The 57671-nt window shown below is 40.8% G+C and carries 52 protein-coding genes (1 of these 52 running past the window's edge); 33 read left to right on the top strand and 19 right to left on the bottom strand.

Annotated features, from left to right (window positions below):
- From idsA to QZU77_RS02620, 3 genes are all read left to right on the top strand, one after another.
- On the top strand, positions 1 to 119 hold the final stretch of the coding sequence (idsA, locus tag QZU77_RS02630; protein WP_295599606.1) for a short chain isoprenyl diphosphate synthase IdsA. The gene continues 862 nt to the left of window position 1, outside the view; only the last 119 of its 981 coding nucleotides appear in the window; the start codon falls outside the window, past its left edge; the stop codon is at positions 117 to 119.
- A gap of 344 nt (positions 120 to 463) precedes the next feature.
- Positions 464 to 1261 (top strand): ADP-ribosylglycohydrolase family protein, encoded by a 798-nt coding sequence (locus tag QZU77_RS02625; protein WP_295599603.1) that lies wholly within the window; start codon positions 464 to 466, stop codon positions 1259 to 1261.
- A gap of 37 nt (positions 1262 to 1298) precedes the next feature.
- Positions 1299 to 2816, top strand: a complete 1518-nt coding sequence (locus QZU77_RS02620; protein WP_295599600.1) for a putative glycoside hydrolase — start codon at positions 1299 to 1301, stop codon at positions 2814 to 2816.
- Here the strand turns inward: QZU77_RS02620 and QZU77_RS02615 are convergent.
- Positions 2811 to 3593, bottom strand: coding sequence for a TrmB family transcriptional regulator (locus tag QZU77_RS02615; protein ID WP_295599597.1), 783 nt, complete (start codon positions 3591 to 3593; stop codon positions 2811 to 2813). The two genes, QZU77_RS02620 and QZU77_RS02615, sit on opposite strands and share 6 nt — an antisense overlap.
- A 119-nt stretch (positions 3594 to 3712) precedes the next feature.
- Here QZU77_RS02615 and hcp point away from each other — a divergent pair, with 119 nt between their 5' ends.
- The 3 genes from hcp to QZU77_RS02600 all read left to right on the top strand — a co-directional run bounded on the left by hcp (position 3713) and on the right by QZU77_RS02600 (position 5546).
- On the top strand, positions 3713 to 5020 hold the full coding sequence (gene hcp / locus QZU77_RS02610) for a hydroxylamine reductase (RefSeq protein WP_295599594.1): 1308 nt from the start codon (positions 3713 to 3715) through the stop codon (positions 5018 to 5020).
- Between the two features lie 4 nt (positions 5021 to 5024).
- Positions 5025 to 5354 carry a cupin domain-containing protein gene (locus QZU77_RS02605; protein WP_295599591.1) on the top strand — a complete coding sequence of 110 codons (330 nt, stop codon included), beginning with the start codon at positions 5025 to 5027 and terminating at the stop codon, positions 5352 to 5354.
- Positions 5355 to 5429: 75 nt separating this feature from the next.
- Complete coding sequence (locus tag QZU77_RS02600; RefSeq protein ID WP_295599588.1) at positions 5430 to 5546, top strand: rubredoxin-like domain-containing protein; 117 nt, start codon at positions 5430 to 5432, stop codon at positions 5544 to 5546.
- Positions 5547 to 5738: 192 nt separating this feature from the next.
- On the opposite strand, the gene QZU77_RS02595 is transcribed toward QZU77_RS02600, so the two are convergent.
- From QZU77_RS02595 to QZU77_RS02575, 5 genes are read right to left on the bottom strand one after another with little or no spacing between them, the layout of a single operon-like run.
- A complete protein-coding gene (locus tag QZU77_RS02595) occupies positions 5739 to 6512 on the bottom strand; it encodes a PhzF family phenazine biosynthesis protein (protein WP_295599585.1) in 774 nt (257 codons plus the stop codon).
- Entirely contained in the window at positions 6509 to 7315 is an 807-nt protein-coding gene (locus tag QZU77_RS02590; RefSeq protein ID WP_295599581.1) for a class I SAM-dependent methyltransferase, read from the bottom strand. The genes QZU77_RS02595 and QZU77_RS02590 overlap by 4 nt, the downstream gene beginning before the upstream one ends.
- Positions 7316 to 7323: 8 nt before the next feature.
- Positions 7324 to 7770, bottom strand: coding sequence for a GNAT family N-acetyltransferase (locus QZU77_RS02585; protein WP_295599578.1), 447 nt, complete (start codon positions 7768 to 7770; stop codon positions 7324 to 7326).
- Complete coding sequence (locus QZU77_RS02580; protein WP_295599574.1) at positions 7767 to 8786, bottom strand: aldo/keto reductase; 1020 nt, start codon at positions 8784 to 8786, stop codon at positions 7767 to 7769. The genes QZU77_RS02585 and QZU77_RS02580 overlap by 4 nt, the downstream gene beginning before the upstream one ends.
- A complete protein-coding gene (locus QZU77_RS02575) occupies positions 8779 to 9789 on the bottom strand; it encodes a tetratricopeptide repeat protein (protein WP_295599570.1) in 1011 nt (336 codons plus the stop codon). Before QZU77_RS02575 ends, QZU77_RS02580 begins: the two co-directional genes overlap by 8 nt.
- A gap of 120 nt (positions 9790 to 9909) precedes the next feature.
- On the opposite strand from QZU77_RS02575, the gene QZU77_RS02570 reads away from it, so the two are divergent.
- Positions 9910 to 11580 carry a glutamate--tRNA ligase gene (locus QZU77_RS02570; protein ID WP_295599567.1) on the top strand — a complete coding sequence of 557 codons (1671 nt, stop codon included), beginning with the start codon at positions 9910 to 9912 and terminating at the stop codon, positions 11578 to 11580.
- Positions 11581 to 11589: 9 nt separating this feature from the next.
- Positions 11590 to 12054: a hypothetical protein gene (locus QZU77_RS02565; RefSeq protein ID WP_295599564.1), complete on the top strand. Its 465-nt coding sequence runs from the start codon at positions 11590 to 11592 to the stop codon at positions 12052 to 12054.
- 33 nt (positions 12055 to 12087) lie between these two features.
- Here the strand turns inward: QZU77_RS02565 and QZU77_RS02560 are convergent, their stop codons facing one another.
- The gene (locus QZU77_RS02560; RefSeq protein ID WP_295599561.1) at positions 12088 to 13569 is read right to left on the bottom strand and encodes an ATPase; all 1482 of its coding nucleotides are present in this window, start codon (positions 13567 to 13569) and stop codon (positions 12088 to 12090) included.
- A gap of 315 nt (positions 13570 to 13884) precedes the next feature.
- On the opposite strand from QZU77_RS02560, the gene QZU77_RS02555 reads away from it, so the two are divergent.
- From QZU77_RS02555 to QZU77_RS02510, 10 genes are all read left to right on the top strand, one after another.
- Positions 13885 to 15120 carry an LL-diaminopimelate aminotransferase gene (locus tag QZU77_RS02555; protein ID WP_295599558.1) on the top strand — a complete coding sequence of 412 codons (1236 nt, stop codon included), beginning with the start codon at positions 13885 to 13887 and terminating at the stop codon, positions 15118 to 15120.
- A gap of 9 nt (positions 15121 to 15129) precedes the next feature.
- Positions 15130 to 15822 carry a DUF6882 domain-containing protein gene (locus QZU77_RS02550; RefSeq protein ID WP_295599555.1) on the top strand — a complete coding sequence of 231 codons (693 nt, stop codon included), beginning with the start codon at positions 15130 to 15132 and terminating at the stop codon, positions 15820 to 15822.
- Positions 15823 to 15826: 4 nt separating this feature from the next.
- Positions 15827 to 16420, top strand: coding sequence for a DUF6891 domain-containing protein (locus QZU77_RS02545; protein WP_295599552.1), 594 nt, complete (start codon positions 15827 to 15829; stop codon positions 16418 to 16420).
- Positions 16420 to 17016 (top strand): hypothetical protein, encoded by a 597-nt coding sequence (locus tag QZU77_RS02540; RefSeq protein ID WP_295599549.1) that lies wholly within the window; start codon positions 16420 to 16422, stop codon positions 17014 to 17016. The genes QZU77_RS02545 and QZU77_RS02540 overlap by 1 nt, the downstream gene beginning before the upstream one ends.
- A gap of 239 nt (positions 17017 to 17255) precedes the next feature.
- Positions 17256 to 18275: an adenylosuccinate synthetase gene (locus tag QZU77_RS02535; protein ID WP_295599546.1), complete on the top strand. Its 1020-nt coding sequence runs from the start codon at positions 17256 to 17258 to the stop codon at positions 18273 to 18275.
- 242 nt (positions 18276 to 18517) lie between these two features.
- A complete protein-coding gene (locus QZU77_RS02530; RefSeq protein ID WP_295599543.1) occupies positions 18518 to 18691 on the top strand; it encodes a hypothetical protein in 174 nt (57 codons plus the stop codon).
- Between the two features lie 193 nt (positions 18692 to 18884).
- Positions 18885 to 19931 (top strand): cyclophilin-like fold protein, encoded by a 1047-nt coding sequence (locus QZU77_RS02525; protein WP_295599540.1) that lies wholly within the window; start codon positions 18885 to 18887, stop codon positions 19929 to 19931.
- Between the two features lie 200 nt (positions 19932 to 20131).
- A complete protein-coding gene (locus tag QZU77_RS02520; RefSeq protein WP_295599537.1) occupies positions 20132 to 22597 on the top strand; it encodes an ATP-binding cassette domain-containing protein in 2466 nt (821 codons plus the stop codon).
- Positions 22598 to 22602: 5 nt separating this feature from the next.
- Positions 22603 to 23712 (top strand): aldo/keto reductase, encoded by a 1110-nt coding sequence (locus QZU77_RS02515; protein ID WP_295599534.1) that lies wholly within the window; start codon positions 22603 to 22605, stop codon positions 23710 to 23712.
- A 55-nt stretch (positions 23713 to 23767) separates the two neighbouring features.
- Positions 23768 to 24754, top strand: coding sequence for an NADH-dependent flavin oxidoreductase (locus QZU77_RS02510; RefSeq protein ID WP_295599531.1), 987 nt, complete (start codon positions 23768 to 23770; stop codon positions 24752 to 24754).
- 7 nt (positions 24755 to 24761) lie between these two features.
- Here QZU77_RS02510 and QZU77_RS02505 read toward each other — a convergent pair whose 3' ends face one another.
- Positions 24762 to 25565, bottom strand: coding sequence for a hypothetical protein (locus QZU77_RS02505; RefSeq protein WP_295599527.1), 804 nt, complete (start codon positions 25563 to 25565; stop codon positions 24762 to 24764).
- Positions 25566 to 25659: 94 nt separating this feature from the next.
- On the opposite strand from QZU77_RS02505, the gene fdhD reads away from it, so the two are divergent.
- Positions 25660 to 26490 carry a formate dehydrogenase accessory sulfurtransferase FdhD gene (gene fdhD, locus QZU77_RS02500; protein ID WP_295599524.1) on the top strand — a complete coding sequence of 277 codons (831 nt, stop codon included), beginning with the start codon at positions 25660 to 25662 and terminating at the stop codon, positions 26488 to 26490.
- A gap of 8 nt (positions 26491 to 26498) precedes the next feature.
- On the opposite strand, the gene QZU77_RS02495 is transcribed toward fdhD, so the two are convergent.
- The 6 genes from QZU77_RS02495 to QZU77_RS02470 all read right to left on the bottom strand — a co-directional run bounded on the left by QZU77_RS02495 (position 26499) and on the right by QZU77_RS02470 (position 32012).
- The gene (locus QZU77_RS02495; protein WP_295599521.1) at positions 26499 to 27254 is read right to left on the bottom strand and encodes a HesA/MoeB/ThiF family protein; all 756 of its coding nucleotides are present in this window, start codon (positions 27252 to 27254) and stop codon (positions 26499 to 26501) included.
- A gap of 10 nt (positions 27255 to 27264) precedes the next feature.
- Entirely contained in the window at positions 27265 to 28269 is a 1005-nt protein-coding gene (locus QZU77_RS02490; RefSeq protein ID WP_295599518.1) for a 7-cyano-7-deazaguanine synthase, read from the bottom strand.
- A gap of 500 nt (positions 28270 to 28769) precedes the next feature.
- A complete protein-coding gene (locus tag QZU77_RS02485) occupies positions 28770 to 29144 on the bottom strand; it encodes a hypothetical protein (protein ID WP_295599515.1) in 375 nt (124 codons plus the stop codon).
- 150 nt (positions 29145 to 29294) lie between these two features.
- Positions 29295 to 29750 (bottom strand): DUF308 domain-containing protein, encoded by a 456-nt coding sequence (locus tag QZU77_RS02480; protein WP_295599512.1) that lies wholly within the window; start codon positions 29748 to 29750, stop codon positions 29295 to 29297.
- Positions 29751 to 29953: 203 nt separating this feature from the next.
- Complete coding sequence (locus QZU77_RS02475; protein WP_295599509.1) at positions 29954 to 31477, bottom strand: MFS transporter; 1524 nt, start codon at positions 31475 to 31477, stop codon at positions 29954 to 29956.
- A gap of 331 nt (positions 31478 to 31808) precedes the next feature.
- Positions 31809 to 32012, bottom strand: coding sequence for a hypothetical protein (locus QZU77_RS02470; protein WP_295599506.1), 204 nt, complete (start codon positions 32010 to 32012; stop codon positions 31809 to 31811).
- A gap of 427 nt (positions 32013 to 32439) precedes the next feature.
- On the opposite strand from QZU77_RS02470, the gene QZU77_RS02465 reads away from it, so the two are divergent.
- On the top strand, positions 32440 to 33234 hold the full coding sequence (locus tag QZU77_RS02465; protein WP_295599503.1) for a hypothetical protein: 795 nt from the start codon (positions 32440 to 32442) through the stop codon (positions 33232 to 33234).
- Between the two features lie 41 nt (positions 33235 to 33275).
- On the opposite strand, the gene QZU77_RS02460 is transcribed toward QZU77_RS02465, so the two are convergent.
- Positions 33276 to 35240 (bottom strand): phage holin family protein, encoded by a 1965-nt coding sequence (locus QZU77_RS02460; RefSeq protein ID WP_295599500.1) that lies wholly within the window; start codon positions 35238 to 35240, stop codon positions 33276 to 33278.
- Positions 35241 to 35270: 30 nt separating this feature from the next.
- On the bottom strand, positions 35271 to 35969 hold the full coding sequence (locus QZU77_RS02455; protein ID WP_295599497.1) for a hypothetical protein: 699 nt from the start codon (positions 35967 to 35969) through the stop codon (positions 35271 to 35273).
- A 252-nt stretch (positions 35970 to 36221) separates the two neighbouring features.
- Here QZU77_RS02455 and QZU77_RS02450 point away from each other — a divergent pair, with 252 nt between their 5' ends.
- Positions 36222 to 37052, top strand: a complete 831-nt coding sequence (locus tag QZU77_RS02450) for a DUF4013 domain-containing protein (RefSeq protein ID WP_295599493.1) — start codon at positions 36222 to 36224, stop codon at positions 37050 to 37052.
- A gap of 155 nt (positions 37053 to 37207) precedes the next feature.
- On the opposite strand, the gene QZU77_RS02445 is transcribed toward QZU77_RS02450, so the two are convergent.
- Positions 37208 to 37663 carry a DUF308 domain-containing protein gene (locus QZU77_RS02445; protein ID WP_295599490.1) on the bottom strand — a complete coding sequence of 152 codons (456 nt, stop codon included), beginning with the start codon at positions 37661 to 37663 and terminating at the stop codon, positions 37208 to 37210.
- 438 nt (positions 37664 to 38101) lie between these two features.
- On the opposite strand from QZU77_RS02445, the gene QZU77_RS02440 reads away from it, so the two are divergent.
- Positions 38102 to 39106, top strand: coding sequence for a hypothetical protein (locus QZU77_RS02440; RefSeq protein WP_295599487.1), 1005 nt, complete (start codon positions 38102 to 38104; stop codon positions 39104 to 39106).
- Positions 39107 to 39239: 133 nt separating this feature from the next.
- Here the strand turns inward: QZU77_RS02440 and QZU77_RS02435 are convergent, their stop codons facing one another.
- Positions 39240 to 39446 (bottom strand): hypothetical protein, encoded by a 207-nt coding sequence (locus QZU77_RS02435; protein WP_295599484.1) that lies wholly within the window; start codon positions 39444 to 39446, stop codon positions 39240 to 39242.
- Between the two features lie 304 nt (positions 39447 to 39750).
- Here QZU77_RS02435 and glnA point away from each other — a divergent pair, with 304 nt between their 5' ends.
- The 6 genes from glnA to QZU77_RS02405 all read left to right on the top strand — a co-directional run bounded on the left by glnA (position 39751) and on the right by QZU77_RS02405 (position 48224).
- A complete protein-coding gene (gene glnA / locus QZU77_RS02430) occupies positions 39751 to 41085 on the top strand; it encodes a type I glutamate--ammonia ligase (RefSeq protein ID WP_295599481.1) in 1335 nt (444 codons plus the stop codon).
- Positions 41086 to 41394: 309 nt separating this feature from the next.
- The gene (locus tag QZU77_RS02425; RefSeq protein WP_295599478.1) at positions 41395 to 42312 is read left to right on the top strand and encodes a glutamine amidotransferase; all 918 of its coding nucleotides are present in this window, start codon (positions 41395 to 41397) and stop codon (positions 42310 to 42312) included.
- A 14-nt stretch (positions 42313 to 42326) separates the two neighbouring features.
- Entirely contained in the window at positions 42327 to 42977 is a 651-nt protein-coding gene (locus QZU77_RS02420) for a tributyrin esterase (protein WP_295599475.1), read from the top strand.
- A gap of 21 nt (positions 42978 to 42998) precedes the next feature.
- Positions 42999 to 44060 carry a Coenzyme F420 hydrogenase/dehydrogenase, beta subunit C-terminal domain gene (locus QZU77_RS02415; protein ID WP_295599472.1) on the top strand — a complete coding sequence of 354 codons (1062 nt, stop codon included), beginning with the start codon at positions 42999 to 43001 and terminating at the stop codon, positions 44058 to 44060.
- Between the two features lie 2 nt (positions 44061 to 44062).
- Positions 44063 to 45550 carry a glutamate synthase-related protein gene (locus tag QZU77_RS02410; protein WP_295599469.1) on the top strand — a complete coding sequence of 496 codons (1488 nt, stop codon included), beginning with the start codon at positions 44063 to 44065 and terminating at the stop codon, positions 45548 to 45550.
- A 31-nt stretch (positions 45551 to 45581) separates the two neighbouring features.
- On the top strand, positions 45582 to 48224 hold the full coding sequence (locus QZU77_RS02405; protein WP_295599466.1) for a PEP/pyruvate-binding domain-containing protein: 2643 nt from the start codon (positions 45582 to 45584) through the stop codon (positions 48222 to 48224).
- 456 nt (positions 48225 to 48680) lie between these two features.
- Here the strand turns inward: QZU77_RS02405 and QZU77_RS02400 are convergent, their stop codons facing one another.
- Entirely contained in the window at positions 48681 to 49346 is a 666-nt protein-coding gene (locus QZU77_RS02400; protein WP_295599462.1) for a SpaA isopeptide-forming pilin-related protein, read from the bottom strand.
- Positions 49347 to 49438: 92 nt separating this feature from the next.
- On the opposite strand from QZU77_RS02400, the gene QZU77_RS02395 reads away from it, so the two are divergent.
- The 5 genes from QZU77_RS02395 to QZU77_RS02375 all read left to right on the top strand — a co-directional run.
- A complete protein-coding gene (locus QZU77_RS02395) occupies positions 49439 to 51226 on the top strand; it encodes a subtype A tannase (RefSeq protein WP_295599459.1) in 1788 nt (595 codons plus the stop codon).
- Between the two features lie 122 nt (positions 51227 to 51348).
- Complete coding sequence (locus QZU77_RS02390) at positions 51349 to 53271, top strand: right-handed parallel beta-helix repeat-containing protein (protein WP_295599456.1); 1923 nt, start codon at positions 51349 to 51351, stop codon at positions 53269 to 53271.
- Positions 53272 to 53528: 257 nt separating this feature from the next.
- Entirely contained in the window at positions 53529 to 56255 is a 2727-nt protein-coding gene (locus QZU77_RS02385) for a type I restriction endonuclease subunit R (protein WP_295599453.1), read from the top strand.
- A 213-nt stretch (positions 56256 to 56468) separates the two neighbouring features.
- Positions 56469 to 57026, top strand: coding sequence for a restriction endonuclease subunit S (locus QZU77_RS02380; protein ID WP_295599450.1), 558 nt, complete (start codon positions 56469 to 56471; stop codon positions 57024 to 57026).
- A partial coding sequence (locus tag QZU77_RS02375) for a type I restriction-modification system subunit M N-terminal domain-containing protein (protein WP_295599447.1) occupies positions 57027 to 57671 on the top strand: 645 nt, incomplete at its 3' end.

The raw sequence follows: 57671 nt of genomic DNA, 5'->3' as shown, positions 1-57671 counted from the left end.
GCAATTTGGCTTTGGAATCAGTTGACAAGGCTAAAGAAGTGCTTGAAATATTGCCTGACAATGAGTCTAAACAAGTGCTTGCAGACATTGCTGATTTCGTACTTGGGAGAAGTTCCTAAACTCTCTCATTTATTCTCTTTTTTTTAAAAAATTAGTGATTCCATGCAGAACATGGAATCAAAAACTCGGGTATTAATACACTTTTTATGTCAGTCGAGATTTGAAATTTCTATTTTTAAAGTAACATGTTTTTTTTCAAAGAAGTGAGTATTTGGATGAATTTTTGAAAACGCCAAATAGAAATTTCCGTGTTTGGGATAATGCCTAAGCACTATCAAATATTGTTATGTTACTCTTTTTATTTATGATTTTTCTTTGATTTGAGGTCAATTTTTCATTCTCAAAACAATATTTCACTCCCAAACAATAAATTATTTAAATGTTTTATACACAATTTATATTCATGAAAGGAATAATTGGAGCAATATGTGGGGATATTATAGGGTCTCCCTATGAATTCCACTCAATCAAAACAAAAGAATTTGATTTATTCAATAACCGGTCACAATTCACTGATGACACTGTTATGACACTTGCAATAGCCAAATGGCTATGCGAGGATAAGACCTCAAAAGACGTTCTGATAGATAATCTTAAGTTTTTCGGCAATCAATATCCCAATGCAGGCTACGGCGGAAGATTCATCAAATGGATTTTCGACGAGTCATCAAAGCCATACGGCAGCTGGGGAAACGGTTCGGCGATGAGGGTTTCACCATGCGTATGGGCTGCCGACTCATTTGAGGAAGCACATGAGCTTGCAAGGCTATCCGCCATTGTCACCCACGATCATCCCGAAGGAATCAAGGGGGCATTGGCAACAGCAGATGCAATCTACCTTGCAAGGGCAGGCGGAACCAAGGATGAGATTAAAAATCATGTCGAAAGGGAATACGGCTATAACTTATCCGTTCCTCTAGATGAGATTAGGCCAATCTACAATTTCGATGTTTCATGCCAGGGCAGTGTCCCTGAGTCCATAATATGTTTTTTAGAGGCTGATGACTATGAAGACACTATCAGAAACACTGTTTCTCTTGGCGGTGATGCAGACACTCAAGCGGCCATTGCGGGAAGCATTGCCTCTGCATATTGGGATGTTCCTCAAAATATTGTGGAGGAATCCGTGATGCGTCTGGATGATTTCCTTTTGGACGTGTTCATGGAATTTGAAGAGAAATTCATGTTACAAAACATTTAAGTATATTGAACATCTATGTTTAACATGGAGTGAATATATGAGAAATAGAATAATATTCAGTTTTATTATTCTTTTAACATTATTTTTATCTATTTGTGCAATATCTGCAAGTGAAAATGCAACTTGCGATAATTTGACTTCCGCTGATGAGGACAGTGATATGGAATTGCTGTCAGTCGGTGATGTTGAAGACAATGCTGATGCGAACAAGTCATCAACCGAGATTTCAGCGGAGGATAAAGTGTCATATGTTGATTATGAGGACACCTTCACAGTCAAGTTGACTTCCAACGGAACCGATTTGGCAAACAAGTCAGTCATAATCACTTTGAATGATGAAAAGTATAATAAAACAACTGATTTAAATGGGCAGGTAAGCATTAAATTCAAGCTTAAGGCCGGAGTTTACAATGTCACATATTTCTTTGACGGTGATGAGAACTACACATCTTCAAACGGGACCTCCACACTTACCGTGAAATCCGATTTGAAGACTTCACTGAACCTCATCGATAAGAATACCAATTACTGTGAAGGCATATTGGCTGTTTTCCAATTGAAGCTGGTTGACATTTACGGCAATCCCGTCGCTTCCAAAAGCGTCAGGATCAAGGTAGCCGGAAAAACCTATACTGCAAAGACCAATTCAAAGGGCGTTGCAACATTCTACGTTTCACTTAAGAAGGGGACAAACACTCTGCAGTATTATTTTTACGCTAATGGACAATACCTGGAGTCATCCGACAGCAAGACCATTGTCGTCAAGTCCAAACTATCCAAGGGAAACGGATACTGGGTCAACAAATGGTCCATGAAGAAGGTTAACCTTAAAAAGCTTTCCAAAAGGGGAACCAAGCACATATTCCTGCTTCACACAGTATTTGACAAGTACGGCAAGAACACCGTCTTGAAATGGATCAAGAAAGCCCACAAGTATGGCATGCAGGTTCACATTTGGATGTCCGTTTTCTACAAGAACGGAAAGTTCGTTCATGCATCCAGCAAGAAGGGAGCCATTAACTATAAGCATATTAACAAGATAATCAAGAAGGCCAAGTATTACGCCGGATTCAAGGAAGTTGATGGGATACATTTCGATTACACCCGATTCGGTGGCAATGCTCATAAGTACAAGAATGCCGTTAAGGCAGTGAATTACTTCATTGAGAAGGCCAGCCATTCAGTAAGGGATGTTCATCCTGGAATCATTGTTTCCTCGGCGGTCATGCCGGAGCCTAGTTCCATGAAGAAGTACTATGCGCAGGACATCTCAACAATGTCCAAGCATCTTGATGTTCTTGTCCCGATGATTTATAAGGGCAATTATCATGCCAGCTCCAAGTGGATCAAGAAGATTACCAAGCAGTTCGCCAAGAAATCCAAGGGCGCTAAAATCTGGGCTGGGCTTCAGACCTACAAGTCAGATTCAAACATTAAGAAACTGTCCTACAAGGCATTGATGAAGGATGCCAAGAACGCTAAAAAGGGCGGAGCCGCTGGCGTTGTATTGTTCCGTTGGGGCTTGTCCGCATTGCTGAACTTTAAGAAATTATAATTTCTTCTCTTTTTTCTTTTTTAACTTTTTCAACTGGTTCATGAACCTTTCATCATAGTTTCTGGATATGTCCTCGTACTTGTTCCAGATTCCGATTGCGGTTTCAGGTATGACGTTTCGCTTGTCCTCGGAGAACTTGGTGTAGGTGTGCATCATCTCTTTTGAGTCGGATATTATCAGCTTCACGAATGGGATGTCTGCCTTTTGGATGTTTATGTCATTTTCCGCAAACAGTCCGATGATGTCGTATTCCTCATTGTTGATGTAGCATGTCGGCGATGCGAGGATGTTTATTTTCAGGTCTGTCCTGTTTTTCAAGGCTTTCACAAGGGATTCTCCCTCGTTTTCGAATAGGAATCCTATTCTCATGTTTATTGACTTTTTCGCCCTTTTAATGATTTCAAGTTCCTGGGCTATGATTTTTTCAACGCCGTATATTCTCCATATAGGTGCCTGCACCTGGCTCATGCCGTTTTCATAAATATAGGTCAGCCTTGTTATCGTGTCGTCAATCTCACTGTTCACTCGTTCCCTTTCACGCCCCAATACTTCCACGGGTGACTTGACATTGTATGTCAGGGGTCTTCCGTCCTCCACGTCAATGTAGTTTTTCTTTGCCAATTCCTTTAAAACGTCATATATTTTGCTTCTTGGGATTCCGGATTCTTCGGCTATTTCGCTTGCTGTTGATGAGATTAGTGAAGTCAGGGTGACGTATGCCTGGGCTTCATACATTGTGAGCCCGATTCCTTTTAGTACTGATATGTTTTCATCCATGCTATTTGTTCTGTAATTCCCAATATATATTTGTTACTTTTCACCCTTGCAAAGTGACAAAATATTTATATATGCTTCAAATCAACCTATAATTATAACTATTTAAAGAGGTTATTATTATGGCAGACGGATTAGATATGTTTTGTTATCAATGTTCCCAAACCGCTAAAGGTACCGGATGTACCGTAAGTGGAGTTTGTGGTAAGAAACCAACCGTAGCAAGATTACAGGATAACTTAATCTTCACTATGAAAGGAATAAGTGCATACAACTACAATGCAAACGCTTTAGGAAAATTCAACCCTGAAATCGATGCATTTTTAACCAAAGGATTATACACTACACTGACCAACGTCAACTTTGACGTTAACGACCTCGTGGCACTCGCACTCGAAGCAGGTAAAGTGAGCGTTGACGTGATGAGATTGCTCAAGGACGCACACATAGAAGCATACGGCGAACCACAACCTGTGGAAGTTAAAGTCGGAGCACAGGAAGGACCAGCAATCATCGTAACCGGTCACGACCTAAAGGCATTGGAAGAATTATTAAAACAGGTTGAAGGAACAGACATCAAAGTCTACACCCACTCAGAAATGTTGCCAGCACACGGATACCCTGGACTCAACAAGTACGAAAACCTTGCAGGACAATTAGGAGGAGCATGGCACGACCAAAGAACCGTATTCAAAAAATACAATGCAGCAATCGTTGGAACCAGTAACTGCGTACTCCCAGCACTGGACGCATACAAGGAAAGAATGTTCACAATGGATGTAGCAAAACTCGAAGGCGTAAAAACCGTGGAAGACTACGACTTCTCCGAAGTAATCGAATGCGCAAAATCCCTCGGATCCCTCGAACCTGAAGAACTGACCACTATCACAACAGGTTGGAGTGCAGGAGCAATCGTCGAACACGCCGACAAAATCAAGGAACTTGTCCTCGACGGCAAAATCTCCAGATTCTTCGTAGTCGGAGGATGTGACAAGGCAGCAAAACACAACGACTACTACAGGGAATTCGTGCAAAACCTGCCTAAAGACACAGTCATCCTGACACTCGCATGCGGAAAATACAAATTCAACGACCTTGACCTTGGAGACATTGAAGGAATCCCAAGACTACTGGACGTAGGTCAATGTAACGACACTATTGTAGCTGTGGATGTTGCACTGGCATTATGCGACTTATTTGACATGGAATTGAACGAATTGCCATTGACAATCGTCCTCTCCTGGATGGAACAGAAAGCAGCAGCAGTGCTCTGGGCATTATTATACCTCGGAAAAACCGACATGTGGCTCGGACCGGTGCTCCCTGCATGGTGTAACGATGACATCATAAGTGTTTTAGTCGAAAACTACAACCTCACTCCAACCACTGGAGATGCAATAGCTGACATTAAAACAATTATGGGAGAATAGGCGTATGAGTGAAGATATTAAAGCAAAAGCTTTAGAAATCCAAACTTTAGTTGAATATCAGGACGACACTGTAGTCAGCCGTGAAGTAATCAAAAAGGAACTCGGTACAGTAACATTCTTTGCCTTCGATCAAGGACAGGGATTGTCCGAACACTCAGCTCCTTTTGATGCGATGGTTCAAATAATCGATGGTGAAGCTGAAATAACAATTTCAGGTGTTAAGCACACTGTCAAGGCAGGTGAAATAATCATCATGCCTGCAAACGAACCGCACGCGCTTCAGGCAGTGAACAGTCCATATAAAATGATTTTAACCATGATCAAATCTGATTAAATTCATTTAAAAGGAGTATTGTCGGGTGAAAACACACTCGATAATAACTTTCTACTTTTTAAAGGTGATTTTTTTATGGCGTGGCGTTGTATTGTATGCGATTACATTTTTGAAGGCGATGAATTGCCTGAGGACTATGTTTGCCCGTTATGTGGCGTTGGCCCTGAACAGTTTGAAGAGGTTAAAGATTAACTTCACCATTTTTTCCAGAACATTATCGGTTCATCTATATTTCACAAATAAAATATTCTTTTTTCAATCATTTCTTTTATTTAATAATAAAAATGATTGATATTTTAACTGTTTTTTACAATAATCATAAAAATAATTAATCATTATTTTAAGTAAATGATGGTTTCAAATCGTCCGATATTTTCAAAATTTTCATAGTTCCAATTCGCAGGTGCTGAACAGGACAGCTTTCCCTGCAAGAAAAACCTTGTCGTCAACTACTCTGCAATACAGGATTCCACTACGCTTGGAAGCCTGATAAGCAATGATTTCATTCTTATTTAACCGTCCGGACCAGTAAGGTGCAATATGACAATGCCCCGAACCGCAAACCGGATCCTCGGCAATGTTCAATCTTGGAGCGAAAGACCTTGAAACACAATCATGACTCTCGCCTTTGGCAGTAATGTGCACCAGCAATCCGTCCAACTTCTCCAACTTGTCCAAATCCGGCTTGAAACCGACAACATCATCAGCACTCTCAAGAACGCACAGCAAGTCACGTGACCTGTAAACCTCCCGGGGCATGACTCCCAATGCATCAATGATTTTGCCTGTGATTTCAACCTCCTCAAGTTCATAAGCGGGAAACTCCATTTCATACAGTTCGCCATTTCTTGTTATGATTAAATCAACATCATCTTTTGTCTTGAAATGAACCTTTGGAGTGTCCTCGTAGAAATTGAGTATCACATAAGCAGTTGCAAGGCTTGCATGGCCGCAAAGGTCAACCTCGCCTCCAGGAGTGAACCATCGGATATGATAATAATCATCAGCTTTAACTGCAAAGGCGGTTTCAGATAAGTTGTTTTCAACAGCAATGTTCTGCATCAGCTCATCGCTAATCCACTCGTCAAGTATGCAGACCGCTGCTGGATTGCCCTTAAACAGTTCTCCTGTGAATGCATCAACAATGTATTGTCTCATTTCTTCCACCAAATCATGATCCAATCGGCCTTGTCCTTGACATTAAAGTACTTGCCGTTTTCAAAAGTGAGTATCCTTTCCAGATAATCTCTTAATAATTCTTTTTCTTCATCACTGTACAGGTCAAGGCGGAACTTGCCGTTGTCCATGGCCTCATCAATGCTTTCATATTCCCGATAATTGTTCAAATCAAACCTCTCGACATTCGCATAGATTCCTATGTTGAAGAGTATGTTGAAGAAATAATTGTAATCCGGAAAATCCTCGGTCTTGATTCCAAGCTCCCTATCGAAATCCTTCTCGATTTTCTTGTTTTCCGGCCCGAAAATGGTTATGAAAACATACTTGTTGGCTATCTTGTCCAATTCACATAGCACTTCCTCAATGGGGATGATTCCATTCAGGGACCTTGAACACACCACAACGTCAACATCGCCTATTTCATCATAACTGATTTCCTCAATGGGCTTCAGGATGGTTTCAATGTTGTCAATATCATTTTCGCCTGCTCTTTTTTCAAGATACTCCAGCATTTTAGGGGAGGAATCAATCCCAATGACTCTTTTGACCCTTTTGGCAATAGGTATGGTCACTGACCCTTCGCCGCAGCCCACATCAAGGACAGTGTCGTTTTCATCAAGGATGAGCTTGTCGAACAATGCTATCTGATAGTCCTCCTTGCGTGTGCGCTTAAAGAATCCAGGCGCCGCCTTATCCCAATCCTTGTCCTTTTTGCCTTCAAGCTTTTCAGCCCAAAATGCAGTCCAGTCAACATCATTCGGGTTTTCAATACATTGTCTCATGGTATCACTTAAAAATCTTTTCTCATTGAAATGACAGTGTTGTCATCTTCAAATCCTTCAATGTTTGCAATCTTATGGTAATTCAGCTTCTCATATAATCCGATTGCTGGAAGGTTATTTTTACCGGTTATGATGAATGAATGCTTGTATCCTTCTTGTTTTGCATTCTTCTCCAGTTCCTTGAGGAGTTCGGATGCGATGCCTCTTCTGCGGTATTGCGGTTTAACGTAAACCCTCTTGAACTCAACGCTGTCATCACTCATGACCCTGTAGCTTGCGCAAGCCACATTGGTGTTGGAGTCAATGAGCAGAATCACCACATGGGGCTTTTCAAGGCTGTTGTACTCATCATACCTGGACAGTTCATCTCCGATGCGGCGATAGTATCCCTTGTCCAGTTCCCTTACAAGCTCAAGAAACCTCTCATCCTTTTCATCAGTAACGACAGTCTTCATTTTATAATTGTTTTCCCGGTCAATACGTTCTGGTAATCCTCATAGTTTTCCTTCAAAAGCCTTGGAATGTCCAGTTCATAAGGGCACTTGTCCACGCATGCGTAGCACTCGATGCAGTCCTTAGTGCCTTCCATAATCTTCTGTGTCCTCTCGTCCATGTTCGGCTCTGTTGGAAAGCGCCTGATCCATAGTGACATTCTGGCGCAGAGGCTGATGTTGATGTCTTCAGGGCATGGCATGCAGTATCCGCAGCCACGGCAGAAATTGTCTCCAAGCTCTTCCTTGTCATGCTCTATGTCTTGCCTCAGTGAATCGTCGATAATCATGTCCTGAGGGTATGAGAGGAACTCTTCAAGCTCGCTCATATGCTGTATTCCCCAGATTGGTAGGACATTGCTGAACTGGTTCATGAATGCGAAGCTTGCCTTTGCATTCTTAAGCAATCCTCCACCCATCGCCTTCATTGCAATGAAACCGACATCCAGTTTCCTGCATTTCTCAACAAGTTCCAGCTCCTCCTTTCCGCTTAGATAGGAGAATGGGTACTGCAGGGTTTCATACAATCCGCTGTCAAGTGCCTCATGGGCCAATGTGACCTTATGGGTGGTGATTCCAATGTGCCTGATTCGGCCCTCTTCCTTTGCCTCAGCCATTGCTTTTGCAAGCTCATCGCCTTCCTTTGGGCAGAATGAAATGTTGTGGTGCTGATACAGGTCAAGATAATCTGTTCTCAACTCCTTGAGGGTGGTTTCCAGGTCATTCCAGAAATCCTCAGGTGTTTCCGCTGCTGTTTTTGACGCTAGATAAATGTTGCTTCTCACGTCTTCGAATGCCCTTCCCAGCTTCTCTTCGCTGTCGGTGTAGAAACGCGCAGTGTCGTAAAAGTCGACTCCTGACTCGTATGCCCTGTTCAGTATTGCAATGGAGTCATCCATGTTTCTTCTCTGAATCGGCAGTGCGCCGAATCCTATCTTGTTCACTTCCAAATTTGTTTTTCCAAGTCTCACTTTATCCATAACCGTTCATTTTTAAAATAACATATAGAATTAGTATGATAATCAGTATTATGATTGATGTTCTGGCGGAGAAGAATCTTGTCCTCTTGAATTCCTTGTCCTTGACCTCTCCGGTTTTCATGATTCTTTCCTTTTCAAAGGAGCATTTCTGATAAATCTTTTCAATGTCGTTAGGCAACCTGCCGTGCTCGTTAAGCATGCTTATGGTCTTGTTGAGGTACTTGACTGCCTCCTGGTCATCGCCAAGGTTTACGCAGCAGAACGCCGCCTTGTAGTTGAAGTTGGTTTTAAGCTCCAGCTCATCATCATTGAGCTTGCCCTCATATTGGATGCAGTTCTTGAAGCATTTCAATGCTTCCTTATACTCCCTCAACTCATACAGCGCATCCCCTTTGGCGTTGAATGCGATGAGTGTGTCCTCCTGCAGCAGGGACTTTTCAAGGTATTCGAGGGCTTCACGGTTCTTGCCGGTCTTTTGAAGCATCTGGCCCTTGTACAGGTCGCTCTTTTGGTCCGAACCGAACTGGTTCTCATAGGAATTCACTCCCCTCAGGGCATCATCATACCTTTTTGCCTGTATTAAAAGCTCCACCCTTGCCATTATAAGCTCTTTTTTGGATATTCGGGGTTTTTCAATCTTGCTGTATGATGAATACCTGTCCTGTGCCTTGTCCATATAGGTCAGGGCCTCATCTATATGGCCCTTGTTGAACCTTGACATTGCCTTGTCGCATAATGCGTTGATTGAGCGTGGCTGCCTTTCAAGGTACTCGTCAAAGTACTTCTCGCCGTAATCCCCATTGTCATGGGTGGCGTCGTAGTACTGGTAGTAGATTCCCTTCTCCTCAAGAGCAGGCAAGTAATCGTTTTCAATCAGCAGGTCCAGAATGCCAATGTATGATGCAACATCATCTTTCCCGTGTCTTTTCCTAGCTAGTTTAAGAGCTTCCTTTTCATTACCTTCACTAATATATTGCTTTGCTGTTTCAACATATTCGCTCATTGTACCATCCTATTTTTTTTAACTAAACTCTTAATTAAAATACTCTCACTATATTTATATATTTTTAGTTAAATAAATAATAATACTTATTTTATTAATGATTTAAATTGTGATGATTAAATGAATGATTTAGAAGAAATTATCTATAGGCATGCTTTACTCAATGCAGCCAAACATAAGGGATCCGCAAATCCCGGTGCTGTAATGGGTTCAATCATGTCAAACGAACCTGAACTCAGAAGCAGGGCAAAGGAAATAGGTCCAATGTCCGGTAAAATCGTGGCACAAGTCAATGCATTAAGCCCTGAAGAGCAGCAGGCTGAAATGGAAAAGCTGGGTGTGGAAGTTCAAGAGAAAAAACCGAAAGCCAAGGAAAAAGGCCTTCAGGAGCTTCCGGGAACACATGAAAACATCGTGTTGAGATTCGCACCAAACCCAAGCGGACCGCTGCACATCGGACACTCCCGTGCAGCAGTGCCTAATGCCGAATACGTTAAAAGGCACAATGGAAAACTGATTTTAAGGATAGAGGACACTGACCCTAAAAGGGTCTTTGAACCAGCGTATGAGATGATTCCTGAAGACCTGGAATGGCTTGGAATCAATCCGGATGAGATAATCTATCAGTCCTACAGGTTCGACATCTATTATGATTACGCACGCCAGCTCATCGAGAAGGGTGCAGCCTACATGTGCACATGTGACGGCGGGGACTTCAAGGAATTGAAGGACAACTGCAAGGCATGTCCATGCCGTGACAATACCGTTGAGGAAAACCTTGAACTGTGGGAGAAATTCGACACCATGCAGGCGGGCGAAGCCGTTCTTCGCGTAAAGACTGACATTGAGCATAAGAACCCTGCAATCCGTGACTGGGTTGCAATGAGGCTCGTTGACGAGACCCATCCAAGGCTGGGCAACAAGTACAGGATATACCCTATGATGAACTTCTCAGTGGCTGTGGATGACCATCTTATGGGATTGACACATGTGCTTAGGGGAAAGGACCATCTTGCAAACACCGAAAAGCAGAAATACCTATATGACCATATGGGCTGGGACGTTCCAGAATACATCCATTACGGCCGATTGAAAATGGAGGACATTGCACTCAGTACTTCAAAGGCGATGGCTGGAATAGAGGATGGAACCTACAGCGGATGGGATGATCCAAGGCTCGGTACCCTGAGGGCTATTGCAAGGCGTGGAATCGACCCAAGAACCATCTACAATCTAATCACTGAAATAGGCGTCAAGATGGCTGACTCAGCAATCAGCTGGAAGAAAATCTACGGATTGAACCGCAATTTCCTCGAACCGGTTGCAAACAGGTACTTCTTCTGCGAAGACCCTGTTGAAATAACTGTTGAAGGATACTCTGATGGTAAAATGGACATTGAAAGGCCATTGCACGCAGACCACCTTGACCGTGGAAACAGGCACTTGCAGTTTGACGGAACCGCATACCTTGCCAAATCAGACCTTAAGGATGGCATGTTCAGATTGATGGATGCCGTCAACGTTGATATTAATGGGGATGCTGTCGCATACCATTCAACTTCATTTGAGGATGCACGTGAAGCCAAGGCAAGAATCATCCAATGGGTGCCTGTTGATGAGAATGTAAACGTAAAAATAGTCATGGATGACGCATCCGTCAAGACAGGTCTGGGAGAATCAGCATTGAAGGACTTGAAGGTCGGCGACGTGGTGCAGTTTGAAAGAGTAGGATTTGCACGTCTCGACGAGATTGCCGGCGATGAACTCGTATTCTACTATGCCCATAAGTAGGTGATTAGAATGACCATGTTTACAAACGGGTTTTCAACACTTCAGATGCCTAAGGACTTCGAGCCGGTCAACGCCAAGGACGAATTCACCGAGCTCTACCTGGTGAACACTAAAATCCCAATGTCAATCAAGTTTTCAACAACCCCTACACTGGTGGGGCTTCCAGACATTCGCGCAGACATCGAGAGGAATGTCGTGAACAATGAGAAAATCACTGTGATCAATTCGGATTTCATCGTCATCAACGACAATATCTACTATATGATAATATCATCATTCAACGATGGTGAAAACCAGATGAGACGCAATGAATTCCTGTATGTGGAGGACAACAACCTCTACATTTTCGAATTCACCTACCCTTATGCTGATAGGGAATTGGATGATTTCTATTTAAACATTATTCGCTCTTTGAAAATCAGTGTACCGAAGTATATTGTTGAGAATGGCGAATACAGAATAAATCATGAATAATTTTAAAAAAAAGAAAGTTTTGTTAAAAGATATTTAGTATATCTTTTTAACATCACTTGGTTTAATTGTAATATCTTTACGCCTGTACCTAACAGAGATGTCATCACCGTTAATTGCATAGACTTGGCTGGAATAGGTTTCGCCTAAGTGATTGTATATAATTTCATCGCCCTTCTTGAGCACGACTTCATTATTGTTCAGTGTGATTTTTATATTGTCCCTTGCAGGCTTGCTTCTGATTGAGCCGATATCTGCCTGTGCAGGTTCAACTTCAGGTGAGTTTTTAGCCATGTTGAACACTCTTCTGGTGTTCTCTTCCCTTAGCTTTTGGGTGTAGTCGAGGTCATGTAATTCATCATAGCTTGCTTCAACGTCCAAGTGGGTTTCGTTGATTATAGGCTCGTATTCATCGTATTCGTTGACGTTTCTAATGTAGGATTCCTGCGGCTCGTCCATCTCTGGGATTTCTTCGGTTTCAGGGGATAATTTGTCCTTGACTTCCTGGAAGATTTTTGATCCCTTGATTTTGCGTGTGAACTTGTCAATGTCTTTCCTGTAATCCAGGTCCATGGTGTCTGCTTCTTCTTCTTTCTCTTCGCCGAACAGGTCAGCATCATCGATTGATGCTCCTAGCTTGTAATCCTTGTTTTTATCGACTTTGCTTGGGGTTTTAAGTGTCGGTTCGGAGATTTCCTCCTTGTTTTCCTGGTCAAGCAGGACGTTGGTGATGTCCTTTTCTTCAGCGATGCTTTCCACTTTTTCCTCGCTTTCCTTTGAAGCGGTGCTGATTGCATCGTCAATGTCCTTTTGTGATGCGAGTGAAGGGGTTTCCTCTTCCTTGATGGTTTCACTGATCTTTTCTTCTTTTTCATCATTGATTACTTCTTCAATCAATGGTTCTTCAGTCTTGTTCTTGATGCTTTCCTTAATCTGTCTTAATTCAGCGTCCTCTTCATCCTTGTTAATTTTTTGAGATTCTTTTTCTCTTTCACTGTCTTTTCTTTTTGATTCCTTAATCAATTCGTCGATTGTGAACAGGTCTTTTAATTCGGTTGTGTCTTTGTTATTTTGAGTCATAATATCCATCTGGCTTTGTTTAATTGGTTCTTGAAATTTTTCAACATTATTATCATAATTTATAAGTATTTGATTTTGAGATTCGTATTCGAAACTTTTTAAGTTGTTGTTTTCAACTTCTACTTCAGGCACAATGTAAACATCGTTTTTAGGGGATGTTTCAGTGGTTCTTGCGAAAATGGCGCCTGTGCTTTGTTGGGATGTGCTTGGGGATAAACTACGTCGCTCTCGTGAAGGATTTTCATTTTTATTGCTGCTGATTGCACCGATGGTGTTTTTGCCAGTGTTCAATGCCTTGCTTATACTTTCCGTACTTGGAAGTATTGATCCTTCATCCTTCTCTAACTCATCGCCTTTATAGTGCAGTTTAACTATTATTATCGCTATGATTGCGATGAGAGCTATAGTTATCCAAAGTATTATGGTAATGTCATTCATTATTTCCCAACCCTTTATATTGTATATATTATTTATGTTATTTTCATTAATTTAAATATTTTTATAGGATTTAAATTTTTCACCACAATCCCTCAAATTCCACAATGCTGATTAATATTCATTATTTGATGATATTTTTTAATTATTTAAAGCCTTTGATCCATTCACGAATTGATTTTTCATATCCTGTCGGTTGGTGAGTGTTGATATTTTTCTATAATCAAATAAGAATTTTCAACGATTATATTTAAAACACTTATTTTATATATTGCGAAAATAAAATATAAATTAGATTAATATTTATGAGGATTAATCATGGTTGTTAAAATTAATGAGAACTATCTTAAACTAAAAAGCAGCTACCTCTTTGTGGAAGTGGCTAGAAGAGAAGCAGAATTTTCAAAAGCAAATCCTGACGCAGACATTATCAAAATGGGTATTGGGGACGTTACCAAGCCTTTAGTGCCTGCAGTGGTTGATGCATTCAGAAAAGCGGTAGATGAAATGGCAGATGGTGAAACATTCATGGGTTACGGTCCTGAACAAGGTTATGGGTTCCTAGCAGAGGCTATCATTAAAAATGATTACAACAAATACGGCATCGACCTTGACACTTCAGAAGTGTTCATCAGCGACGGTGCGAAATGTGACACCGGTAACATTCAGGAAATCTTCGGAATAGACAACAAGATTGCAGTCACCGATCCAGTATACACAGTATACGTAGACACCAACGTCATGGCCGGAAGAACCGGTGAAATGGGTGATGATGGAATGTATGAAGGCCTGACCTACCTCAAATGCAATGCTGAAAACGGATTCGTGCCGGCCCTTCCCGAAGAGCCTGTGGACATAATCTACTTATGCTACCCTAACAACCCAACAGGCACAACCTTGACAAAAGACCAATTAAAAGTATTTGTCGACTATGCAAGGGAAAACAATGCCGTGATACTGTTCGATGCGGCTTATGAAGTGTTCATCAACGAGGACAATGTTCCTCACAGCATCTACGAGATTGAAGGTGCAAAGGAAGTTGCAATTGAATTCAAGAGCTTCTCAAAAACCGCAGGATTCACAGGTACCCGTTGCGCATACACTGTTGTTCCTAAGGAATTGAAAGGATTCGACAGTGAAGGAAACGAAGTTGAAATCAACCCGTTATGGAACAGGAGACAAACCACCAAGTTCAACGGAGCATCCTATCCTGTGCAAAGGGCAGCTGAAGCAACATACTCTCCGGAAGGCCAGAAGCAAATCAGGGAAGTTGTTGACTACTACATGGAAAACGCTAAAATCATTCGCGAAAGCCTAAGCGACATTGGCCTTGAAGTCTACGGTGGAATAAGCTCACCTTACATTTGGGTCAAGACTCCAAACGACATGGACTCCTGGGACTTCTTTGACATACTGCTCAACGAGGCTAACGTTGTTGGAACTCCAGGTTCCGGATTCGGACCAAGCGGTGAAGGATACTTAAGATTAACTGCATTCAATACATTGGAAAATACTAAAGAGGCAATGGATAGAATTTCTAAACTAGAATTTTAGGTGTTATAATTGAAAGTAATAGAAAAACCAGTTGAAATAGAACAAGGGGACTCTTTTAAAATAATATTATCAAAATACGGTGCATTGGCACTTGACAAACAGGAAAACCTATCAGAACTAATCGGAGAAACAGTCGGTGACTTGGACATTGAAAATGGAATCGTCACCTTCGGGGACATTGAATTTCCAGCTCAGGTACTGGGATTCTACATGCAGGACGCCAACCAATGGTCATGGGCATGGGACAATGAGGACATCTTCGGAAATGAATTGATTGAAGCTGCAAATGAAATCAAGTCAATCGGTGAGCAATTCGACGTCAAGGAATTCACATCACCGGTTCTCAATGCCGATTTCAATGACTGCCACACATTGGCGATGGTTGCCACAGGCATATTGAACATGGATGCCTACTACGGCATTTCAGAAGATGGATTGGATATCTTCGTTTTAATCAAATCCGACCTGATTGAAGAGGTCGACTCCGCTAAAAAATTCAGGGACACATTCTACACTTTCCAGAAGAACTTTAACATTTACCCAAAAATCGCATTCGAATCATACACCAAGCTCAAGGGCTATGGTTTCAAGCCGCATGATGATTTCGCTCTTGCAAAAATCGGTGAAGCCCGTGTCATGGCAGGATACACTGAAAGGGGAAACATCACAAGGCTTTTGATATTCGGTGACGATGAAAGGTGAAATCATGGATGAGGATTTGGTTGAGGAAATAGAGTACCTGATTGAGCTTCTAACTAAATCCGGGTTTTTCTCAACCGATGAGATTGTGGAAATACTGGAGGACCAGTTCATCGAGGAGGAGATTGACTTTTCCAGCTACAATATCTCATTGCCCGATTCCTCAAACGAGAACTTCTCCAGATTGGAGAATGCATTTGCCAAATTGGCAGATGAGGACATCATTGCAATCCACAATTGTGGATTCGACATTGAGGAAGGTGTGGCCGATGCGTTTGAGCTGAATGTTCACCTCATCAACAACAAGCATCACTGCGAGGGCTTTTGCTTTTACACCTTCGAGGATGTTGAGGAATCCGTATGGGATGCCAAGCTCAAAATCACCTTCGGGGATTTCGAGAATGATGAGGATAAGGCATTAAAAATCGGCAGGACAGTTGCCGGGACTTTGAAAGAGGAAGGTTTCACCATTGACTGGGATGAGACTGTTAACAACCAAATAGAGATTAATCCTTTTAAATGGGATAAGTCATACGATGATGAAAAGGAATATGAAATTGAAGGGGCATATGAAACCTTCACACGGGATAAGGTGCTATGATGAATGTCAGGTCTTTAAAGTTAATTCGTGATGTAATAATAAATTCAGGCAAATGGACTTCCATAGAAATCGCTCATGATTCCATATACGTTGAGTTCAAGGATGTTGAGCTTGGAACTCCTAAAAAGAATAATGAGGAATTCTCATTGACTGCACGCTTTGCTGAGGATTCATTTTTCACAGCGTTTTACAATAACATATGGGATGTGGATTTCCTGTCAAAATACGATTTCAAAAACAAGCTTTTAAGCGAGGAAGTCTACTTTGAAGTCAAAGACATCAAGTTCATTGATTTCGAGTACTTGAACACTTTCTTCTATAACTACAAGAAGGACAAGACAGTTTCCAGCATGGATGATTTCGACATTCACAATATCCGCAATGATTTTTTCATGCTTGTTGAGACAAAGGAGATTGCATTCGTCGTAGGGGGCAATCAGATGGATTTCTTCTCACCGTTCGAAAGGTTAGACGACGCTTCCCTAAGGGAATTGTCCAATGAATGGATGCTTTACTTCTTGAACTATCATATGAAGCGCAATCTCATAAAGGACCCTATGTGTGAGAATCATCCGTTAAAATATCCTAAAAAATAAATTTCGCTGTTTTTTCAAATGTCCATTAATCATGATGATTCAATGGATGTTTTTTAATTTCTTTTTTTCAATCATGATTAATCGATGATGCAATTTTTGATTTTAATGATTGATGTTAAAATTTACCATGTTCATTTTTTTCACTGATTTTCAAAAACCTTTTTAATAATAAATGATATAATAATATTGTTATGAAAATTTATCAAAATTTTCAACATTGATATTTAAGGAGTTATTAGATGACTTGTAGTATTTTAGTTGGTGGAGCATGGGGTGATGAAGGTAAAGGAAAATGTATCACCTACCTCTGTGACAATGACAAACCGGACATAATAGCTCGTGCAGGCGTTGGGCCAAATGCAGGGCACTCCGTTGAATTCAACGGTGAAAAATACGGTTTAAGATTAACCCCATCAGGTTTCGTGCATACAGACGCTAAACTCATGATTGGAGCAGGAGTATTAGTTAACCCGGATGTATTGTTCGACGAATTTGAAAAATTAAAAAAATACAACATTAAGGAAAGAATGAGCGTTGACCCAAGATGCGCAATCATAACAGAAGAGCACATGTCAAGGGACAAGGCCTCAGAACACCTTGCCAAAAAGATTGGTAGTACAGGTTCCGGATGCGGACCTGCAAACTCAGACCGTGTACTGAGAACCATAGGATTGGCAAAGGACTCACCAGTGCTTGAAGACTACATCACTGACGTGTCAGTTGCAGTCAACGAGGCTATCGACAATGGCGAGGAAGTGTTCATCGAGGGATCACAAGGTTTCGCCCTTTCACTTTACTATGGAACCTACCCGTTCGTAACCAGTAAAGACACCACAGCATCAACATTCGCAGCAGACGTTGGTGTTGGACCAACTAAAGTAGATGAAGTCATTAATGTATTCAAATCCTACATTTCCCGTGTTGGCGAAGGACCGTTCCCAACCGAAATGACTCAGGAGGAAGCTGAAAGCAAAGGCCTTGAGGAATACGGTGTAGTGACCGGTAGGCGTAGAAGAATCGGTTACTTCGACATGGAACTTGCTAAGGAATCATGCAGAATCAACGGTGCAACACAAATCGCATTGACCTGTGTTGACAGGTTATTCGATTGTGCACGTGTACAGGACTATGATCAACTGTCTGCTGAAACCAAGGCGTTCATCGAGGACATCCAAACCGAAACCGGTGTGCCTGTAACCATTATCTCAACCGGGCCTGACCTTAAGGACACTATTGACTTGAGAAAAGAATTGTTATAAATCTTTAAAGCTCATAATGTTCATTATGGGTTTTAACAACCACTTTTTTTTTAAGCTTATTGATTTTTAATTCAATGAATTCATGTTATTTTCACTTAAATATTATTCATCACTTTTATTTCATAATTTTAAGCTTTATCTGATTGTTATATGGTGCAAGTAGGCACTTGCACTCGAAAATATTTATAAATGCCTATTCACAGACATTAAAAACAAGTTTTGATAAAAAAGGATGTGAAATTATGAACGTGAATAAGATATTTGGAAATGTCGAGGAGATCTTAAGCGTGTCCCAAGTGGAACCGTATGTAATTGAAAAAGCCAATCCCGAAAACGGTGAAGTAGACAGCATTCCCGTAATGCAGCCGTCACTGGGAGGGTCAGCCTACTCATTATACCCTTGGTATGCATATTAAGAGGGGGCTTTTGACCAAATTTTATTGGTATAATATGATGAAAATTCAAACCACATAATGTCCAATGTTTGATTCAACCCAGTTTTAATGTTCAAAACCTTCACCGTTTCAGGAATAATATTATATGTTGCGGATGTAAATTATATATTATATGAACAAGAAAATTAAAAAGTTTATTCTGTTAATGTTGATCATGGCATGTTTCCTGGCCGTTTCAGCAGTTTGCGCTGAAGAGGCGGGAAATTCGACTGTTGCATCCTCATCCGCTTCGGATGAGGGTGTTAATGAACCACAGTCGATTTCATTGTCTCCTTCGAAACTGTCAACCACTTATGCTTCAGGAAAGGCCTTCAAGGTCAAGGCAGTTGATGCCAAGACAAAAAAGCCAGTTGGCAATGTCAAAATACTGTTGAAGGTATTCACTGGCAAAAAGCATAAGAAAGTGTCCGTCACCACCGATTCCAAGGGTGTTGCAAAATACTCCGCTTCTAAATTAAGCATTGGAAAGCATAAGATCATCGTCAATGTCAAGGACACTAAGCAGTACTCCGCCAAGTCAAAGACATCCATGGTTAAGGTGTCAAAGGCGAAGCTGAAAATCTCGGCGCCGAAGATTAAAAGCATCTATAAGCAGAACAAGAAATTCAAGGCAACAGTTAAAAACAAGGAATCAGGTAAGGCAATGAAGGGGATTCGAGTCCTCATGAAAGTCTTCACTGGAAATAAATATAAGAAATACTCTCTTAAAACCAACAAGAATGGGGTTGTAAGCATCAACACTAAAAACCTGAAGAAAGGCACACACAAGGTCACAGTCAATGTCAAGGCCACCTCTAAGGTAGGGAAGGCTTCTGCGAAAAGCAGCATCAGGACAGTTGACAACGCCAAGCACATCAAGCTTAAGGTCAATGGCCATACATTGGATGTCAGGCTTGAAAACAATAAGGCAACTAAGGAACTTCTAAACAGGCTTGAAAAGGGCGACATTAAAATCAAGGCCCGTGAATACGGCGGTTTTGAAAAGGTTGGAGGATTGGGCTTCTCACTTCCTGCAAGCGACAAGTACATATCCACCTCAGCAGGAGATATTGTGCTCTATGAGGGCAATCAGATATCATTGTTCTATGAGTCAAACTCATGGGATTACACTCGCATAGGCAAGGTTCAGAAAGTCACTGCAGCTGAATTGAAAAGTATTCTCGGCTCAGGTGATGTTACCTTGACATTAAGCTGTAAATGATTTGCATTTATACATTAGGGAATGCGGTTTCCGGCTCTTGGGGTAGGATAATCTTGAAAGATTGTCATGTGAAGCTTTTGCATCATTGCCCTCCTTTGAGTGAGCCCATTCCATAACTCATTTTTTTTTTAGCCAATTCATATTCCGGCAATCAGGTTTTTTCCTAAAATATATTACATTAGTCCTTTAAATATTATCCTATGTACCAAGACATGATAATCATTAGGGGAGCGAAAGTTCATAACTTAAAAAACATTGACGTGGACATTCCACTGGGAAAGATCGTGGCCGTAAGCGGTGTGTCCGGAAGCGGGAAATCCTCATTGGCACTGGGAGTCCTGTACTCAGAGGGGTCAAGAAGATACCTTGATGCCTTGTCAACCTACACCCGCAGAAGGATTTCACAATCCCGCAAGGCTCAGGTCGACCTGATACAGTATGTGCCGGCCGCACTGGCACTGCACCAAAGGCCGAACATCCCGAACATCCGCTCAACATTCGGAACCTCCACTGAGCTTTTGAACTCATTGAGATTATTGTACTCAAGATGCGGCAACTACACCTGCCCAAACGGTCACCTGCAGGAGCCGACACTCAATGTTGCCCGTGAAATCCCTATTGTTTGTCCTGAGTGCGGAGAGGAATTCTACGGATTGGGTGCTGAGGAATACGCATTCAACTCCGACGGTGCATGCCCGACATGCAGCGGAACAGGCTACATCAGGGACGTGGACGACACCACCCTTGTGGGCGATGAGACCAAGACCCTTGAGGAGGGCGCCGTTGACGCATGGAACCAGTTTGGAATATCATGGATGTACCATGTTGCAGGCGAGCTGGGAGTCCGATTGGATGTCCCATTCAAGGACTTGACCGATGAGGAAAAGGACATTGTCTACAATGGTCCTGCAGTCAAGAAATACATTAACATCCCATCAAAGAACGGCAAGCTATTCGAGCTGAATGCAGAGTATCGAAACGCCCACAAGGCAATCGAGGAGGCGTTAAGAAACGCCAAAACAGAAAAGGGCTTGACCAAAATCAACAAGTTCCTAACCACCAAGGTCTGCAGCGACTGCCACGGAACAAGGCTCAACGCCAGGGCCAACCAGACACTCCTCGGCGGTTTGACATTGTCCCAGGCATGCGAATTGAACCTTAAGGAACTCGTGCAGTGGATTCCGGAAGTCATTTCCAATTTGCCTAGCGAGGTTCGAAAGATGGCCGAGTCCATCGCCGAGGAATTCATGAACGACGCTAAAATCCTCCTGGACTTGGGATTGAGCTACATCTCCCTTGATAGGCCATCAAACACATTGTCCACAGGGGAATTGCAGCGTGTCCAACTGGCGAAGACCTTAAGGAACAGGACAACCGGGGTCCTCTATGTGTTGGATGAGCCGTCCATCGGATTGCACCCCGATAACGTAAACGGATTGATCAGTGTCATCCGCAAGCTGGTTGAGGATGGAAACTCCATCATATTGGTTGACCATGACACTAAAATACTCAGCATCGCCGACTACATGATTGAAATGGGTCCCCAAGCAGGGGCTGATGGCGGAAACATCATCGCCCAGGGCAGCCTAAAGGAGATTGAAATGAATCCTGACTCCCAGATTGCACCATTCTTAACAAACACTGAGAATGTCATAATCCGTGACAAGTCAGGGGATGTCTTCGAGAACGGGTCCATCAACATCAGGACAAATGAGATTCACAATGTGAAATCAATGGACATCAACATTCCAAAGGGTAAGCTCACGGTAGTCAGTGGAGTGTCCGGAAGCGGTAAGACCACGCTCCTGTTGGAGGCATTGTACCCTGCGGTAAAGGCAATCATCAATGGGGAGGAACTCTCAGATGAGATAGTGGACATTGACTGTGATGGCATCAAGAAAATCGACCTGATTGACAGCGTCCCGATAGGCAAGAACGTCCGCAGTACCGTTGCAACATACTCCAAGGTATTGGATGACCTGAGAAGGGAATTTGCCAAATTGACTGATGAGTACAAGATGGCTGACTTCTCATACAATACCGGCAAGTTGAGATGCGAGACCTGCAACGGCACAGGCAGCGTATCAATGGATGTTCAGTTCCTCCCGGATGTGGAGATAACATGTCCTGAATGCGACGGGCTCAGGTATGACAGGAAAGTGGAGGATATAACATATAACGGCCTCTCCATTGCAGACATCATGGGATTGACAATTGACGAGGCGCTTGAAGAACTGTTCGAGTTGGATAAGGTCACACGCAAACTGCAGAAGCTCTCCGATTTGGGATTGGGATATCTGACACTGGGTGAGGCCACTCCAAGCCTTTCCGGTGGCGAGGCGCAAAGGCTCAAGCTCGCATCAGAGATAGGCAAGTCACAGAAGAACTCCATATTCATATTCGATGAGCCGACAATAGGCCTCCACCCGCTGGACGTTAAAGTGTTGATTGATGTCTTCGACCATCTGATAGGCAAGGGAGCAACAGTCATCGTCATCGAGCATGACCTTGACTTGATAGCCAATGCGGATTACATCATCGACATCGGCATAGATGATGACTACTGGGGCGGCGATATACTTGCTTCAGGTTCCCTCAAGGATGTTATGAATGCTGAAAACAGCTTGACCGGAAAGTACTTGGCTGAAAAGGGATTGAAGGGGTGAATGTTATGATGGATGATATTGGAAGGTTCGGCTTCGGCTTCATGAGACTGCCATATAAGGGAGGAGACATTGACTTGGATGCGACCAATGAGATGGTTGACGCATACATTCAATCCGGCGGAAGGTTCTTTGACACTGCCTACCAGTACCTCGGCGAGAAAAGCGAATCAACCATAAGGAAATGCGTCGTTGAAAGGTACCCTCGAGATGAAATAATAATATCAGACAAGATGCCAGTCTACACCATGAAGATGAGCGACGACCCCTATGAGATTTTCGAGGAGCAGCTTGAAAGGTGCGGCGTTGATTATTTCGACTATTACATGGCTCATGACCCTGAAGACCGCTACTATGAGGGATTGTGCAGGAAACTTGACATTTTCAATGTGATGAAGGAGTTCAAAAGACAGGGAAGAATCAAAAAGCTCGGAGTGAGCCTTCATGACACACCGGAGGTCCTGGACAAGATCCTGACCGAACACCTTGAAATCGAGTTCGTACTGCTGCAGATAAACTACAAGGACTGGGACAGCTCATATGTCCAGTCCCGTGAATGCTACGAAGTCGCCACCAGTCACAACAAGCCCGTGTTTGTCATGGGCCCCATCAAGGGAGGTCAGCTGGCAAGGGTCAACAGGGATGTGAAAAGAGTCTTCGCCAGCCATAACGATTGGCCGCCGGCATTATGGGCATTGTCATTTGTGCTGAATCTGGACAATGTCGAGATGATATTGAGTGGAATGAGCACAATAGAGGAAGTGCATGAGAACATGGAGTTCATCCGCAATTTCAACAAATTGAACGAGGATGAAGTCAGAATCATTAATAAGGCAAGGGATTTGTTGGATAATCGTGGCGAAATCCAATGCACCACCTGCGATTACTGCAAGGGCCATTGCCCCAATGACATTCCAATATCCAAATGCTTTGACTTGTATAACCTGAACAAGAAATCCGACAGGCTGGACTCAAGCTATTATGATGAGTATGACCTCATCTGTCAGGAACATGGGAAGGCTTCAGACTGCAATGAATGCGGAGAGTGCGAGCAAACATGCCCTCAGCATTTAAAGATATCCCGTGAGCTTAAAAAAGTAGCCAACATTTTCGAATAAGGTAATTTGTGAGTTACTTTCCAGTTTATATACTCTTTTTTAACAATATTTTAGTATGAAAACTATATTTGACCATACTAAATTTGGAAGCCTGCCGGTTTCAAGCAGAATCATTAGAAACGGACTGTGGGAATCCCAAAACGATTCCGCAAAGGGATTGACACAGGAAATATATGACCGTTATGAGAAAATGGCTGAAAGCGATGTTGGAGTGATTGTCACCGAGCTGATTTCAATGTATGACCATGACCGGTTCAGCGACTACACCCACTACATCAACACTCCATCCTTCATAAGGGACTTCAAGGAAGTCACCGAAGTCGCCCATGAGCATCACGTTCCCATTCTTGCCCAAATAGGCTTTGTCAACTGCAATGTCAACGGCAAACAGATGATGGAAGTCAATGACTTGACAATCGAGGACATCCGAACCATCCAGGCGGATTATGTTGTGGCCGCTAAAAAGATAATGTTTGCCGGCTTTGATGGTGTCGAGCTATGCGTGGGGAATAATTTCTACCTCTCACGTGTCATGAATCCATTTGAAAACACAAGGGATGACGATTACGGCGGAAGCACATACAATCGCGTAAGGATGATTGTTGAGATTATCCAGCTGATTAAAAAGACCACTGACCTGCACGTGCACTGCAAGGTTAACCTGTACCAGGATGAGGATGATTCACTTGAGATATGCAGGATTCTTGCCGATAACGGTGCAGACAGCCTGCAGATTACCAAGTTCCTGTCCCCACAGTACTTCCGTAAGGGACAATCCAACCAGAACATGCTGGTTGATTTTGCAGACAGGGTTGCCCGCAGTGTAGACATTCCCGTGGTTTTGGGAGGGGGCCAATCCGGCCAGGATCAAATCAATGAACTTTTGAACAGCACGGAGATTGATTTCATTTCAATGCAAAGGCCATTTGTTAAAAATCCGGGATTTTTAAGTGAGTGGGTGGATGACCCTCATGCCAAATCAGAGTGCAAGACCTGCAATAACTGTTATTGGAAAAAGCAGAGTGTCTGTCTGATTGAATGACTTTTTTTCATATTTTTTTTAAGACATTCATGAAATCATTCATGAATCTTTCTCTTGTTTTTCTGTCCAATTCCAAAAGGGACAGGTAAGGATTCAGGTCTTCCAGTTCAACCAGCAATAATTTGCCATCCCGTGTCCTGCAGGCGTCCACTCTCTGTATTCCCTTTTCAATGTGGTTCCATTCAATGAATTTCAATGCAAACTCCTTGTCTTTCCTTGTGAAATCATACCTTTCAAGCTCCCAACGCTTTTCCTTATCCGGTGCGTATAGGGCATATTCCAGGGTATTGTTGATGAAGTAGAATGACACTTCATATTCAAAATCAATTGCAGGCTGTATTAGAGTGTTTTCAAGGTTTCTTTTCAATAATTCTTTCTTGTCAAGGAATTCAAGCCCGATGGAGTCTGCACCGTCTTTAGGCTTTATCACATACTTTTCGAAGTCTCCCAGAAGCTTGAGGTTTTCAATACTGTCTATTGTGGGGATGACCGGATAGTCCCTTGCTGTCAAATCGAGAAGGTATTGCTTGCCTTGCATATCTGCCTTTCCGGTGAACTCGTTGAATGTTTTAAGATTATCTGTTTTCACCCTTTCAACAAATTCATCATATGTTTTCCGAAATCCGCTGACGGGGCCTGTGTTTCTGAATACTATCAGGTCGGCTTCCTTTTCAAAGCTTTTCGAGTTTATGGGATGGCATAGGGCAATGTCGAATTCTTCTTTCAGCCTTCCGGTAATGTAGAGGTCTTCCTCATAGTAGTCTCTTCCCTTGGCATTGTAGTATAGGTCGGTTAGGTATAGTATTTTCATTGTTTGTATATTATTTTTTGCTTGTTAAAGTGTTTGCGGTGTCAAAAATATAAATATAACAATTGTTAATATTATTAATTGAAGGTGAATAAATATGGATTTCATAAGACAGACTGAAGTGATACAATGGAAAGACGGGGAATATCAAACAATCAAGGAAAACAGTGTCGATGACGAGTACACATACCTCTTCATCGACTATCTGCCTCCAAGGAAATTCTCCACATACCCAAAGGACCTTGAGGACTTTGCAGTCGGATACTGCCTTGGTGAAGGACTGATCAAGGATTACTCCGATATAGAATCAATCAATCTTGACGGGACAAACGTGCTGGTGTCAACCAAGCTCTCCCATGATCCTGAAGAGGACCTTGAACAGGAAGGAATCGTTCAGGAGAGAAAGGGAAACTGTGAACACGCATGCGTATGCAGGCTTTTGGAATACCAGGGAGTGAACTCCGACAATGCAGGGGGGATAAGGTCCGAGCTGAAGACCATAGAGCCAAACACTTCGGATTTGACAATCGATGCAACACAGGTGATTAAAGACATCAGGCATTTAACTGATGAGGCCAAAATCTGGCAGAAAACCGCAGGGGTGCACGTTGCGCAGCTTAAATGCGGGGATGAAATCATCATCCGGGAGGATGTGAGCCGTCATGTCGCAGTGGATAAGGTGATAGGGGCAGCCTCAAGGATGGGCCTTGACTTCAGCCGATGCTACATTTCATACAGTGGAAGGATGCCTGCGGACATGCTTATAAAAGTGATACGCGTCGGAGTGCCGATAATAATCTCCAATGCGGCGCCAGCTTCATCAGGAATTGACGTGGCCTCTGCCGGAAACATTACGATGATTGGTTTTGTGCGCGACAACCGCTTCACGGTCTATACTGCGCCTGAAAGGATTAATCTGAAAAAATAAGGATGGATTTAAAGTTCATCCAGGCTGAATGAACCTAAATCAAGCAGGTCAAAGGTTAAGATTTTCGGAGCAACGGTGACCTTGCCGACTCCAGTCAATATTTTATAAGCTTCCATCGCCTCAAGACAACCTATTAGGTTAGGTGTGGGTCCGATGACCGGCGGAACGCCTGAAGTGACATTCTTCAACGCTTCTATTGTTTCGCCATCCAATTCCTTTCCTTGTGAAGGCAGGTTGAACATTTCCTCATAGGTCTTGTCGCTGTTCGGCAGGAACACTGTGATCTGGCCTAATGTTCCATGAATCGCACCATGTATATAAGGGATGCCTTTTTCCAGGGCCTTGCGTGACACTATGACTCTTGTAAGGACATTGTCCAATGCGTCTATGACGATATCGGAGTCGCCGATGATTATGTCGATGTTGTCGCCGTCAACGTGCTCGTGGAATGCTGTCACCTTTACGTATGGGTTGATTAGCCTTACCTTGTCCGCTGCAACTGCGCTTTTGGATAATCCTAAATCTTTTAGGCTTGCTAGTGTTTGGCGGTTCAGGTTGGACAGGTCGAATGCGTCCTCATCAACAAGCACCAGTTCGCCGATGCCCATTCTTGCAAGCATTTCAATTGTCTCGCCGCCGATTCCTCCGCAGCCGATGACTGTGATTTTGGCGTCTTTGAATCTTTCCTGTTCGCTTCTTGTTACTATACTCATTTGGCGGGAAGCTATTTCCCAGTATCCGTCACCAATGTATCTTGTTGGCATATTTTTTCTCCTAAATGTTTCTTCTCAATTTTCTAAGGGCATTCATGAATGCGTCCAGTGCTTCATCATGGCTATTGAATCCGTGGCCTTCGATCAATCCGTTTTCATGAATGTCAATGTTTTCTAGTTCTAGTTTATCTTTGGTTTTATTAATAATTTCCAGTTGCTTTCCTGTGTCTTCGAGGTTTATCGTATATGGCAGCCGGTATGAAAACCGGCCCTCATCATAGTCGATGCTGATGTATTCATTATCATCAATTTCCGACAAATCTAGTGCAACTTTCCTAAAGCCTTGTCCTTTTAATTCATCATTGATTTGATTAAACTTATCATCAGATAGAATTTCACTGATGTTGTCCACTTCAACAATACCAACTTCCCCATTGTCACGGACTTTGACTATTTCGCAGGATGTGCCGGCCAGGATATAGTCCTCGCAATGGCTGATTCTGTCGATTTTTTCCCGGGTTGTGGGGGTGTTTGTGGGAATCCTTGTTGCAAGGCAGGTGGTTGACCTTGAATAGGGGACGTTGTTCGCATCCAGGTACTCATGAATCTCCCTGGAGGTCAGCTTGGCTTCAATGAATGGTGTCTTGAATCCCTTGGCATAGGTTATCAGTATTCCAGGCCTGTCAGCCACAAGGTCGCTTATGTTGTTGCCGTCGCAGATGAAATCAAAGCCTTCCTTTCTAGCTAGCCTTTCAATTTCCGAATACATGAGATTCCTGCAGGTGTGGCATCTGCTTGGAGCGTTTGAGAGGAATGATTCATCCTCGTAGAAGTCGATGTCGATTATCTCATGCCTTATCCCAAATGATTTCGCTGTCCTTCGGGCATGTTCGATAAATCCGGTTGGGAATAGGTGATTGTTGATTGTTATTGCCAAGGTGTCCCGGGCAACCTTTGACGAAAGGTATGCAATCAGGGTTGAATCGGCACCGCCTGAAAAGCCGATGGCCACTTTTTCATCCTTGAGGATGTCCTTAACAATATTGATCTTGTCTTGCAAATTCATTTTATCATTTAATCTATTTGTATTCTGAAATTTAAATAGGTTTAAGGGCATCGGATAGATGCCCTTTCATTGAAAATATTAATGCGTGTTTCATGTTTAAGGAGTTATTGTTTTTATCATTAATATTTCCATATAACTTGATTTTTTGGAGACTATTAATTTTTAATGGGTTAGATTAGATATCAAGACCTTTTCAAGTTATATTTTTTCAATATTGCCCGAGTATCATGGAAAAAATGGAATCCCTTCAAAACATGAACTATATAACAATAGTTATTTTTTCCATAAGATAAGTTAGTATTGCTGAGTATATAAATATTTTGGGTGGGAAGCTTTACAAATATTTAAAATGGATGGATTGAATTTCATCGTTTTGTGCAAGAATTCTCATGCTTTTCAAACCTGGGATGTTCTAAAACTTGAATGTCTGTAAATTATGCGGTTAGATTCACTGCATTAAAGAAATTTTAAATCTCGAAGCGGCTTTGCCCGCCTCATCCCTACTTGATCTTTTCAGGGTTTAAATTGTTTTTCCTGTTGAACTCCTTCAGGTATTTGACACAATCGCTGATTTTGGAGGCGTCATCACCATCGTACTTGCATTTGACGACATGGTGCTCCTTGCCTATTTTAATGAGCTCCATTGCTCCAACCTCATCATGGAAAGTGTCGTTGAACTCAGCCATCATGCCCTTGACGGTTATGTGGTTGAAATTGTCTCCTTTAAACAGGTCTTTGTCGAAATCGGTGTCATAATCCTCGATGACAATGGAATAGTCATCATAATCCATTGACTCACCGAATCCTTCATCAAATCCTTTTGGCGGATTGAACTCTGATATGTCAACCGCTGATGCGAAAGAAACGCTTAGCAACAGGCTGTTAAAATTAGAATTGATACCTTGATTATCCTCATTTTTCCACCTTGTTGTAATGTTTGTGTGTCATTTAATTTATGAGATATTGGTTAAAAAAATAGTGTAAAAAAAATAATTGAAGCAATCATGAAGATTGCTTTTTGAATTCTATTCGCTAAGATATAAGCTTATACCTTGGACGATTAAACCTATACCGATGAGTATTGGGGCGTATAATGGTTGGCCTATTGAAAGTCCTCCAAAGGCAAAGGACACTATACCTAAGATGATCATCAATACTGAAGCGATTTTGGATATTTGTGATCCTGAAATGAGACCTGTAACACCTGTTAAAATCATCAGGATACCGATTACATAGAATTGTAATCCTAAAAGGACGGATAATGCTCCAATATTAAATGTGAACGCTGCACCCACTATTATGGCTAGAATTCCGATAATGATGTTTAATGCAGAAAATCCACTTAGTATCAATGCTATACCTAGGAATACTAAACTTAACCCAATAAGAACAGTTAATGCTATTGAACTGAATATAGGACAAATGATGAAGATCAATCCTAAAATCACAGCCACTATTCCTGCTGCCTGGTTTTGTTCCATGTTTTTTCCTCCCAAAAATTGTTTCGTTCACTTTTTCAAGTGAAATCTAAAAAACTAAAAAAAGCAGTATGCTTTTCACATTAATATGTATATGTTTTAGATTATTTAATCATTGTCATGTTTTGAAATTCTAAAAAACCGGGTGTTCAAAACAAACAAAAAAAAGAAGTTAAAAAAAAAGAAGTTAATGAGAGGGTAAACTCTCATTTTTTCCCGGGTTTTATAGTCTGCAGCCGTAGCGTTAGAATAAATACAATCGCCATTATCACTGCTGTTACCTGCATCACGAATGCCATGGTATTTTGGATAATGAGGTTCACTGCATCTACAAATGTACTGTTGTCCTGAAGGTTGTCTACATTACCGACTTTCTGCAAGTAATTAGCAACATCCTGATGGAATTGTGCATCTCCTGAATGTTCAGGCGCATAAGTGTCGACAGCAGTGCCGATAGCACCCATAACTCCTAAGATTAGAATTATTCCGATGATTGCTGTACCCATTGATTCACCTAATGACTGACCGGTTGAATTAATACCGGATGCATTGTTCTGGCTTTCCGCCGGGACGTTGGCCAGTGAAATGTCTGTACATAATGCCATGATGAAACCGAGTCCTGCACCCAGCACGAAGAGTCCTGGCATTAAGGTGAAGAGTGTTGTGTCGAGTCTGAATTGATAGCTTAAAATCAGACATCCTATGATTGACATTATACATCCTATTGCAATGATTGTCTTGTGATTCAATTTTACGGTTAAACTAGGTGCTATGATTGCGAAAATAAGCAATCCTATAGTCAGTGGCAGTGTAGTCAAACCGGTGTTGAATGCGTTTAACTTCAGTACGCTTTGCAAGAACAGGGAAATTGCAAACAATGCCCCACCCATTGAAAGGTAACTTAATAATAAAACTAAAGTTCCAGTACGCAAGTTTCTGTCTTTAAATAAGTCCATATCAAGCAATGGCACTTGGCCATTTCTTTTTCTTCTGATTTCAAAGTATGCAAAGGCGGCCAATGCAACTAATCCTATGATGATTGTGACTATGCTGCTAGTGGTATCTTTGGTTAATGATAAAATACCTAGAACTAACAGGACAAGGCCTATAAATGAGATTATTGCACCTGTAATGTCCAAATCGTCTCTGGATTCGGTAGGTTTGAAATCAGGTATACTGTTTCTTAATATTAAAATTAGGAATACGATTACTAATTCAACTGCAAATCCGTATCTCCAACTGAGATAGGTTGTCATGATTCCTCCGAAGAGAGGGCCGATAGCTGCTGCAACTGCACCCATTACACCCACAATTGCCAATGCAACTGTACGTTTTTCACCGACGTATGTTCCACTGATCAGGGAAACGGTAGCAGGAAGCATTAATGCTCCAGCGACACCTTCGATCAATGACCATCCGAGGAATAGCATTGTGGCATTTGCACTTACTGCTGCGGTGAATGTACCTACACCGTAAAGTGCAGCACCTATTAGGAACAGTTTCTTCTTACCCACTATGTCCTGAAGTTTTGCGCTTAAAAGCATGAATGCTGCGGTAATGAGAGTGTAAAATGACATGATTGACTGAATTGTGCTCACATCAGTTTTCAGGTCTACAACAACCTGAGAGATACTCACATTCATGAATGTAGCATCCAAAGCTATAATGAAGGCGGCAAAAGCGATTACTAATAGTGGAGTCCAAGATGTTTCCTGGGCTGTTTCGTTCATTTTTTTTAATCCTCCAATTATAATTGTTAATATTTACATATAACAGACTTTTTTTGTCATTTTGGATATGTTTGATATATTATATCCTATTATTTTTTCTTTTTTTACTGTTTTATATAGTTTTTGTGACAATCATAGTAACCGTTAATGTTTCATGCTTGATTTATTGCTATTTCGTATTTGTATCAAAGGGATTATGGGCGATTAAGGTAAAAACTAAATGTGGAAGTATGTTTTTTAATCTTTTAAAACAATAATTGTGGTTTAATGGTGAATCATGTTGTAATTTAAGGTAAGAGCATAATGTAAAAAAAAGTTTAGGAGTTAGGATTTAGAATCCTAGGAATCCTAATATTAAAGATATGATGAATATGATTATTCCTATCTTCAATAATGTTTTCAAGCCTTTGAATACTGCATATACTATGAACAGTATTATTGCTATCCTAATAACATTCATTATCATGTTTTCCATCATTTTAATAGCCTCCTGTCGGTTTCCCTTTTGGGAATCAATTCTTAAATTCAACGTCATTTCATCGAAATCCTCGGCAAGGATTCATTGGCGCATGGACATTTCACCTCAACCAAGGGCTCGACAATTCTTAAATGGTTGTCACTTATTATTTTAGTCCCTGTTACTATTTAAAAGTTAATATGGTGCATTTGATGAGTAATTTCCTTTAGGGCAATTCATACGCAGGCAATGCAAGTCGCATTATTGCCTGCAAGTTGATGGTGTTTTAAGTAAAAAATAATTTTCACAGTTAATGAAACTCATGGACATTTCCAATCAGAAAGCATGGTGATGTTGTCTTTTTCATGATCGACTTTTTTTGAATTGTATGTCATATATTTAAAGATTTATCTCAATCATTCATTAAAATGGCGGTTTTTCAACATGTTTTTTAATATGGGTTGAATGTCAAGGTTAAATATATGTTTTGATATATTATATTATTATGGAAGTTTTGAAAGTTGTCTGTGAATTGGTCATTCCAATTTTAATTTTTGGAGTGATTTTTGCAGTTGGAAAATTTATTCATGCAAGATTATCGAATAGTGGCAGTAGAGTTTTAAACCCGAAGGAGTATTTCCCTGAAGAGGAACTTGAAACGTTAAGGCAGGTTTTCTACCTGATAATGATGATGATACTCTTTGTGTTCATATTGTACATCATGATGGTTCAGGCAAATGAGATAATTCCTATTGCTGTTTTACAGATCATATTATCAGTGTATATTGCTTTAACACTGGATTACAGCAAATGGTATAATAAGATATTGTTTTTCCTATTGGTGCCTTATGAATCAATAATTTTGCTTGTTTCAGGTGATTTTCTCAGTATCTGGCCGATTTATATAATTCATATTCTCGTTTATCTATACTTCATCAAGGTGTATTTCTCAAAATTCTGGAAGTATACCGAGACAAACGGTCTTGGAATCACTATTGTCCTATTGTTCACTATAGTTTTCGCCAGCTTCATCATCACTTTATTCGCTGAAGGCGTTGAGCCTTTAAATTCTGCTGTAATGGTTTCCAATGCATTTACAAGTAACGGTTATGCAGTGCTCGGTAAATCCGGAATCGGTAAGCTGACAAGTATAGTTCTGGTTTGGAGCGGTTACATCATATCTGGTGTAGGTACTGCAACATTGACTGCAGCCATCTTGATAAGGCATAATCAAAAACGTGAAAGGGAATTGAATGAACGTTTGGATGAATTGGAATCCCTGATAAAAAATAGTAAATAAGATATGGATTTATTCCATACCTTTTTCTTGTTTTTCTTTGCTTATTTTTTCAATTGAGCTAAATTCTCTTTTAACAGTTTATAAATGTTTTCCGCACCGATAATATCATCATCGCTGACATTCCAGCTTGAAGGGTAAAGTATGAATGGTTTTGACTGGTCTCCTCCGGCTCCGCCGTGGCTTCCAACCAATTCCTCGAATGCGCATACCTCATCGGCCTCCTCATCATAGAAACTGTTCACCAGGATGTCTGGTGTATGCTCGAATGAACTTGTTCTTCTCAGGTGCCTTGCGATATTGTCTCCGAATCCTTCAAGAGGGTTTTCGCCATCGATCTTGTCACTGTCCAGGTAGTAGGTTCCATTCTTTCCAATGGCCATGTCTCCGTGTTCCTGGGACTTGACGAGGATGAATCCTACATACTCATTGTTGATGAGTCCAGGTATCAGTTCAGGGAAATAGCCGTTAAGCTCCTCGTAGGTCAGTCTTCTGCTCCATTGTGTCAGGTAAATCATTGCAAGGTTTCCTGAAGCCAACACGATGACTTCGGAGTCGCTTAATTCCTGGGCTTCCTTTTTCTCATTCTCTATTTTTTTCTTTTTCCTTGCAAATGGAGTGTAGTCCCCTACAAAGTGATCATCGTTTGATGTCATCTTGGCGAACATTGTCATGTCTTCCGGAAGCAGGGATTTGACGAAGTCCTCAAAGGTTTGCCCGTATCTCTGGGTGAATGTGGCTCCGTTTGTCTGGCCGTGGTCGGATTGAATCACGAACTGGTAGTCCCTAGGGGAGTATTTGTTCGCATCGGTTAGGTGCTTGATTTGATCGTCCATCTGCTTTAGGGCTATCCATGCGTCACTGTCCCTCACTCCGGAGTGGTGGGCTATCTCGTCGTAGCCTAGGTAGGTTGAGTATGCAACGTCGATGTCCCCGACCATCATGTCCCCGATGAGTGTTGAAGTGTTGATTTCCCTCATGAACACGTTTGTGGCGCCCCTGGTTGGAATGTACATTATTCCACGGTTAATCCTTGGCCTGACGTTTCTTATTGAATGTGTGATCTGTGACCATATCTCCCGAATCATGTCGGCAAGGAACAACGCGACTATGCGTGCAAAGTTGCTTGGATTGGAGAATACTGAGTACCATGCCTTATTGTAGAGTTTGCCGAAGTCCATGATCTTACTGAATGTGAATATCACATTGTCGGTGTCTCCGGAAAACAGGTTGGACCTGCTTGCTCCGTTGTCGACGAGCAATCCGTCCCCGTTGGATATTCTCTTTTCCAGTTCAGGGACCTTGGTGATTCCTGAGCATTGCATCATCTGGTTGCCGTTGCTTTTCTCTATCCATCTGAATGCCACGATGCCTTCATTGTTTCCGTGAAGGATTCCCGCCTGGCTTGCACCGGTTTGGGATGACAGGTCGGTTTCCCACATTCTGAGTTTGTAATCGTTGCTTTCAATCATCCCTTTCATGGTCGGCATGACTCCCCTGTCAACGGCTTCAAGGAGAACCTTATGGGCGAGCCCGTCGATTTCAACGATTATGACTCCAGGATAATCCTTGACGCTGCCTTTCCTTTTCTTTTCAGCATCCCTTAAAACAGACCTGTAGTAGGAGCTGTCGTCGTTGATTGTTATCAATGAGGACAGTACGGTTGTGACGGCTGCCATTCCTAATGGTGCCAGGATTATTGCAGGGCCCTTGATTGCTATTCCAAACATTGGAGCGAGCAGTTGGAGAAGGAGCCCGTTGAGTATCAGTGTCCCCACTCCGAAGGTCAGGACCAGAAACGGCATGGCTATTCTTGTAAGGATTGGCCAGAGTATTGCATTGACCAGACCGAGGAACAGTACCAGAAGCAGTATGTCGCCGGAGTGGCTGACCTCGACCCCCAATCCTAAAAAGCTTATCAGGTATATTCCGATGATGTTTCCGATAAATACGATCAAACTTCTTTTCAAGCTTTTCTTAGGTGTTTGTTTTTCATTAATAATTTCCATTGTAAATCACTATCCTTGAATTCATATTATCTATATTGGCAATTTTCCACTGTATTGCTCGACTGATGACTTGACGTTATCAAGATTGATTCCGGCTTCCTCCACTTTTGATTGGATTTCGCTTAAATTGGTGTTGTTTGCAAGGTCATTGGCTTTTGACTCAAGCTCACCGGTCATGTTTTCAATGCTGGCGAGCGTATCGTTTAAGCCGGCCTTGTTTGGAAATACGTTCTTGTATTCCACTGATTTTGCCATATGGACTGCAATGTCCCTGTTGTTGCAGCAGATCAGGATATTGTCATGGGTTGTCTGATTGGATAGGGGTATGCAATAGAACTTGCCGTTGTAGTTCACCTTGATTATGTCGAATATGCTGATTTTCATCACTTCATCGGCGTTTATCACATAGCATGTGTAACCGTCAATGTCCTGCTTTTCCCCGTTTTCGATAATCTGTTTAAGGGTGTTGAAACCCATTTCACCAACCTTGATGAGGCTGCCGTCCTCGTAGCTGTTGTATGTGACAAGAATTCCATTTTTCCAGTTCCAAATCTTTGCGCTCTCGACTTCGCCTGCATACTTGGTCTGGTTGAATGGGACGTCCATGCTGGTTCCGTTAGGAGTTACCTCGATCCTTTCATACTGCTGGGAAGTCAGCGCCACAAAAAGGATTGCCGCCACAATGATTAGGATTATTGCTGCGATTATCATCATTTTCTTATTATCCATTTATCTACCTCAATGTTTTTTCAATTATCGGGTGATTTTTGAAACAATCATGTATTTTTTACTTAAACATGAATGAAACAATCATATATTTAAATATTGTCTTTTATCGTATATAAAAATTAAATTAAAATAAAAAATCATCAGTTAAGTTCAGGCATTTTAAACAAGTTTAAATATTATTATTTAAATAAATAATTAATGTCTCTCAATAGGGGGAGTAGTTAATTAAAATAAGTTAAATGGGTGAAAAAAATGGAAATAATTGAAATAATAAAAGATGCATTTGTTTTCCCATCAAAAAATGTTAAGGTGCTATTAATTTACATCATACTGTCAATAGTTGCAGGAGCATTTGCTGTTATGGGACCATTGCTGTATATGTTAGGAATTGTTGTCCCTGAATATTTCTTATGGGGAGGACTTGCGGGATTGATTGCAGTCTTAATCGGATGGGTAATGTCCGGTTATATGATCAGTGTCATTAAGTCAGGTATTGAACTTGAGGATGAGGCTCCCGAATTTGTATGGTGGGATAATTTCATCACAGGATTCAACAGCTTCATAGTCTCAATAGTCTATTATGTCATCCCGGCTTTCATCGTCGTTCTGGTTGGATACCTTACAAACGTTGTCGGCAATTTCATGAATGTCGCTAGAGAGATCTTCACACAGGTCATGGATGTTTACGTCATGGGAACCTCCACCAATGTCGCAATGGGTGCAATATCCCAGGCAATGGCTGGTTTAATCTTGTCTTTAACAGTAACCATAACCGTTGCTGTGATTGTGTTTGTAATATTCTCATTCCTTCAAACAATGGCTGAAGCAAGACTGGCCAATACCGACAGCTTAAGCGAGGCCTTAAACATTTTTGAAGCTGCAAAAGACATAAGAAGAATCGGAATAGGTAAAGTTATAGCAGTGATACTGCTGATTTTCATAATCATAGGTATTATTAATGCGATTTTGTCAACTATCTATGGCTATGTGCCGTTCCTTGCAATTCTTTCAGTGTTTGTAACTCCATACCTGGTGTTCTTCACTCAAAGGGCTGTTGGACTGTTATATTCAGATATAGCTTAAATATTTTAAGCTATAACTTTTTTCTTTTTTTTTTAAATTACCGTATTGCTTAATCACCATTTAAAAATAGTTTTTTCATAATTAAAGTGTGGTTGAATGGTTTGATATAAAATTTGTTTAAAAAAATTATAAGCAATCAAGAAGATTGCTTATCTTTATTCTGCGACATATAGTCTTACACCCTGGATGATTAAGGTCACGCCTATCAGGATTGCTGCAAACAGCGGATTGGTTAGTGATAATCCTCCAAGAGCAAATGCGATAATACCTAAAATTATAATCGCTATTGAAGCAAGTTTTGACATTCCAGGTCCTGAAAATAGACCTACAACACCTATTAGGATAATTATAATTCCGATAATGTAGAATTGTATTCCTAAAAGGAAGGACAATGCATCAATGTTGAATATGAACAGTAAACCGAAAATGATTGCCAGGATTCCAACGATTATGTTGAAAGCTGAAAACTCGGTGAGTATTGATGCGATACCTAAGAACAGTAAACTGACTCCAATCATGACGGATACTAATCCTGAACTGAGAATAGGGAAAATAATGAAAATTAATCCTAAGATAATGGATAGTATTCCGGATACTTTATTAGGCTCCATGTTTTTTCCTCCAAATTTTTTGTGTTCACTTTTTCAAGTGCGAATTCTTAAAAGCATTTAGTGCTTTTACACTTATTAGTTATTATTATTGTATTATTTAATATTTGGTTTTGGAAGTTGGGGCCTCTGATAAGATTATCAAAATTTTTAAAGGAAAACTTTTTTCACGATATTGTGCATTTTATAATTATCATCTCATCGGCGAAAATTGCCTCAAGAAGACAATATTGATTTCGCCTTAAAATATTGCTTTAACCTTATAAAAGATTAACATTTATATATATTAAAAATAAAGTCCATATAATCAATTATAAATCAAAATATTTATATATGATTTAGTATAAACATTAAACCACGTTTTCCTCAATTTAATTTATAGTGAAAAATTGATTTTCACAACACCACAAAAATTGAGAGTTAATCATAGAGGAGTTATTCATGAAAAAAATGGAAATGATTCATGAGAAGACAACCGGAAACCAGGAAAATCTAAAGGCGCTAATTGACCAGATAATGAGAGGACCCAATCATCATCCGAAAGACTCATCATTTCGCTTGACAGTTTCAGGATGGGCCAAACCCTCACATTCCACATTTGGCTTTCCAGGCAAGTATCTGAAAAAACTAGACACTAATGTAGTCACCGAAGACGGTCGCAATCTGGAAATGGACCATGGAGCTGTGGTGCTTCCCGATGGTGGAATCATTAAAGTCAAATCCGCAATTGATGCCGAACACCAGTCCAAGCTTCCAGATGATTTAAAAATCGAAACAATATTCTTTTATGTAATATCTAAGACTCATGAGACAAATCTTCCCACAGTGCCTATTATAATAACCAACGAAGACCCTGGAAGTGATGTAATTGATTATGAGGTCTTCAATCATGTGTTGAGGGTTCATTACATCATTGTGACCTCTGAAAAAATCTCAAAAAGGTTAAATATATTAACAGATATAGTTGAAACTAGACGAGATTTCACTGTAGATGAGGTTTTGAATTTCGCATATATTGCGGTCTTTGTGAAAACCGATGCAAAAGAGATAATGGAAAAAATCGTTATTCTTTTCAGCAGGTTTCCAAAGATTGATCCTGACTTAAAAATTGATTTGCACCAAGTGCTGAAGAAAATGATATTATATCACTTTCAGGATGATTTAAATAAGGCCAAAGAGCTGTTGTGTTTGATTACAATTAATTTCACAAGCAAGGAAGTTGATAGAATGAATTCATATGAAAGAGAAATATATGCAAAAGACCAGGAAATATCTAGGATAACTGAAGAAAAAGATCAAGAAATATCTAGGTTAACTGAAGAAAAAGACAGGGAAATATCTAGGATAACTGAAGACTATCAGGAAATGTCTAGGTTAACTGAAGAAAAAGATCAGGAAATAAGCAGGTTAACTGAAGAATTAAACAAACTCAAAAATGGTAAATAGAGTTTGTAAAAATTTTTCAGAAAATAAAATCCTAATTAACCATTCACTATTCTTTTAACCATATCTTCCCCTTACATTCGATTTAACCTGACATATTACATTTTTAGTTTTAAATCGTGTTTTAACGTATGTTTCAACAGAAAAGCTCAAGAAGCTCGTCGAGAAAAAGGCTGAAAAATGGCATGTGTCTGTTGGTGAAGTGATTTGGGGCTATATAAACTGTGGACTTTTTAGCGGCAGCATTAGTGAAAAAGAATTCAGACACATTCATTCCAAGGAGTTTTTGGATGAGATGAATGAGGCTTCGGGTCTTGAGGTGTAAGAAATTCATTGTCTTCATTTGATTCTCGTATTAATTGATTTTTTTTTGTTGATTCTATTATTTTTTGTTTAGGTGGCTTTAATGGTCATTTATACTATTTTATTTTGTTTTACGGCGATTTTTTTTTAATATCCTAGTTTTTGTTTTTAAATATCATTTATTTTTTACGAAACTTTTATATATTATTCTATAAATAATTTTATATCGGAAGGAAGTTTCCTTCCGACTATGTGCCCAAGGTTGCATAGTCAATAAAAATGGTTTTCCATTTTTTCCATGATACCCTCAAAAATTGGACAAGTATACTCAAAGATGTGAAAACATGTCAAAGGATAAAACATTAGACCAAATCATAAAGACAATAGAAGTAAACGATATAAAATTCCTTAAACTGGAATTTTCAGACATACACGGATTGCCTAAAAGCATGGCAGTGCCGCTGAAAAAAGCAGATGATGTGGAAGACATAGTGAAAGACGGATTGCTGTTCGACGGATCATCAGTGGCAGGACTGGCATCAATCAACGACAGTGACCTACTGGCAAAACCTGACATCAACACATTCTCAACAATACCATGGAGACCGGAAGTGAAAGGAACCAGCAGGTTCATATGCGACATTTTCACAACCGATGGAAAACCATATGACGGAGACCCAAGAGGAGTGCTTAAAAAATCATTGCAGCTGGCAGAGAAAAGAGGATACCAATTCAACATGGGTCCCGAACCTGAATTCTTCATCATTAAAGAAGATGATGAGGGAAACTACGTCCCTGCTGATGAGGCTGAGTACTTTGACGTTGAACCATTAGACCAGGGTACAGACATCAGGAGAGAAATAGTTCTTGGACTCGAGAAACTAGACTTCAATGTTGAAGTGAGCCACCATGAAGTGGCAGCAGGACAGCATGAGGTTGACTTCAAGTACGCTGATGCTTTAAAAACAGCTGATGCAGTAATAACATTCAAGGAAGCAGTAAAGGCACTCGTAAATAAGTTAGGATTTAAAGCAACATTCATGCCAAAGCCATTCCTAGGAATCAACGGAAGCGGCATGCACTGTAACCAAAGCCTATTCAAGGATGGTGAAAACATCTTCTACGACCCTGACACTGAAACCCAGATATCACAGGATGCACTGTACTTCATAGGAGGATTATTGAAACACGCACCGGCTTTATCATCAATATTATCTCCAACAGTCAACTCCTACAAGCGTCTAGTGCCTGGTTATGAGGCACCATGCTACATTGCATACGGTTTCAAGAACCGCTCAACATTGCTGAGGATTCCGGCATCCCGTGGATTAGGAACTAGAATTGAGTGCAGGTCAGCTGACCCGTCATGCAACCCGTACCTTGCATTTGCAGTATTGCTTGAGGCCGGTCTTGACGGCATGGAAAATAAGATTGATCCGGGTGAACCGACTGAGGAGAACCTCTTCGCATACACTGAGGATGAGATTGCAGAGAAAGGAATCAGCAGCCTTCCAACCAGTTTATGGGAAGCATACCATGCCCTTGAAGAGGATGAAGTTGTCAAGAACGCTCTTGGAGAAAAAGTGTTCAATCAGTTCTACAATATCAAGAGGGCTGAATGGGATGCTTACAGGATACAGGTCTTCGATTATGAGAGGGATGAGTACCTGAACGTTTAATCATTCCCTATAATTTGAGTATATGGCCAGTAGCCATTCATTGGCTACTTGATTTTCATTTTTTTAACTCTTGGAGACTTATGTATAAATCTGGATGAATATATGTATTTGAGGTTAAAATTCTTAGAATTATTTTAAGGCATATGATAATTTTAGAGTATATGGGCATATGATAAAATTTCACGATTATTACGATTATTTTAAAGGCATATGGTAATAAGTAGGATATTTAAAGAAGGCACATTATCATTAAAATCAAACCTGATGCGTATATTCGCCTAAATCATTAATTTTTTGGAGGAGAGAAAAATGTGCGGAATAGCAGGTGTAATATACAAGGACAGGAAATCCCATCCGATTGGGGAGGCATTGACATCAATGCTTGAATCCCTCCAGCACAGGGGTCCGGATTCAGCAGGATATGCTCTTTACGGTAGTTTGGATTTCCCAGAAAATTATTATCAACTAAACATTCAAGTGAACAGGAGAAAAGGCACCCTGGATAATTTAAAATCATTGCTGAGTCAAATCACTCCAATATTTGAAGAGGAACTGATCAGGTCAGTTGGGGACTCAGACGTGTACAAGTGCAAGATAGCACTGGATGAGTACTCGCTTTTAAAACCCTGCATAAGGGAAATCGACGAGCTGGATGATGTCAGGGTTATCAACGGTTCACATTCATTCGAGATGATAAAGGATGTCGGCAAGGTAAAAGACATTGCCGAAAGGTTCGACGTCTACAATCGCATGGGGACTCATGGGATAGGACACACTCGATTTGCAACAGAAAGCGGTGTTGACCGCTACCATGCACATCCATACCAAAGCTACATCATACCGGACATTACAGTGGTGCATAATGGTCAAATCACCAACTACTGGAAAATAAGAGACCCTCTTGAGCGCAAGGGACACACTTTCGAATCATACAACGACACTGAATGCATAGTCCACTACATGGCTGATAAGCTGAACCAGGGCTACAAGCTCGAGGAGGCACTTGACCAGGCTGTCATAGACCTGGATGGTCCGTTCTCAATACTGGTTGGAACCCCTAACGGCATAGGCATTGCAAAGGACAAGCTGGGCCTGCGACCGGGGGTGATGGTTGAAACAGATGAGATATTTGCAGTGGCATCAGAGGAGATGGCATTGCATGATGTCACCGATTCAGATGAAATCGAGCAGATTGCACCGGGAGAGACAAGGGCATATACAATCTAGGAGGAGGTTTGACTATGGATGAATATGTTATTGACGCTAAAGGCATGGACGTGAAGGAACTGAACCGCACAATAAAGAGGCAGGCAAAAGAACATGATTGTCTCATCATCGACAATCCCGAATCCGAACACAACATCTGCGCAGGATTGACTGGGGAAGTTGACATCATAATCAACGGTTCTGCAGGATATTTCGTTGGAACAATGGTCAACGGGCCGAAAATACATATCAAGGGGAATGCAGGATGGTTCGCTGGGGATAACATGACTGAAGGCGAACTCATAATTGAGGGCACTGCCGGAGACGGTGCAGGACAGGGAATCTACGGTGGAACCGTGATAGTTAAAGGCAACACTGGTTCAAGAACAGGGGAAATCATGAAAGGAGGAACCGTAATAATAGGTGGGAACAGCGGCTACATGACTGGACTGCTCATGATGGGCGGCAGATTGATCATATTAGGGGATGTCACCGATGATGTCGGCGAATCAATCATGAGGGGAACAATATTTGTTCTTGGAGAAGTGAAAAGCCTGGGTAAAAATGCGGTAATGGATGAAGCCACCAGTGAAGATATTGATGATTTAAGGGAAATCCTCACTGAATACGGTTTCAACCTGTCTGATGACGATTATTCAAATTTTAAAAAAATAGTTAATATGTAATAAAATGGGATGGTGAAAAATATGAGTGAACGCAGAATTGCAATGGTTGGAACACCATGCGAGATTATGGCGGCATCCAAACTACAATATTATACTGACAGTCCCATTGAAGTCAAACTGGGATTGTTCTGCATGGAGAATTTCTCATACAAGTACTTTACAAACCTTCTAAAAGAATACGACTTGAAAATGGATGACATTGAGAAATTCAGAATCGAGAAAGGATTCGTATTCCTATTATTGAAGAGTAATGAAACATTAAAAATTCCATTATCCGTTGCCAAAAGGATAATCAGGAAAAACTGCAACATATGTGTTGAACTGACTTCTGAAACATCTGACATATCAATAGGCTCCATCGGTTCAGAGGACGGATGGTCAACAGTGATTGTGAGAAGCGAAAAAGGAGAGGAAATCATCAATGGGGCAATCGAGCAGGAATTCATTGAAGCCAAGTCATTCAATGAATATCAATTTGACTTGTTGAACAGGATTGCTGAAAGTAAAATCGAAAGGAACATGGAGTTTGTTGAAAGAAGAGAGTTCCTTGCCAGGCCGGTACTGTATCAAAGGGAAAAAACTGATGATTCCATAGCATTTGAAGTGTCACAATCCGATTTCACAGACTTGAAATCCAATGTCATTGATGTTGGAGCATGCGTATTGTGCGGAGCATGTGAATATGCATGTCCAGACAATCTCATAAGGATTGAGGACACCAAGCCAATCATGAAAGGGGAGTGCCCACAGGATTGTCATGCATGCTTTGCGGTTTGCCCAAGAACATTTGTGCCGGAGGAGTTAAGAAACGATAACTCAAAAGCGATTGGTGATTTCAAACAAGTATTGACTGTCAAATCATTGAAGCATACTCAGGGTCAGGACGGCTCTATCGTCACCACTCTGCTTGACTATCTCCTTACAAATAAGATAGTTACTGATGCGATGGTTGTTGACAAGCAGGATCACCTGGCATGGAAGCCATATGCCAAGATTACAAGAGGCATAGATGAAATCATCAAGTCCGGAGGGACAAAATATTCAGTCTGTCCGGTTTTCAAAGCATTAGGGGAGGTTGATTAAGAATGTCATTTACAGTTGAGCGTAAAATAGAGATATGCAAGCAGAGCAATGATCGGCCAGGATGCTGCTGGTATCTATGCGACAATCCCAAAAGGGCTGCATGTAAGAACTGTTACAGCTGCTATTCAAACTGTCCTCATGGGGTTTACGAGGTGATTAATGACGAGCCGTTGCCAATTCATCAGGAGAATTGTGTGGGATGTAAGATATGTGAGGAAATGTGTCCTACCCATGCAATATATGTAAGGCCTCTTGCCGATGAGGGAAGGGGAATCTGGTCAAATTCAACAATGGTTGAAATCAAGCGAAAAAGCCAATCCGGCTCCTACAAGGTCAGGGGTTGCGGACTTACCAGGAAAATACCGACATTCGACGACTTGAGCCTGCTTCCGGCACAAGTCTCAAGACCTCCAATAGACTCCTATCGTGAAACCTGCAAGACATCAGTCGTTCTCGGCGACAGGTTCGCTGAAAACCCGATTGAAATCAACACTCCAATAATGATCGGGGCAATGTCTTTTGGTGCACTGAGCAAGGAGGCTAAAATGGCATTGGCTATTGGAAGCAGCAAGGCAGGCACAATCACAAACACCGGTGAAGGAGGAATGCTTCCCGAAGAAAGGCATTACGCAGATAAATTGATTGCACAGTATGCCTCTGGAAGATTTGGGGTTTCCGCAGAGTACCTAAACAATGCTGAAGCGGTGGAAATCAAGATTGGTCAGGGTGCAAAATCAGGTATGGGCGGACATTTGCTCGCACACAAGGTGACTGCTGAAGTTGCACGAGTGCGCAACATCCCTGAGGGAACCTCCGCATTGAGCCCGGCAAGGCACATGGACATTGTGGGGCCTGAGGATTTGGGCATGAAAATAGACCAGTTGAGGGAAATCACCGACTGGAAAATCCCAATCATAGTTAAGTTCGCATCCGGCAGAGTGGAGCAGGATGTTAAAATCGCCGCAAAGGCCGGTGCAGACATTATAGTTGTTGACGGTATGCAGGGAGGTACAGGTGCAGGACCTGAGGTTGTCACAGAACACGCGGGCATTCCAACAATAGAGGCAATAGTAAGAGCGGATGATGCTCTAAAAGAGATTAGCCTGAGAAGCGAGGTCAGTCTCGTGGCTGCAGGTGGCATTCGCTCCGGTGCAGATGTGGCTAAGGCCATTGCACTGGGTGCTGATGCGGTTTATGTCGCCACTTCTGCATTGATATCCATTGGATGCAAGGTTTGCCAGTCATGTTCTGAAGGAATCTGTCCGAAAGGAATCGCAACACAGGACAAGGTGCTTAGAAGAAGACTTGACCCGATCAGGAAAGGACAGCAGGTCGCCAATTATATTGAGGCAATGACTCAGGAAGTAACCTCTCTGACCCAGCAGGCAGGCAACACCGATATTGAAAATCTTGAGCGTCAGGACCTTGTATCATTGACCATGGAGGCTTCACAGCTGACTGGCGTGCCGATGGTGAGTACACAGTACTAGGTGATTAATCGAGTTTAAGGAGAGATAATTTATGGCAGCGTTTGAAAGGGCTAAATCAGGAATTCCAGGGCTTGATGCGGCTTTGGACAATATTCGTTTAGGGGATAATGTAGTGTGGAATGTCACTAATCTCAATGAGTTCTCCTACTTTGTCGACCCATACGTTAAGCAGGCAAAAAAGGACAATAGGAACCTGATCTATATCAGGTTCGCCAATCATGAACCGTTGATAGAGATGACTGATGAGGATTATCTGTTGCTCGAGCTAGAGGAAAACAATCAGGACAATGAGTTCTGCATGATACAGCGTGACGGGATTAAGATATATAAGGTCAATCCATACAACCAGTTCGAGACATTCACCCTGGAAGTGCACAGGATAATTGAAAAGGAGGGTCGTGACGCGTTTTATGTCTTTGACTGTCTAAGCGATCTGCAGGCGGTGTGGTCAACTGATTTGATGATGGGCAACTTCTTCAAGGTAACATGCCCCTTCCTCTTCCAATTGGACACTATTGCCTATTTCCCGATAATAAGGGGCAGGCACTCCTATGATGCCATAGCAAAAATCAGGGAGACCACGCAATTGTTCCTGAACGTGTACTCAAACTCTCCTGAGGAGATTTACTTCTCGCCATTGAAGGTTTGGAACCGATACTCCCAGACAATGTTTCTGGGTCATAAGTTCAACATCCTCACAGGTTCTGTTAAGGTTCTGCAGGATGGTCAGGATCTGAGTCGCTACTACAAGACAATAAACTCAGACATCTACCAGAACGGCCAGACACTCGACAGTTGGGAGCGCTACATGCTACAGGTCAGGAGGGAGTATGCTGAGGGCAAGGATATTGATGATGAGTGCGATAAGATCTGCGAGCTCATGATGACCAAGGATGAGCGCATGCTTTCCAAAATCAAGGAATACTTCACTTTCGAGGATTACCTCACAATCTATGACCGTCGCGTGGGAAGCGGACTGGTCGGGGGTAAGACCTGCGGAATGCTTCTTGCAAGGAAAATCATTGAAAAGAACAGTCCAGAAATCTACAGGGAGGTTTTCGAACCGGATGATTCATTCTACATAGGGTCTGACCTGTTTTACACTTACATTGTATCAAATGACCTTTGGGACTTGAGGGTGAATCAGAGAACCAAGGAAGGGTATTATGAGTACGGTGCGAAACTGGAGAAAGCCCTGAAGGAAGGGGTTTTCTCCGATGAGATTAAAAAGGGCTTCATTCAGATACTGGATTACTTCGGCCAAAACCCTATCATCGTAAGGTCAAGCAGTTTTCTTGAGGACGGTTACGGCAACGCGTTCGCAGGGAAGTACGAGTCAGTGTTCTGCGTAAACAGGGGAAGCCTTGAAGAACGCCTCGAGGCTTTTGAGGAAGCAGTCAAGATAGTATATTCAAGCACCATGAACATTTCCGCACTGGAGTACCGTAAGATAAATGGATTGGATGATACTGATGAGCAGATGGCATTGCTGGTTCAGAGGGTTTCAGGCTCCTATTGTGATGATTATTTCTTCCCGACCGCCGCTGGCGTCGGATTTTCCTACAGTCCCTACTCCCCATTGCCTGATATGGACAACAGCAAGGGGATGCTGAGGCTGGTGATGGGTCTCGGCACCAAGGCTGTGGACCGGACCAAGAAGGACTATCCGAGAATAATCAATCTCGACAAGCCCGAAGTCACGTTAACCAAGGACATCAAGGAGAAGCATAGGTATTCCCAGCATTACCTTGATGTCATTGACCTTAAAAACATTTCCCTTCATGACGTTCCTGTCGATGAGGGATTGGAGGTGATTCCAAGGCATGCCAAAAGGGTATTGATAGAGCATGACCGTGAAGCCGAAAGAATGTTCCGTGACCGTGGACAGTCAAGGGAGATAGTGTTCGTCAACTGTGAGGGCATGGTGAGGAATAAGGAGTTCATTGGTGTGATGAAGAATATTTTAAACACTCTTCAAACCGCCTATGATTACCCGGTCGACATTGAATACACTGTAAATGTCGGTGAGGACAATTCATTCAACATCAACCTCCTTCAATGCCGACCGCTTCAGGTTTCCCTCAACGATGAGGATATTGAAATGCCTGAGGATGCAAACGTGTTCTTCCACATCAAGGACTCATCAATGGGAATGTCCCGGAAAGACCGGATTGACACAATCTGTTATGTTGACCCTCACAGGTACTATGAGTACCCGTATGCTGGGAAAAGCTCGCTTTCAAGGGTAATCAGTGACGTGAACGCATACTGCAGGGACAATGGCAGGACATCCATTCTCATTGTTCCGGGTAGGATAGGAACCTCCTCCCCGGAATTGGGCATACCAGTGGTGTTTGCTGACATCAGCCATTTCACCGCAATCCTTGAGGAGGCATACAGTGAAGTCGGCTATATGCCTGAGTTGTCCTTTGGAAGCCATATGTTCCAGGATCTGGTGGAAGCGGAAATCTATTACGGGGCACTGTTTGAAAACGACAAGAAGATAGAGTTTAACAGGGACATGATTTATGAGTATCCTAATATGCTGAGGGATATTAATCCCGATTTGGCCGAGGAAATTTATGATATGGTTCAGGTCATCGACTTCAAGGAGGATAAGGCGGAATTCTATCATGACATGAAAAAGGATGAAACAATGTGCATTTTCAAGTGAATATGGAATGATTATTCTTTTCCAGTTCATATTTTTGGGTTAGGCGGGTGGGACATATGCCTTTTTTATTTGGGAAAAACATATTTTTCGGTTAATGTCGAAAAAAATCGTATGACAAAATGTGATCAACAGCCCCTTTGAATGGGGGTTTGTTTTTCACATTCCTTTAAATTATGGTCTCATTAATTATTTGCTTTGAAAGTTACTTTAATTATTTCTTTTCTGACAATTTCGTATGCATCAACCCTCTTGGACATGCTGTTTTTTCCGCAATCATTGATTTGATATGATGGATGGGCGATATTTTGCACATGTTTCGATGCAAGTGTGATGATCATCAACCGCTAAAGCAGGGATTGTTGCACTTTACAATGTCTGATATTGATGAGGTTAATTCAATCAAAATGAAGTTTCACGCTTAAAAAAAATAGATGTGGGGGGGGGGGAGTGATATCGTCATGCCTTATAGGATATGTAATACACTCTTGCCTTCCATATCTGGTATCTGAATGTGTAGTCCTTATCCGGATTTTCCCACTTGCCGTTTTTAAATTTGCTGTATTCCATTTTTGAAACGGTCTTCCTTGTTGATGGCTTGTAGAAAATGAATTTCGCCTTTAAGATTTTAGTGTATTTCTCCTTGTTTTTAAAGACAATTGTAACCTCTTTTCCCTTATCCTTGTCATAGAGGACTTTGAGTCTGATTTTATCCTTGTTTTTCAGGGTTTTAATCTTTGAAAAGCGAACAAGGACTGAGTATTGTTTTCCGACAAAAATCTTTGATGTTTTGGTCACGGTATAGTTGTCGTCATCGGCAGTGATGTTTACAGAATACTTGCCGACTTTCAAGCCTTTAGTGTTGAATTGGGCGATTCCCTTGGAGTTCGTTTTGATGTTGAATACTTTAATTTTATTTCCTGATTTGACGGTCACTTTCAGTTTCACGTTTTTAAGCAATGTCTTGTTCTTGTCCTGCAGCTTGATTTTAAAGTATGAGCTTTTCTTGTACTTCACGGCCTTTTCATCCGCCTGGACGCTTGTCTTGATTTTTTCTTTTGTAGTGTTGCGGCGTTTGGGTTTTGAATTATTCTGCTGAAAAGATACGTAATATTTTTCATACATTCATATTCTGGAAAACCTCTCATGGAATCGGGGTAAATATTAAATATTACTTGGGAGTTGTTAAGATTATAAAAATTGGATGGTGAATAATCATGAAAAACATGTATAAAATCATCATAATCATTGCAATCATAATAATAGCCATTGCTGGTGCCTTCGCCCTCTTGGGAAACAGTAACCATTCATCAGGCGACGGCCCATCATATAATGCAACATTATTAAATGAAAAACTGGCTATTGACATGAGCAACTGGAGTTATGATGAAACAAACGACATATACTATCAGATAGGACTCGTATACTGCATGAACCCAGAAGACACGGCCTATGAGTCCTGTGGAATCTACGTGCCTGGAAAATACTTCGAGGCAACAAAAAACGCAAACGGAACATACACATGCAAACTTAAAAGCGACGCCAAGGTTGGAAACTACACTGCATCCGAAGCGCCGATCGTGATGCCTGTAAACACTCCAGGATACTCATCATGCACAGCGCCGACAGCATACAATGCCAATGAGGTCAAATCCTACACTGACGCAGGATTCATATACCTGAATGCAGGATGCCGTGGAAGAGACAATGCCGAAGCCCCTGATGGAGTCACAGACCTCAAGGCAGCAGTCACATACTACCGATTCAACGGCGATGTCCTGCCGGGAAACGCTGAAAAGATATTCACATTCGGCCACAGTGGAGGCGGAGCGCAATCCGCAATAATGGGGGCGAGCGGAAACAGTGAACTCTACAATCCATACCTTGAAAGCATCCAGGCAGCAATGGTCGACAAGAACGGAAACGGCCTGTCCAATGCCATCGCAGGTGCAATGTGCTGGTGCCCTATAACCAGCCTCGACACTGCGGATGCCGCCTATGAGTGGAACATGGGCCAATACGCCAGGAGCAACAATTCATTCACAGGTGAATTGAGCAATGACCTTGCAGGCGAATACGCGAGTTATATAAATGAATTGGGACTTAAGGATCCAAACGGCAATACTTTGACACTTGAGCAAAGCGAAAAAGGAACATATGCCGCTGGAAGCTACTATGACTACTTGTTAAGCGTCACAGAAGAGTCATTGAACAATTTCCTAAACGACACCACATTCCCATACACTCCATCAAGCATGGGGGCAATGGGAGGCATGCCTTCAGGTGAAGCACCTTCAGGCGACATGGGTGGAGAAGCACCATCAGGTGAAGCACCTACCGCTGACATGTCAACAGATTCATCAGATGATTCTGAAAGCTATGAAACCGCACAGGATTACGTTGACTCACTTAACGGCAATGAAACATGGATCAAGTATGATGCAAGCACAAACACTGCTAAAATCACATCTTTCGAGGCATTTGTAAAGCATTGCAAAAGCCCATCCAAATCAGTTCCAGCATTCGATGACCTGAATCGTTCACAGGCAGAAAACGGACTATTAGGCCTTGACGCCAACGGTTCAGCACACTTCGACAAGACCGTCAGCAGTCTGCTTGCAAACAACTCTGATGAGTACTCACGATACAGTGACTACTCCAATGAGTACGCAACCCAGTACAGTGCAGACCTGGCTAAAAGAGATTCCGAGAACAATACGATGGAAACTCGTGTTAACATGTACAATCCAATGTACTACCTCTGCGATTACTATGACGGAGCAGGAAGCTCTGATGTGGCAAAATATTGGAGGATAAACACCGGCATCGAACAGGGGGACACTTCCCAATGTGTTGACGTGAACCTTTACCTTGCAGTTCTGGCAAAATCCGGCTCTGATAATGTGGAATTCTCCACTGTATGGGGACAGGGTCACACTCAAGCCGAAAGAACAGGTGATTCAACCACCAATTTCATCAATTGGGTTAACAATTGCCTAAATTAGAGAAATCAAATTTTCTTTTCATTTCTTTTTTTCTTATTTTTTTCGATTGCAGGTATGAAATGCGGTTGAATGGAGTATTTTTTCATACCTTTTTTATATCATTAAGGTACATAATAAGTTACATGAGACTCAAAGCATTAATGGCATTATCCGCAATCCTGCTCATCATCGCCGTGGGGGCAGTGTCCGCCGAGGACAACCTCACGATGGCCGGCGAGGGCGATGCCTTGGATACTGCCGTTTCAGGAAACACGTTTGCAGACATTCAAAAGACGGTCTCCTCATCCAACGACGGGGACACCGTGGAACTTGACAGGATAACCTACACAGGCTCCGGCTCACCGATCAAGGTTTCAAAGTCAATAACAATCGATGGAAAAGGCGCAAGGCTCGACGCCGCAAAGAAATCCTCGATCATGGAGGTCACCTCCAAGAAATTGACCCTGAAGGACATAAACTTTGCCAACGCGAAAGGGGTTGCGCTCTTTTCAAAGAACACTGAACTTCTAATAGTGAACTGCACATTCACCAACGGAGGCGGCAAGCTCACCTACATCCCTTACGAATACCTCTACGATGCGGACACAGACTACGCTGGAATCTATGCACAGGGCGGTAAATTGAGCTTGGTCAACTCAACATTCACCTCAAACACCAACGCAAACATTGCACTTGCAGTAGGTGTGGAGGACGGTCAATTGGATGCGAAAAACACTGTCTTTTCAAGCCACAAGCTCGACTACGCCAAGATGGCATCTCCAGCAGACCTCATCCACCTGGACAATACAATGTCAAGCTTTGACAACTGCACATTCAAGGACAATACCGTGCCTGTGCTATACACTGAAAAGCATTCCATCATAAGGGATTCCAGGTTCGCCAACAATTACGGGGAAATCTCATTTTTCGGAAACCCTGATGGGAAGATAACCGAAAATACTGTGCTTGATGTAATCAACTCGCAATTCACAGGCTCCACCCACACCACATTCCTCATGATGTGGGCGGTTCGCCTCAACATCGACGGTTGCACATTCGCATCCAACAAGGAAAGCATAATCGATTCACACTCTGAGGTCAACATCAACAATTCAGTCTTTACAGGCAATCAGGCCAAGAACGGTGCGGTATTCAACACGCTGGGCAAGGCAACAATTGCAAACTCAAACTTCACAGGAAACACTGCCCAGAAGGGAAGCGTCATCTACAATTACGAGTACGTGGGCTGCGGCGAGAAAATCGACAAGTACCTCACCATCGTCAACTCAACAATCACTGATTCCGTTGCAACAGTCGAGGGAGGCGCAATATATGCCACATGCACCAACATCAACCTCGAAAACACTAGCATAACCACCAGAAAGGACTCCAAGGGCTCACAGATCTATCTCATGGCATCCAACTTCAAGTCAACTAACTCAACCCATCAAGCGCCGAAGAGCGATAAGTTCACATTCAAGGCAATGTATGCCAGCTTCACCACCACAACCTATGATTCACGCAAAAGGTTCGAGGTGACCATAAGCGAGAAGACAGAAGACGGATACGGGGCAGTGGGTCATGTTAAGGCAATATTCAAGGTCTACACAGGAAAGAAATACAAGCTCTACTACTACAATGCGGACAATGAGAATCGCGCCGAGGCATACTTCAGGATAACCTCCGACTTGTCCGTCGGAAAGCACAAGATTGTCATAATGCCCAACAGCAAATACTCCACCTTCCCCAAAAAGACATTCACCCTGACAGTCAAGAAGGCAAAGACAACCGTCAAGGCCAAGAAGATGACTGCAAAGTACAAAAAATCAAAATACTTCAAGATAACAGTCAAGAACAAGGCCTCAGGAAAAATCGTTCCTAAGCTCAAAATCAAGGTCAAGGTCTTCACCGGCAAGAAGTATAAGGTTTACGTTCTCAAAACTGACAAGAAGGGTGTCGCCAAGCTGAACACTAAGAAGCTGAAACGTGGAAACCATAAGGTGGAGATCACATCTAAAAGCAAGAATTATGATGTTTCGAAAAAATCAAGCATTAAAATTAAGTAAGGATTGATTAATCCTTAATTTTCTATTTTTTTTAAGTTTTCAACGAATCTTTGTATTGATATAAATAAAATTATTTTATTATCACTGTTTTTTTTAATTACCTGTAAAAACTCTTTTTTAATGGGTTACTAAATTATGGGTTCTAAATTTCAAATTTACCAATAAATGGTATTCCTTTTACAAAATTGTTATTAATGAAGAAAAATATAGTTAATAACAAGATATGTATATTTTCTAATTATTTGTAGGTAATTAAAATGTCAACTCAAAGTGAAGCAGTTTTAGAAGAGAATTTGATTAAAAGATTATCAAATAATGGATATGAAAGAATTAAAATTAAAAATGAAGACGAGTTAATTGCTAATTTTAAAATTCAATTGGAACGATTAAATAAATGTGAGTTAACAGATGAAGAATTTAACAAGATTTTATTATTCTTAGACCAAGGTTCCATTTTTGATAAAGCAAAAAAATTAAGAGATCACTTTTTCATTGATAGAAAAGACAATCCATTTTATATTAAGTTTTTAAACGAGAAAGATTGGTGTAAAAATATTTTTCAGATTTCAAATCAAATAACAATGGAAGGAAAACATAAAAACCGCTATGATGTTACATTACTTATCAATGGTTTACCTCTTGTACAAATTGAACTTAAAAGAAGAGGAATGCCATTAAAAGAAGCATTTGATCAAATTACTCGCTACACTTTACATTCATATAAAGGACTATTTAATTACATACAGATATTCGTTGTAAGTAATGGGGTTAATACAAAATACTTTGCAAACGGATTAAAAAAGGATTTGCAATATGAATTCACATTCTTCTGGAAGGATGAAGAAAATCACAATATTCATTCGTTAGATGAGTTTGCAGATACATTTTTAGAAAAATGCAATATTGCAAAAATGATTTCAAAATTCATGGTTTTAAATGAATCCTCAAAGACGCTAATGGTTTTGAGGGCCTATCAGAAATATGCTGTTGAAAAAGTGCTTCACCAAGCGTTGGAAATTAAGCAAAACGGTTATGTGTGGCATACTACAGGTTCGGGTAAGACTTTAACCTCGTATAAGGTAAGTCAATTGCTTGCTGAGGATGAATCAATATATAAAGTGATTTTTGTTGTTGATAGGCGTGATTTGGATCTTCAAACCAATAAGGAATTCAACAGTTTCTGTGACGGATGTGTGAACACAACAAAACATACTGGAGTGCTTATTAAAAATTTAACCACTGATGGTAAAGGTAAATTAATCACAACTACTATTCAAAAGTTATCAAAAGCTGTAAAAACTGCTGGTGATAAAGCTAAACTTCAAAAAATCAAGGATGAAAATATTATATTGATTTTTGATGAATGTCATAGGAGTCAATTTGGTGAGATGCATCAAACTATTACAGATTTCTTCACTAATGCATTATCATTTGGTTTTACAGGAACACCAATTTTTGCAGCAAATTCTGATGGAACAAGAACTACCAAAGATATTTTTGGTAAAAAACTCCATGAGTATGTAATTAAAGATGCAATTGCAGATAATAATGTGCTAGGATTTTCAGTAGATTATTTTGGTGGAGCTAAGTTAAAAGAAATTCCAGATAAGGAAGTTTCAAAAATTGATACTAAGGAATTTTTAGAATCAGATAAACGCTTAAACCAGATTGTTGATCATATTATTGAAAGCTATGATAGAAAAACCCGTAACCGCGAATTTAATGCAATGTTTACGGTTTCAAGAGGGGGAGTAGTTCATAAATACTATGAGTTATTTAAGAAAAAAGATCATGATTTAAAAATCGCCACAATATTTACTTTTAAAGCTAATGAGGATTTAAGTGAAAGTGAGCATTCCCAGGATTTATTGGATAAGTATATGAAGGATTATAATGAAATGTTTGAAACCAATTTCACAAGTGATGATTTTAGACAATATCATGCAGATGTTTCAAAGCGTATGAAAAACCGTGAAATTGATTTATTGCTTGTTGTGGATATGTTTTTAACAGGTTTTGATAGTAAACTGCTTAACACTTTATATGTGGATAAGAATCTACAATACCATGGTTTGCTTCAAGCATTTTCAAGAACTAATCGTATAATTAATAAGCGTAAATCACAGGGAAATATTGTTTGTTTTACTAATCTTAAAGAGAATGTGGATAATGCTATTGCACTATTTTCTGATCCTGATGCTATTGAGGATATTATCATGCCTCCATATGAGACATTTGTCAAATGGTTTAATCAGGATTTGGAAAGATTGTTTAAATTAGTTAAAACTGCTGCTGAAGCATTAGAGCTTCAAAGTGAAAAAGATAAGGAAAGTTTTGTTTTAATTTTCAGGGATTTAATACGTAATAAGAATAAATTGGATATTTTCACCGAGTTTGATTGGAAAGATGTTAAAATCGAAGAACAGGATTTCAATGATTTTAGAAGTGCTTATTTGGATATTTATGCTGAAATCAAACAACCTAAAGATGACGACCCGGAATCTATTTTGAAGGATATTGATTTTGAGTTAGAATTGCTTCGCAATGATCAAATCAATGTTGATTATATTTTAAATCTTTTAGCCGATTTAGATAAGAATAGTCCTAGTTTTGACCATGATAAAAAGCGTATTATTAGTATCATGAAAGAGCATGAGAATTTGCGCAGTAAGATTGATTTGATTGAAAAATTCATTAATGAACGGCTTGGCAATATTGATACGAAAATCACAAGTGTTAGTGAGGAATTTGATTCTTTCATGCGTCATGAGAGAAAGGAAGCTATGTGTGAGATTGTTGATAAGGAACGTTTGGATGAGGATAAGGCTCGTAAGGTATTTGAAATTTTTGAATTTTCAGGTAAAATTGATGATGATTTGCTGAAAAAGGCTTTTCTTGAAAAAATGAAATTTAAGGAACGCAAGAATAAGGTTAAAACTGTTAAATTTGAAATTATTAATTTATTTGATAAGTTTGATTATTAACATTTTTTTGTCATTAATTGTTAATTACAAAAAAATTCAAAAGGTTTATATACTATGGTTTGAAGATTATTAATTGTCATTAGTGATTAATTACAGATTACTTGCAAGTCACATCACAATGAAAAAAGTAACTGATAAAATTTAATCTTCAAATTCTTGAAGAAAAAAAGATGAATTGAAACAAGAGAAAGTAAATTATCTAGGAGAACTATAATGGATGTAAAAAAATTAGAAGATGTTGCAGAAATATTCTCAGGAGTTCAAATATCCAGATTCAAAGATAAAAACTCCAAAGAACAACCTGTAATAAAAAATAAATTCATTAAAGAAGATATTTTAGATTATTCACTAGAAAACATCACAAAAGAGATTAATGATAAATATTACTCTCAAAAAGGCGATATTATCATATCACTATCACAACCAAACACTGTTAGCATATTAAAAGAAAATGGGTATATCATACCAATGTATTTCGCAATAATAAGATTAAAAAAGGGATATGATTCATCATTCATTTATCATTTACTGAACAGTGAAATATTTCACAAAAAATCCTACAGATTTCTTGAAGGTGGTGCCTTAAAAGTTATAAAAATATCTGATTTAAAAAATATGAAAGTAACCATTCCCAATATTGATAAACAGAAAAAATATGGGGAATTATTAAATTTAATAGATGAAAAAAACAATTTACTTGAAAAAAAGAAAAATTGCAATAAAAAAATTAAGGAATATCTAATCCAAACACAATTGAAAGGAGAAAAATAAATGTCAAATTATCAAAACAGTCTTGAAGGCAAGCTATGGGCAATAGCTGATGAATTAAGAGGCAACATGGATGCAAGTGAATTCAAAAATTATATTCTTGGATTTATCTTCTACAGATACCTCTCTGAAAAACTAGAATTGCACATGAATGAAGAATTAAAAGAAGATGGATTAACATTCACTGAAGCATGGGAAGATGAAAGCTATCAAGATGATCTAAAAGAAGAAGGAATCTCTTCACTTGGTTATTTTTTAGAACCACAATATCTATTCAGCAATATCATAGAAGATGCAAAAACTGATAAGTTCATATTAGATGATTTAATGAAATCATTAAACTACATTAGTAATTCATCAATGGGAGCAGATAGTCAGGAAGATTTCAGTAACCTATTTGAAGATGTGGATTTAACTTCTTCAAAACTTGGACGTACAAATGAAGATAAAAATAAATTAATCTCCAGAATATTATTAAATCTTAATGATATAGATTTTAAACTAGAAGATGATGAATCAGACATATTGGGAGATGCTTATGAATATCTAATAAGTCAATTTGCATCAAGCGCAGGTAAAAAAGCAGGAGAATTTTATACTCCTCAGGAAGTATCAAAAATATTAGCAAAAATAGTTACTCTCGGAAAA

The organism is uncultured Methanobrevibacter sp. (assembly GCF_902774605.1).
In the GTDB taxonomy this organism is placed as follows: Archaea; Methanobacteriota; Methanobacteria; order Methanobacteriales; family Methanobacteriaceae; genus Methanocatella.
The sequence above is the reverse complement of the archived record's forward strand: the minus strand, read 5'-3'. Positions and strand labels throughout refer to the sequence as shown.

Coding starts and splice junctions, on each gene's coding strand:
- QZU77_RS02410 (WP_295599469.1), top strand. CDS start 44,063: ATGTCATTTACAGTTGAGCGTAAAATAGAGATATGCAAGCAGAGCAAT.
- hcp (WP_295599594.1), top strand. CDS start 3,713: ATGGCAGACGGATTAGATATGTTTTGTTATCAATGTTCCCAAACCGCT.
- QZU77_RS02590 (WP_295599581.1), bottom strand. CDS start 7,315: ATGAGACAATGTATTGAAAACCCGAATGATGTTGACTGGACTGCATTT.
- glnA (WP_295599481.1), top strand. CDS start 39,751: ATGTCAAAGGATAAAACATTAGACCAAATCATAAAGACAATAGAAGTA.
- QZU77_RS02625 (WP_295599603.1), top strand. CDS start 464: ATGAAAGGAATAATTGGAGCAATATGTGGGGATATTATAGGGTCTCCC.
- QZU77_RS02555 (WP_295599558.1), top strand. CDS start 13,885: ATGGTTGTTAAAATTAATGAGAACTATCTTAAACTAAAAAGCAGCTAC.
- QZU77_RS02585 (WP_295599578.1), bottom strand. CDS start 7,770: ATGAAGACTGTCGTTACTGATGAAAAGGATGAGAGGTTTCTTGAGCTT.
- QZU77_RS02540 (WP_295599549.1), top strand. CDS start 16,420: ATGAATGTCAGGTCTTTAAAGTTAATTCGTGATGTAATAATAAATTCA.
- QZU77_RS02505 (WP_295599527.1), bottom strand. CDS start 25,565: ATGAAAATACTATACCTAACCGACCTATACTACAATGCCAAGGGAAGA.
- QZU77_RS02445 (WP_295599490.1), bottom strand. CDS start 37,663: ATGGAGCCTAATAAAGTATCCGGAATACTATCCATTATCTTAGGATTA.
- QZU77_RS02385 (WP_295599453.1), top strand. CDS start 53,529: ATGTCAACTCAAAGTGAAGCAGTTTTAGAAGAGAATTTGATTAAAAGA.
- QZU77_RS02450 (WP_295599493.1), top strand. CDS start 36,222: ATGGAAATAATTGAAATAATAAAAGATGCATTTGTTTTCCCATCAAAA.
- QZU77_RS02520 (WP_295599537.1), top strand. CDS start 20,132: ATGTACCAAGACATGATAATCATTAGGGGAGCGAAAGTTCATAACTTA.
- QZU77_RS02580 (WP_295599574.1), bottom strand. CDS start 8,786: ATGGATAAAGTGAGACTTGGAAAAACAAATTTGGAAGTGAACAAGATA.
- QZU77_RS02595 (WP_295599585.1), bottom strand. CDS start 6,512: ATGAGACAATACATTGTTGATGCATTCACAGGAGAACTGTTTAAGGGC.
- QZU77_RS02495 (WP_295599521.1), bottom strand. CDS start 27,254: ATGCCAACAAGATACATTGGTGACGGATACTGGGAAATAGCTTCCCGC.
- QZU77_RS02470 (WP_295599506.1), bottom strand. CDS start 32,012: ATGACGTTGAATTTAAGAATTGATTCCCAAAAGGGAAACCGACAGGAG.
- QZU77_RS02600 (WP_295599588.1), top strand. CDS start 5,430: ATGGCGTGGCGTTGTATTGTATGCGATTACATTTTTGAAGGCGATGAA.
- QZU77_RS02490 (WP_295599518.1), bottom strand. CDS start 28,269: ATGAATTTGCAAGACAAGATCAATATTGTTAAGGACATCCTCAAGGAT.
- QZU77_RS02620 (WP_295599600.1), top strand. CDS start 1,299: ATGAGAAATAGAATAATATTCAGTTTTATTATTCTTTTAACATTATTT.
- QZU77_RS02510 (WP_295599531.1), top strand. CDS start 23,768: ATGAAAACTATATTTGACCATACTAAATTTGGAAGCCTGCCGGTTTCA.
- QZU77_RS02535 (WP_295599546.1), top strand. CDS start 17,256: ATGACTTGTAGTATTTTAGTTGGTGGAGCATGGGGTGATGAAGGTAAA.
- QZU77_RS02395 (WP_295599459.1), top strand. CDS start 49,439: ATGAAAAACATGTATAAAATCATCATAATCATTGCAATCATAATAATA.
- QZU77_RS02575 (WP_295599570.1), bottom strand. CDS start 9,789: ATGAGCGAATATGTTGAAACAGCAAAGCAATATATTAGTGAAGGTAAT.
- QZU77_RS02545 (WP_295599552.1), top strand. CDS start 15,827: ATGGATGAGGATTTGGTTGAGGAAATAGAGTACCTGATTGAGCTTCTA.
- QZU77_RS02480 (WP_295599512.1), bottom strand. CDS start 29,750: ATGGAACAAAACCAGGCAGCAGGAATAGTGGCTGTGATTTTAGGATTG.
- QZU77_RS02475 (WP_295599509.1), bottom strand. CDS start 31,477: ATGAACGAAACAGCCCAGGAAACATCTTGGACTCCACTATTAGTAATC.
- QZU77_RS02405 (WP_295599466.1), top strand. CDS start 45,582: ATGGCAGCGTTTGAAAGGGCTAAATCAGGAATTCCAGGGCTTGATGCG.
- fdhD (WP_295599524.1), top strand. CDS start 25,660: ATGGATTTCATAAGACAGACTGAAGTGATACAATGGAAAGACGGGGAA.
- QZU77_RS02440 (WP_295599487.1), top strand. CDS start 38,102: ATGAAAAAAATGGAAATGATTCATGAGAAGACAACCGGAAACCAGGAA.
- QZU77_RS02565 (WP_295599564.1), top strand. CDS start 11,590: ATGACCATGTTTACAAACGGGTTTTCAACACTTCAGATGCCTAAGGAC.
- QZU77_RS02530 (WP_295599543.1), top strand. CDS start 18,518: ATGAACGTGAATAAGATATTTGGAAATGTCGAGGAGATCTTAAGCGTG.
- QZU77_RS02420 (WP_295599475.1), top strand. CDS start 42,327: ATGGATGAATATGTTATTGACGCTAAAGGCATGGACGTGAAGGAACTG.
- QZU77_RS02435 (WP_295599484.1), bottom strand. CDS start 39,446: ATGAAGACAATGAATTTCTTACACCTCAAGACCCGAAGCCTCATTCAT.
- QZU77_RS02515 (WP_295599534.1), top strand. CDS start 22,603: ATGATGGATGATATTGGAAGGTTCGGCTTCGGCTTCATGAGACTGCCA.
- QZU77_RS02605 (WP_295599591.1), top strand. CDS start 5,025: ATGAGTGAAGATATTAAAGCAAAAGCTTTAGAAATCCAAACTTTAGTT.
- QZU77_RS02615 (WP_295599597.1), bottom strand. CDS start 3,593: ATGGATGAAAACATATCAGTACTAAAAGGAATCGGGCTCACAATGTAT.
- QZU77_RS02570 (WP_295599567.1), top strand. CDS start 9,910: ATGAATGATTTAGAAGAAATTATCTATAGGCATGCTTTACTCAATGCA.
- QZU77_RS02390 (WP_295599456.1), top strand. CDS start 51,349: ATGAGACTCAAAGCATTAATGGCATTATCCGCAATCCTGCTCATCATC.
- QZU77_RS02380 (WP_295599450.1), top strand. CDS start 56,469: ATGGATGTAAAAAAATTAGAAGATGTTGCAGAAATATTCTCAGGAGTT.
- QZU77_RS02465 (WP_295599503.1), top strand. CDS start 32,440: ATGGAAGTTTTGAAAGTTGTCTGTGAATTGGTCATTCCAATTTTAATT.
- QZU77_RS02415 (WP_295599472.1), top strand. CDS start 42,999: ATGAGTGAACGCAGAATTGCAATGGTTGGAACACCATGCGAGATTATG.
- QZU77_RS02400 (WP_295599462.1), bottom strand. CDS start 49,346: ATGTATGAAAAATATTACGTATCTTTTCAGCAGAATAATTCAAAACCC.
- QZU77_RS02455 (WP_295599497.1), bottom strand. CDS start 35,969: ATGGATAATAAGAAAATGATGATAATCGCAGCAATAATCCTAATCATT.
- QZU77_RS02460 (WP_295599500.1), bottom strand. CDS start 35,240: ATGGAAATTATTAATGAAAAACAAACACCTAAGAAAAGCTTGAAAAGA.
- QZU77_RS02525 (WP_295599540.1), top strand. CDS start 18,885: ATGGCATGTTTCCTGGCCGTTTCAGCAGTTTGCGCTGAAGAGGCGGGA.
- QZU77_RS02425 (WP_295599478.1), top strand. CDS start 41,395: ATGTGCGGAATAGCAGGTGTAATATACAAGGACAGGAAATCCCATCCG.
- QZU77_RS02560 (WP_295599561.1), bottom strand. CDS start 13,569: ATGAATGACATTACCATAATACTTTGGATAACTATAGCTCTCATCGCA.